Below are 57,671 nucleotides of genomic sequence, written 5' to 3'. Positions count from 1 at the left end.
CAGACAGTCGCCCTCACCATTAACCGCTTCAATCTGCTGTTGAAACAACGATTCATCGTTTGCAAAGCGGCGCATCAGTGACTGCATCAGCCCACCTTGTAGCTTACCTTTCAGCTCAAGATTGGACTCCATCATCACCATTGCATTGGCTTCACAATAAATTGAATCGCCTTTTTTAAGATTACAATGCAAAAAAGGTTCAATAGTACCGATTAAACTGAATGTTGCGGCCATGGCTTGCAAATCCTTATTCTAATATCTTTGTTAAATGCTCTTAATGTGTGCGTGTGCTTTTATGTGCTCTATAGCTTTTAATGATAAGCCAATTAAATTTAAAGCCATCAAATGCGTTAAAGGGGCACACTTGATGGCTCATTAGATCATAACCAGACGTCTGATTATGATAATTGGCTTGCTAAACGTTTACGTTGGTTTTAACGTTAAACATTTACGCCATAAGAGGCTGCTAATGGTCCAAGACCACCGCTGAAGCCTTGACCAACCGCACGGAATTTCCAATCACCGCTGTGACGATATAATTCACCGAAAATCATTGCTGTTTCAGTACTGCCGTCTTCTGATAGGTCGTAACGAGCGATTTCAGATTCGCCATTGTCGTTTACAACGCGGATATAAGCATCACCAACTTGACCGAAGTTTTGGTTACGTGCTTGGCCTTCATAGATGATGGCGCAGATAGCTACTTTGTTGACATCAGCTGGGATGCTTGCAAGATTGATTTTGATTTTCTCATCATCGCCATCGCCTTCGCCAGTACGGTTATCACCAGTATGCTCAACAGCACCGTTGTCTGATTTTAGGTTATTGAAAAAGATAAAATCTTGGTCGTTACGGACTTTGCCTGCTTCGTTAATCAAGAAACCGATTGCATCTAAATCAAACTCTTGGCCGTCAGTGGCACGTGGATCCCAGCCTAGACCGACTGTAATGTTAGTTAAACCTGGCGCTTCTTTTGATAAGTTTACGTTGCCGCCTTTTGTTAAGCTAATAGCCATACAAATATCCTTTGGATTAATAGTTAAGTGGATTGAGTGATAAAAAATAAACTAAAAGTTGTGCAGTGACTGATACCTCAGAGCAAATAATAAAAACTTACCTGTACGCTATGCCCTGCATATCATTACGTTTTACTATACTAAGCGTTTGCTCACTAAGCAAGGCGTATTTTGTGCACTTACTATATGCTTACTAAGGGACATAATACTTCTGTATCTTTGATAATTTCTAATCAACTTAGCAATAGTCGTTAAGATATTGTTATGAAAAGTAATGTTTCATACAAAAGGGATTTAGCACAAAGGTAGCTTAGATAAAACAATCGCTTTAAAAAACACCGACTGACTATATGGGCTTAGAATAAACTAACTCATGGCTTAGGTATGCTTCGCAGCTAGTATGAGAGCATGGCATTATATAAAAAACCTATTTAGATAAATATACATGTATCTCTTATTCTGCAAAAACCGACCAGCCAGTTTTTTGTACAAAGCGCTCTAGTGCTTTTAGTCCAAGCTTAGAGTTACCTACATGATCAAGCCCTGGTGACCAGACAGCGATAGACCCTTTACCAGGTGCTATCGTCAAAATACCGCCACCAATACCACTTTTGCCTGGTAAGCCCACACGGTAAGCAAATTCGCCAGAACCATCATAATGACCACACATCATCATCAATGAGTTAATACGGCGTGCTCGTTTTTCATTGATTACACGTACTCCTGAGTGTTTATCAACTCCGTTAGACACTAAATAAAGACCGGCGCTGGCCAACTGTTGGCAGTTCATTGCAATTGAGCACTGATGAAAATACGTACCTAATACATTGTCCACATCGTGTCTTAAACGACCAAAGGATTTCATAAAGTGCGCCAGAGAGGCATTCCGGTCCTTGTGCGCCATCTCAGAAGCCGCTACTTTGTGATCAAAGCGAATTGACTCATCATCTGCAATGAGGTGAACAAACTGCAGGATTTCACCCAGTGTTTCTTTGGGTTTATGCCCCATCATAATAGCATCCACCACGGCAATGGCACCAGCATTGATAAATGGGTTGCGCGGTCGACCAGACTCATGCTCGAGCATCACAATTGAATTAAAAGGATCGCCAGATGGTTCACGCCCGACGTGTGTCCAAAGTGTATCGCCTAGCTTGCCAAGACCAATGGTTAAGGTAAATACCTTAGAGATACTTTGGATGGAAAACAGAGTGCTTGCATCACCTGCTGTATACATATGCCCATCAGGAGTCGCTACGGCTATACCGAACTGATTAGGATCAATATGAGCCAATTGCGGGATATAATCTGCTACTTTGCCGCGATCAGTTTCTCTTGCCATCTCTGCGGCAATATCATCAAGAATGTTTTGCATATCGTTTATAGGGTCTTATTTCGACAATTTATTTAAGGACGAGGATTTTAACTGAAGATAGGGTAATAGTAACAGGGCAAACGTAACTTTAACCATTGATTGTCTCAATTATTGGTTATTTCGATATTTTTTGGACTTCGATATGACCTGATAGGGTGACAAAAACAGTATGACAAAAAAACAGGCCATACCTGATGATATGACCTGCTTAGATGTATAACTAGATACAGACTACACTGAATACAGATTACACTGAGAACATGCCTTAGTTTAAGCTTGCTTTCTCAGCTTTACGATGCTGAAGTGACGCTAGCAGCGCCCAACCAATAAAGGCAATACCAATCAGACCAGTGATAATCTCTGGTACATGGAACTTCACTGACAATAGCATAATCAGTGCCAATGCGCCGATTGCATAATGTGCGCCATGCTCAAGATAGATGAACTCGTCAAGCGTGCCTTTGTCTACCAAGAAGATAGTCATAGAACGTACGAACATCGCACCAATTGCAAGACCTAACATGATAACAATTACGTCATTGGTGATTGCAAATGCGCCAATCACACCATCGAAACTGAATGAGGCATCTAGGACTTCTAAGTATAAGAAACCAATGATACCGCCTTTCATGATAGCACTGGTCGCCGCAGCGCCCGAACCATTTTCTTCGTTTTCTAAGTCTTCTTCCAGATCGCCCTCAAGCATACCTGATACAACCTGTACGCCCAGATAAACCAAGATACCCCAAACACCTGCGATTAGGACAGCACTTGACTGCTCTGCATTGGCCCATGATACCGCAATCATCAAGACGATAAGCGCTACAAATACGCTCATGGCATCGACTTTACCTAGCTTGGCTAAACGGCTCTCAAGCCAGTCAAACCAATGTACTTCTTTGTCATCAAAAATAAAGTTCAAGAATACCAATAGTAAGAAAATACCACCAAATGCTGAGATTTCCGCATGGTGTGCCATCAGTCTTGCTGAGTACTCTTCAGGGCTATATAAAGCCAAGTTAATGACTTCCATCATACCAAGGTCAGCAGTAACCGCGACGATGACAATAGGGAAGACCAATCGCATACCGAATACAGCGATTAGGATACCAACGGTTAAAAATATCTTTTTCCAAAATTCGTCCCAGCCCTTGAGGACTGAAGCATTGACCACCGCATTATCAAACGATAATGAAATCTCCATGACGGCCAAAATAGCGGTAATAGATAGCGTGGTGATCATCCCACCCATACCACCATGTGAATATCCCCACCATGCCGCTATCGCTAAGGCAATGATAGTGAAGATAAAGTCTAAATAAAAATGTCTCATGACACATCCTGTCTGGTTGCGTAAAGCTAAGGTCTACCTAGTATAGGCATGAACCGCAAAAAAGCGGTTATTGCTAACCACTTTTTATGCATAATTTTAAACGAAACGGAAAGCATTACTAGTCATTTGGTCATTAAAAATTGTGACTATTTGCAACGATGGCGGTTTGCTATTTTGGACGTGATGACGGTGACTAATAATAGACTAAATACCAGTAAATAATGGTTTTAGATATCAACACCGTATTGCTGACACATCGCTTGCAAGCCGCCAGAATAGCCTTGACCAACAGCGCGGAATTTCCATTCACCATTGTGACGATATACTTCGCCAAACACCATCGCTGTCTCTACAGAGTAGTCTTCTGCTAGATCAAAACGTACCACTTCAGTGCCAGTCTCTTCGTTAACGACACGGATAAAGGCGTTTGCGACCTGACCAAAGTTCTGGCTACGCGCTGCAGCGTCATGAATAGTCACTGTCACGACTACTTTATCTACGTCTGCAGGTACTTGAGTGAGGTTTACTTTGATAACTTCATCATCACCGTCGCCTTCGCCAGTACGGTTGTCACCAGTATGCTCGACAGCGCCATTGTCAGACTTCAGCTGATTATAAAAGATGAAGTCATGATCGCCGCGCACTTTACCCGCGCCATTTAGCAAAAATACGCTAGCATCAAGGTCGAACTCAGCACCAGAAGTGGCACGCTCATCCCAACCAAGACCGATAAGTAGCTTGGTTAAATTTGGGTCAGTTTTCGTTAGCGATAAATTACCGCCTTTATTAAGTGATAAAGCCATGGTGTTATCCTTTTTATTAGACATTAGTGGTTTTATAAAGTCATCGAAAAAAGGCGATGCTTACGCAATAACTGCGCAAATCCATCGCCTAGTAACGCTCTATCATAGCAACAAAAAATGGCCCAATCAAAGCTGATTGGACCATTGTTATATTTCATATACATTCGGCAAAAAACAGAAGTTTCAGGTACTTATATTGCCACTATATATCTATAGTCTTACTTATCAAAATCCTGTTTACGGACTTTAGATTCTAAACTGTAAATCTAAAACTTCGAATTATAGACTTTGACGATGACGAATCTCAAAGCTTTGATGAATCGGCTTTTTGATGTTGAAATCAAAGCCAATGGTTTTTTGTGTGATATCAATGATCTCATAACGCTGAGTCAACTGCTCATCTAACTCAAAACGCGTAAAGTTGTTAGAAAAGTACAAGACACCATCAGAGGTGAGGCGGTTCATGGCACGATTAATCAATGCCGCATGGTCACGTTGCACATCAAAAGTACCTTGGAATTTCTTAGAGTTTGAGAAGGTTGGTGGATCAATAAAGATAACATCGAACTGTTCGGTATTGTCTTTAATCCACTCAAAGATATCGGCAGCAACGAACTGGTACTTATTGCGGCTAACATCCAAACCGTTCAAGACAAAGTTTTGTTTGCCCCAATCTAGATAGTTCTGTGACAAGTCAACGCTAGTGACCTTCTTCGCACCAGCAAGCGCTGCATGCACACTTGCGGTACAAGTATAAGCAAACAGGTTAAGTACTGCTTTACCGTGGCTGTTGTCCTTAATACGAGCACGCATATTACGGTGATCGATAAACAGACCAGTATCTAAGTAATCTGTAAAATTGACGTAAAGGTAAGCACCATCTTCACGCGCAACATGAAACTTGCCACGTTTTTCTGTGGTGTTCTGCTTGCTGTACTGATCGTTGCCAGACTGACGGGCACGCGTTTTGATAAAGATCTGTTCACGGTTAATATCGAAGACTTCACGGATACCCATCAATGCCAAGTTAAAGCGTTTTTTGGCGGTCTCGGGTGGTATGGTTTTCGGCGGCGCATATTCTTGCACATGCGCGTAGTCACCATATAAGTCGATAGCCACTTTAAAATCAGGCAGGTCAGCGTCATAGACACGTATATTACTGACATTGTCTTTTTTAGCCAGTTTTTTCAGCTTGGCAAGATTCTTTTGCAGGCGGTTAATAAAGTCTTGACCGTCTTCTACTTCAATCTCACGTTTCTCAAAGCGGCTCACAAGATTGCCTGTTTGCCCAGCAATCAATGTGCCATAGCGGAAATAAACGGTAATGGCACCATTATGACAGCGTAAGGTTTTTGGCTCTTTAATCGGCAAGATATCGACTTGCTCGACATGAGAGGCCAATATACCAAGCATCGGATCAATGCCGCTACCGGCAAAGCTGTCTTGCAGAATAAGCCCAATCGCTTGATACAATGGTTTAATCATCTCCTCATCGCCCAAACGCTCACCATAAGGTGGGTTGGTGATAATTAGAGGGTTGCTCAATCGACCATCATCGACCAAAGGCTTTAGCACACTGCTTAGCCGGTCAAGGGCGCGCGTTTCAATGTCGAGTAGCGGTAGCAAGTCTTGTAGGCCAGCGGCAATCAGGTTTTTTTCTGTGGCGATAATCGCGCCACTATCTGCATCAAATCCCAAAATCAGCGGTAGGGTGTCTGGCTGCTCATTAGCGATGGCTAAGCCTTCACGGAAACGTATCTGTGCATCATCAATCATCTGCTGCCATAGCGTCTCGTCATGATGTTGCCATTGATAAAAACCAAATTGATTGGCGGCTTTGTCGATACCCACGGCATAGTCGCAATGCATCAATAACGCTTCGATAAGGAACGTTCCAGAGCCGCACATTGGGTCAATTAACGCATTATAGAAAGGTGCGTCGCCAGCTTCATTTTTCTTGTGCCAACCAGCGCTATAGAGTAGGGCGGCTGCCAAGTTTTCTTTTAAAGGTGCTTCTGTCATGGCCACACGATAACCACGGCGATGCAAACTGGTACCAGATAAATCTAAATACAACTCAGCTTGCTTATCATTGATGGTAGCAAAAACAGAGAAGTCTGGGTTTTTGCTATCGACGTTAGGGCGGCTGTCGTAAACTTCGTTAAACGTATCGGCAATAGCATCTTTGATACGTAGCATGGCAAATTGCTGACTGACAGCGACACGCTTATCGACAGACAAACGAATAGCAAAGGTTTGCTCTAGGCTAAATTGCTCAGTCCAATTGACCGATTTTGCCAAGCCGTATAGCTGCTCTGCAACGTCGTATTCTGCATTGATGTTTTTACGTTTAATCAGCATCAATACTCGTGAGGCCACACGTGACCATAGACAGATGGTATATAGTTCACGTAAGCCACCAGTTACAGCTAGACGGCCGGTACTTTTGATTTCGCTGTCAATGCCAAAACTGGTTAGCTCAGTCTGCAATGGTGACTCAAGCCCATCGGCACAGGTAATAATAAGATCAAGCGACAACTCTGGTGAAGCTGCTGTTAGAGATGCGGGCGCGGTTTGTTCGGTCATACGGGTACCTGTGGGCTAAATTGACAAAAAAGCAAATAATAAGATAATCGGTGTAACCGGCAATTTTACCATAATTCACAGTAGGATGGTTCAAAGTAGCCGTGTTTAAGATTTTGACTATGTGATAGTCAAATACGTGACAATAAATTCTCTACTCACCCTTCGTCAGTGGTAATTCCTCCGGGACGATTTGAGTGGTGGTTGCAAAGGGCTTGGTCGCGATAGGGTAGTCAACATCCTTTGGCATCAGCAAGCGCATATGCGGATAGGGCGTAGAGATATTAGCCGCGTCAAACGCGATTTTAATCTCTTCTTGTAGCACTTCTTTGATTTTGGGTATGCGGGCAACGGCTGCTGGTTTGACCCAAAAGCGTACGATAAAGAATACCCCGTACTCACCAATTTCTGCCACGGTCGCTGAAGTCTCAGGACGATTAAGCACCGCATCGGTATCGCTGAGTACTTGCAAGATTTCCTTGCGAGCTGTTTCTATATCATCTTCGAACGCGATACGTACGCGAATATCAAAACGGATAAAGTTCTTGGAAGTCAGGTTAATGACTTCTGATGAGGCAACGTTAGAGTTTGGGATAATGACAGTAATATTGTCTCGAGTGAGGATATGAGTGGTGCGCAACGCGATAAGTACCACACGCCCTTCATTATCATTGATATGAATCCAATCACCGACTTGAAAAGACTGCTCAAGCAGAATGGTAATACCAGCGATAAAATTAGCAAGTGTCGATTGAGCGGCGAAACCTACTGCCAAACCAACAATACCCAAACCTGCGACTAAGGATACGATGTCAAAGCCAAATTGCGCCATAACGCTGGCAAGCCCGAGTACCAATAGTAGTACAGATAAAATATTTTTGAGTAGCTGCTCTATGGAAGCATTGAGACCATAATGCTGTAGGACTCTGTGAATGATTTGTCCTGATGATGCCCAAAGTACGTAATAGATGCCCGCCCAAGTGCTTGCCTTCGCAGTGGCTTTGATGGTTTCTGGCTCAAAGTTTATCTGACTCATAATCGCTATCAGACTGGCGACAATCCAGACATAGCGCAAAACTGAACGGACAATCTTGGTGCGGCGCTCATTTAGTCTAATTTTGGCGCGGCTTTGCCTAAGGATATAATTGGCCAACCAATAAAAAAATCCCAATACCGCAAGCAGTATTAGGATTTTGATGCCAGTGCTCGCCAGTTCTACTGCTTGAGAGGACCAATTAAGGGACTCTTCATCGATAGAGCCGCCGAGAGCAAGATATAGGCTAGTATGTAAGTCGCGAATGATCTCTTTAAAAAAGTCGGTAACACTAGCGATTGGCATTTTTTCGTCCATGCAGGATGTGTTTGTACAAAAAATTATAAATGAATATATATTTATAAATTACCTCAAGTCGTCAAGGCAATCAAATAAAGTAACGCTTAAAACTAATTACTACCAAATTGAAAGCATTGCTAACTTGAGGACTTAGCTAAATGGTCAATTAAGAACTATCCTTTTGGGTATCTAAAGATTGGAAAGGTATCTCCATTTTGTACTGCACATCACGTAACGCTGTACGTAGCCCCTCTAGTATCGTTGGGTGATAAAAAGGGGTATCGAGCATAGCCTTGATACTCAAATCATTGGTAATCGCTGTAGCAAGTATATGACCGATATATTCAGCATCAGGACCGACCATACTAGCACCTAAAATTCTGTCTGTCTTTTTGCAGCCATAGATATGTAGCAGCCCGCAATTGACACCCATTACACGGCTACGTCCTTGATTATCAAAGCTCACACTACCGATAACAAATTCAAGTTCTGAATCTTTTTGAATCTCTGGTAAAGACATACCAACATTGACGATTTGCGGTGAGCAAAATACGATAGAAAACGGCGTCGCAGGTGGGCGAATATAGGCCGCTTCTGTATTTTCGCAGACCATGCTGCCCGCACTATAGCCTTCATCGCTGGCCACATGCAGTAACGGAATATTAGCATTGGCATCACCAACGATATAAACGTTTAAGTCGCCAATTTGGCCTGTTTTTTTACTTAAATCTTTTGGACGGTTCTTATCGTCTAGCTCAACGCCCAAGTTTTCGACACCTAGCTGCTTAATATTGTTGCGACGACCAGTAGCAACTAATACGTACTCGCCTTGCCATTGCTGAGACTCACCAGAGCTGTCTTCATACTCGATAAATGCACTTTTATTACCTTCATCTGCTTTTGTGCCTACATCGGTAATTTCGCTGCCTAGATGCATAGTTAATTCATGACTTAAGCAATCCATGGCTTTATTATTAATATTATCATCTTTTAGACCAGCCACTTGTTTGGCACGGTTTAGCAGCGTGACTTCTACACCTAAACGTGTGAATGCTTGTGCAAGCTCTAGACCAATGGCACCAGCACCGACGACAGCCATCGTTTTTGGTAAGTCTTCAAGCTCAAAGACACTATCAGATGTTAGCATGGTATCACCAAGCTTATCCGCCCATCCATCAGGAATAAACGGCGAGCTACCTGTGGCGACAATGATTTGCTCAGCAGCAATCAGCTCATCATTGACCTCGATTAGCCCTTGCTCATTGATACGAGCACGACCGTCGATTTTCTTATGATCAGGCCAGCTGTCTACTTGTTTTTTAATGTAGCTGGCAAAATGACTGCGTTCGTCACGTACACGCTCCATGACTCGTTTGCCATCGATTTGCGCGGTCGCATGGATACCAAATTCAGCAGAATGATTGGCATCATGTGCGCGATCAGCAGCTGCAATTAACAGCTTACTAGGCATACAGCCGACCGCAATACAGGTCGTGGTCCAAAACCCTTCATTAATAATGACCACATCATCTTTGATTTTACTTGCTTGGCGAAACGCATTTTGACCTGCGGTACCCGCGCCAATAATAGCGACAGATACTTTGCGCGTGACTTCTTTCGGCGTATCGTCGGTGGTCGTGTCAGATTGTTTATTCATATTATTCTCTAATAGGGGCAAGGTTATATTCAGTAATAGACTGAATTCTTGGCTTATATTTTTTATTCGGTTTTTATCGTTCTTATGATTAATACTGATTCAACTATAACGTCAATAATACTAATTTAATTACAGAACCAATAATTACGGCGCCAATATAGTCAGTAAGCGACTGGTGTAGTCTTTGGCACGTAGATTACGCTGCGCATGAGTCAGCTCGCTGTCTTTATTGAATACAAATGCTGAACGTACAAGGCCTAACGTAACTTTGCCATACATATTCTTTTCTTTGATAACGTCAAAATACTGGCATAGCTTTTCGTCGGCATCACTGATGAGTGGAATCTGTAAATCATACTTGTCGATAAATTTTTCATGAGATTCAACGCTGTCACGAGAGACGCCGATAATGTCGTAGCCCAATTCGTCAAAATCATGAAGGTGCGAGGTAAACTCTGTTGCCTGTGTGGTGCAACCTGGCGTATTGTCTTTGGGATAAAAATATAAAATCAAGCCTTTATCAGTATTAGCGACCATTTCTTTTAAATTGATTTCATCATGAATAAAATTGCCAGCAAGCTTGCGTACTATAGTTACTGGAAAATCAGGTAGGTGAATGGTTTCTGTTGTTGGCTTGGCCATTGTAAAATCCTTATTAGTTTTAGTTATGTGTATTGGCTTAATGATGGTTCTATTTATAGTGTTCTTATTATAGGCAGATTAGTAGAAATAAATAATCAGTTTTACACTTTGCCCATTCATTGGCAACAAAAAAGACTGGCAATAGCCAGTCTTTTGTATATCAAACGATTAGAAGTTAAGCAGGTTTTTGCGGCTTCTTCAAATCCAAACCAACGGTGCACTGCTGCAAATCTTTTTGCATCGCTTTCACATATGGCAGGTTAGAAGGGTCTTTCTTGTCTTGTGCGTAGCTTTCGATTTCCCACATTTGACCGATAGTCATGTTGCTGCGCACACCAATAGTACAGTTACATAGTTTGGTTGCGTTGCTTTTGTCAGCGACTTTGTATTTGACTGCGCCATTGACACATGAATTGATATTGTCTTGCTTAATGTCAGCAGCGTTGGCTTGTGGCATGGCAAACAGGGCCGCTAAGGCTAGGGGTAGTACTGGCAACAACTTCATAAATTTCCTCTTACGGGTAGCGTCAATTTTTTATCTTTTGCTCAATGCAAAGTCAACTCATCAATATATGAGTGACCGATATCGTCAGGTACATCTTTCGATAAATATAATCGTTCATACGATAGCAAGTATGTCGATTAGAATACAAGAACGACGTGCTGTGTTAATGCAAGCGAATGTTGCGCGAATGTTGATGGGTATCGTCATGCCACGCAACATTTAGCGCTAATACATAGTTAGCTTTATATGATTTGGGTACAAGATAGGCGAGTAAACGTAATACGAGTAGTAGACTAAGCGCGCCTGATACCGTACCCAACTTATATAGGACTGACTAAAATTAATTAAGACTGATAATGAGTAGGGTCGGTTACGCCAGCTTGGGCAAAGCCTTGACGACGCAATGCGCAACTATCACAAACACCGCAAGCAAGCCCATTGGCATCTGCACGATAACAAGAAATCGTCTGTCCATAATCGACACCTAATGACAGACCAAGCTCAATAGTTTGGGCTTTTGATAATTGCTGCAATGGCGTTTGAATCGATAAGCGATGACCAGTAACGCCCGCTTTTGTCGCAAGGTTGGCCATATGTTCAAAGGCAGCTATATACTCTGGGCGACAATCAGGATAGCCAGAATAGTCAACTGAGCTGACACCGATGACAATATGATTTGCATCAGCGACTTCGGCGACTGCTAACGCGTACGATAAGAATATTGTGTTGCGCGCAGGCACGTAGGTATTAGGAATAGCGTCGTTATCGATTTCGTCGCGTTTTTTGCTAGGGAATTTGTCCGAATCACCGTCTGGCACGATCATACTGTGGTCTGTCAATGAAGAGCCACCCAGTTGTGCGATATCAATATCGATGATTCTATGATTGACGCCTGCTGTCTCAGCGATGGTCTTTGCGGCCACAAGTTCACTATTATGACGCTGACCATAGTTAAAGCTGACTGCTGTTACTGATGCATAGCGCGCTTTTGCCCAATATAAGCAAGTCACCGAATCGAGACCGCCTGATAAAAGGACAACCGCATTCTGGCTTTTGGTAAGAGCAGCTAAATCAGCATCTGATACTTGATTGGGGGTGTTTTGCAAAGTAACGTTAGTCATAGTGATATCTATTATTGGTTTACGAAAACGGCTATTTTAGCAAAAATACGTCTACTACAGAACCACGAAGCGACCAATCACCCGTCACTAAGCTACCAAAGCAAATTTAAACAGCATCGTAATAAAATAAAGTCGGTATTACTGTCATCTTTTCAATCTGTTAGCAATATTTGTTATAATCGCAGCTTTTAAAGTATCAGTCACATGACATTGGTGATAATGCTTTAAAAGCCTTATCGCAAATCGCTTTATAGTAAAATCACCCTTATAAAGATATTGAGTAACTTATGATCGCAGCAACCTTATTTACGCCAAATATTCCTTCTCAAGCTGATGATGTATCTGATGCAACGAGCTTTGATACTCAGGCTTTAGACATCAGTACTGACAGTAGAGAGTACGATGACGTCTCTGAAGATGGCAATGATGAGGACATGATTGATGAGCAGTTTGCCGATGCGCAAGCACCTACCGAATCAGCGTACTTTCGTAAACTACAAAAGAAGCTGCGTCGCCAAGTCTCTTGGGCAATCCGCGATTTTAATATGATCGAAGATGGCGATGTGGTGATGGTCTGTGTTTCGGGTGGTAAAGACAGCTATACCTTACTTGATATTTTATTACTGCTAAAACGCATTGCACCGATTCATTTTGATATCGTCGCTGTCAATCTTGATCAGAAGCAGCCAGGCTATCCGGAAGACATCTTACCTGCGTATCTAAACGAGCAGGGCATTGCCCACTATATTTTAGAAAAAGACACATATAGCATCGTCAAAAGTGTGGTGCCAGAAGGCAAGACTTACTGCTCTGCGTGCTCTCGTCTGCGCCGCGGCTCACTATATGGCTTTGCTAAACAAATTGGCGCGACTAAGATTGCCCTTGGCCATCATCGTGACGATATGCTAGCGACCTTCTTTTTGAATTTATTCCATGGTGGTGCGCTCAAATCCATGCCGCCCAAACTGCTGAGTGATGACAAGCAAAATATGCTGATTCGCCCATTGGCCTATGTCGAAGAGAAAGACATTATTGAATATGCCAAATTAAAGGAATTCCCAATCATTCCTTGTAACCTGTGTGGTAGCCAGACCAATCTACAACGCGCCATCATCAACGATATGCTCCGTGAATGGGATGATGCTCATCCGCAGCGTTTGGCTTCTATCTTTAAGGCCATGCAAAACGTCGCGCCATCACAGTTAGCTGATCGTGAATTGTTTGATTTTGAAACACTCAGTCTTGATCGCGATAATGATGAGCGTTTATTTGAAGGCGACAATATTCAAGCTGGTCAGACAGATAGTTTGGCTGAGATTGGTTTACCTGTATCGCCAAGGACGCAAACGTTCAATCCTAAGTTCGCTAGTGATAAGCCTTATTCAACAGAGACGGATAAAGCCGCACAAAACGAGCGTAAAGCACAGAAAATTCCAACGATTAACCCTGTGATTTAGTAGTTTATGAATTAGGGCTATATTAAATAGCTCAAAAAAAACCAGCCACTCGTCAGAGATTGGCTGGTTTTTTCACGTCTAAGTGCTACTAACAGTATTAACTCTTAGCAAAAACTGGTAGTGGGTCAAAGCTGACCTTTGAACGAGGCAGTTTTGCGACATCTTGCATACGCCAATCATCTTTACCGTCGTTGCTAACCTGTAGGTAATACTTGGCTTTTACAGGATCAATATCGACTTGTGCACTGTATTTATTGCCCTCAACATGCTTAAGGACAACATCGCGGTCTTTTTTGATATCCGTTGCATGAGAAATAGAAAGTTCCAACGTATCAGGATAAGTAAGTGGTGTGCCGTTTAGCAGCTTGCCTGACTGGACGCTTTGCTCAGGGTAGTTAAGATAAAACACAATATCGCCATTTTCTGCAAACTGCATTTGTCCATGCAAGTCTAAGTCATACGTGAGCTTATCACGGGATACATCATGATAGAGCGTTTTGCCATCCATATACCAGTCGTCACGTACCACGCTATCACGGATCTGGTAAGAGTAATAAACAAACCAAATACAAGCGATCACGACCGCAGCAGGCATGCCAATCACAAAGATAACGACCATGTAATTTTTATACCATGGCTGCTTATCTTGATGTTTAAAGTTCGGTGCTGGATTAGACATAAAATACCTATTCATCAGATACTTATTTATCAAAGATCTGCTTATCAGATATCGACAAATGGTATCAACGGACAATTTGACGGCTAAGCGCTGCCAGTTTAATGGTAAAACATTTATTCGATAGCCTATCACTATAACAATTAGCTATTTAACTACTTGCACTAGCTACAGACGACCGAATGACATACATGAAATTAAACAATAGGGCTGCTGATGACTTACTGACCTTGGGTCGTAAAGATGTTTTGCTTACTTACCTTATACTTGCCATTTTCGCTACTTACATTTAGCGTGACAGGCGTTTGGCCAAACTCTATCACATCAGGATCACCATAAATACTAACTGGCATATCGAAGCTTTCGCCTGCTTCTAAAGGTACATCGTTGAAGCGTAGCTCTAAACTCAAACCCTCTTGCGGTGCGAGCGTTATTTTATAATTGTGAGGCTCTTGGGTTTTGTTGGTCAGCTTGACGATATAGCTGTTCTCAATCATGCCTTGGGTATTGATAGATGACAACTGATTACGGTCACGGCGAATATCAATCTCTAAGGGCACGCGATCGGTCAGCGCATATATAACACCGCCACATAGTACGGCTAACAATGTCAAGTAAGCAAATAATCGTGGGCGTAGTACGCGGCTTGGCTCTTTTTCTGCTAACTGACGTTCGGTCGTATAACGAATCAGTCCACGCGGATAGCCGACCTTGTCCATCACTTCGTTACAGGCATCAATACAAGCTGCACACTGGATACAGCCAACTTGCAAACCATCACGAATATCGATACCAGTAGGGCAGACCTGCACACACATGGTACATTCAATGCAGTCGCCCAGGTGCTCTGGATTTGTGCCCTTTTTACGGGCACCGCGTGGCTCACCGCGTTCATAATCATAAGATACGATCAATGTGTCTTTATCAAACATCACACTCTGAAAGCGGCCATAAGGACAAATCTGTACACACATCTGCTCACGCATGTAGCCTGCATTGGCATAAGTAGCGAAGGTGAAGATAAACATTGAAACCCATACCCATGTTGGCCAGTCAGGGAATGGAATTACTCCTATTGACTGCCAGCTGTGATATAGAGAATCTGTTCCCGCCACATAACTAACAAAGGTCGCTGCTGTAATCACAGAAAGCAAAAACCAAATTGAATATACCACCGTGCGCTTGAACACTTTGCTCGCACTTAACGGTGCTTTATCAAACTTGATGCGTTTATTACGATCACCAATGACCCATTTTTCAACGTACTGGTAGAGATGCGTCCAGATGGTTTGTGGACAAGCATAACCACACCAAACGCGGCCAGCATATACAGTCACCATAAACAAAGTAAACGCTGCAATAATGGCAAATGCGGCAATAAAATAAAAATCTTGAGTCAAAAAAGTCAAACCAAAAATATAGTAATGCTGTGAGGGAACATCAAACCATATTGCTTGTCTGCCATTATAGCGCAGCCACGGCAAAAGTAAAAAAGCCGCCAAAAGAGCATACATCGTGATGACACGAATATTTTGATAAAAACCTGTGACAAACCTCGGGTGTACACGATGCTTGGTTGCATCCAGATCGACCTGCTGTACGGGGATTTTATTAGATTGTTGTGCTGACATAAACGTGCCTCTTTAAAAAAAGAATCAGTCTGCTGGCATGATGAACAAACACCTCTAGCGTCGAGGTATATGAGTGTATGATGTTATCAATGTCAGTAAATAGCGGATAAAAAATTCGATAAAAAACTTTCTAATCTGCTTACCAAATGATCGATTGTAAATATAGTCGGTTCAACATAACCTTGATACAGGCAAGGGGAGTAAAGGTACTACAAGTAGTAGGCTAAACAAGCCTGTATCTGATTTATGCGAAATTGACTATCGTGTTATGTGATTGAGTCAGAGCGATATAAAGCCATGACCAATAGACTATTTTAAAAAATAGCTATTCTAACATTCTCCCTACTAATAATGGGGTGATAATCGTAAAAAGCAACGAATATACGAGAACGTTTTCTAGTGTTGATAGCCGCTCATCACTGTCATTTCTAAATAAAAAACAATACCGCTATACGCAAAAGGGAGAACTGCAATAACAGTTCTCCCTTCATTAAATCTCGTCCATATTCAGTACAGTAACAACGTATTAGTTAGCAGTTGCTTCTTCAGTTGCTACAGGCTGAGTAGCAGCAGTAACTGGTGCTGCTTCAGGTGATTTGCCTGTTTTATCTGATAGTGAGTAGATATAAGCAGCAAGTAGCATGATGCGCTCATTACCTAGCTTAGTTTCCCACTGAGGCATAACGCCAGCACGGCCATAACGTAATGTATTACGTACAGTCTCACGCTCACCGCCATATAACCAGATGTTGTCAGTCAAGTTTGGTGCACCTGCTGAAATCATACCTTTACCGCTTTCAGAGTGACATAGTGCACACTGCTGCTTAAAGATAGCTTCGCCTTGATTAACCAAAGTTTGGTCAAGTTCACCGTTACTCTTACTACCGTTATTTGGAGATAGTGACAATACATATTCAGAAGCTGCACGTACACCGTCTTCGCCGATCTGATCGCGCCAAGCAGGCATACCGCCAATACGACCATTATGTAGCGTAGTCAGAATGTTGCTAGCTTCGCCGCCGTATAACCAATCATTGTCTGTTAGGTTAGGGTAGCCTGTCGCACCTTTAGCGTTAGAGCCATGACATACAGAACAGTTCTGTAGGAACAAGCGGCTACCAACTTTTAAAGCATTTGGATTTTCAGACAGTTTCTCGACGTAAGGAGCAAGTTCTGCAACTTTTTCGTCAATTTTAGTCTGTAGATCTGCTGGTGGGTTTTCGCTACGACGCATGGTCGCTTGTAACTCGTTTAGCGTACCAAGTGTCGTAGTCGCGCCTGCAGCGTCTGCTTTTACCAAAATGCTTTTTTCAAAGTTATCAGTAAATACTTTGTTGTTGCTTTCAAGCTCACTGAACAACTCGTTTTTAGAGGTCCAAGGTACCGTTTCGCCATCGACTTCTACGGTGGCGATACCTTCCCAGTGTTTCGGGAACATGGCTGGGAAAAACACCCAGTAAGCGATGCCCCAGACGATTGAGCCAAAAAATATCACTAACCACCACTTGGGCAGGGGTTTGTCGTATTCTCGGATGCCATCATATTCATGACCTGTTGTACCGTCTTCTTCTACTTCTGGCTTGTACTTTAGAACCATCAAAAGGACGCCAAGAATAAATAGCCAACAAGCAAAACTAAATACAGTGATCCAAGAACTCCAAAAAAATGTCATCGTTTATCCTTATTGCGCTGCTCTTCAGACAGAGACTTTATATCCTCGTCATCAAGCGCAAGTTGTGCATCTTCTTCGAAGCGTTTTTTGTTTTTTGGCGAATACGCCCACCATGCAACGCCTACAAAGGCAACAAAGGCAGAAACGGTCGCAATTGTTTGTAATTCACCAATACCCATTAGCGCTGTCCTTCCATTGCGGTACCTAACTGCTGTAGATAGGCGACCAAAGCGTCAAGCTCAGTAGCGCCAAGCACTGCATCTGGAGCACCTTCAATGTCTTCTTCAGTATAAGGAACACCGAAGCGATCGCGGAATAGACGCATTTTAGCTTGAACGTTTTCGCCATCTACTTCGTTAGTCGCTAACCAAGGGAAACCTGGCATAACTGACTCAGGCACTAGCGAACGTGGTGCAATCAAATGCTGCTTTTGCCAGTCTTCAGAATAACGGCCACCAACACGTGCTAAATCTGGTCCAGTGCGTTTCGATCCCCATAAGAATGGATGATCCCACGTCGACTCAGCGGCACGTGAATATGGTCCGTAACGTTCAACTTCTGCACGTAGTGGGCGAACCATTTGAGTATGACAAACGTGACATCCTTCACGAATATAAATATCACGACCTTCAAATTCAAGCGCTGTCCAAGGCTCCATTGCAGGAAGGGGAGCGTTCACCCCACCTTCTTCAGGACCCTTGTTGTCATAGATCAATGGCACGATTTCAACTAGAGTTGCAAAACTAATAGCAATCACGATACCAATGACTAACAAGCCTGTATTTTTTTCAATAATTTCATGCGGTGTACCAGCCATGATCGCTCCTTATACGTTAGCTGTCGAAGGTTTTTCGACACTAGGTTCATGATCCGTTGGATCAGCGACATCTACAGGCTTACCTTCTGGCATTTTGAGTGTTTTATAGCAGTTATAAGCCATTACAAACATACCCGATACATATAAGAAGCCACCAAATGCACGGCCAATATATGGGAAATGCGAGAATTCAACAGTATCAACGAAGCTATATACCAAAGTACCGTCTGGATTAGTAGCCAGCCACATCATGCCTTGGCCAATACCTGAGATCCACATAGATACGATATAGAAGATCGTTCCTGCAGTCGCAAGCCAGAAATGCGTGGTGATTAAGCTGATAGAGTACATCTTCGGTTTGTTATAAATACGTGGTAACAGTACGTATAGCGAACCAATCGTAATCATACCAACCCAGCCAAGTGCGCCTGAGTGTACGTGACCAACTGTCCAGTCAGTGTTATGCGATAGCGCATTCACTGTTTTGATAGACATCATTGGGCCTTCGAACGTCGACATCGCGTAGAACGACAATGCAACAATCATAAAGCGAATGATCGGATCGGTACGCAGCTTATCCCAACTACCTGATAGCGTTAGTACACCGTTAATCATACCACCCCAAGATGGTGCAAACAGGATGATTGAGAAGACCATAGCAAGAGACTGCGTCCAATCAGGAAGCGCTGAATAATGCAAATGGTGACCACCGGCCCACATATATGAAGCAATCAATGCCCAAAAGTGAACGATAGACAAACGATAAGAATAGATAGGACGACCAATCTGTACAGGAACGAAATAATACATCATTCCAAGGAAGGCTGCCGTTAAGTAAAAACCTACCGCATTATGCCCGTACCACCACTGCACCATCGCATCAGTTGCACCGCCAAATAGCGAGTAAGATTTGAACGCGCTAACTGGAATCGCCATGCTGTTTACGATGTGTAGTAATGCAATCGTAATGATGAAAGCGGCAAAGAACCAGTTAGCCACATAAATATGTGAGGTTTTACGTTTGATGAGCGTACCAAAAAATACAATGGCATAAGAGATCCATACCAAGGCAATTAGGATATCGATCGGCCACTCAAGCTCAGCGTATTCTTTAGTTGAGGTCAAACCTAGAGGAAGGGTAATAACAGCGGATACGATAACCGCTTGCCAACCCCAAAAGGTAAACCAAGCCAAATATGGCGCAAATAAACGCGTCTTACAGGTACGCTGAACGATGTAGTAAGACGTTGCGAACAGGGCAGAGCCACCGAACGCAAAGATCACCGCATTGGTATGCAGTGGTCTTAAACGACTAAAGGTCAGCCATGGAATGTCAAAGTTGAGTGCTGGCCATGCTAACTGTGAAGCAATGAACACACCAAGACTCATGCCGACGATGCCCCAAACGACAGCCATGATCGTAAAAAATCTTACGATAGTAATTTCATACTCACGGTCAACTGGGGCGACTGCTGTGTTTTGTAAACTCATTGGATGATTCCTTTACAGCCCGAATTATCAACAGAATTAACCAACAATCTATGTTGTCTGCACTATAAATACTCTCAAATTTGTATTTATACTAGCGCCAACACATGTTGTTTTTTGGCTTATTTAGCGCAATGACGTCATGAACTATCGATTTAGGCCCTTACTGTCTATTAGTTAATACTAATAAATAGAAATAGGCATTTCATACACCTTACTCAAGGTCAATCGATAGTAGGATTGTTAATAGATCATCAAGGTAAATAAGAAGACGCGCCGTTTTGAGCATCAAACATCTCATAAGGCTAAATATGTATCTTAATTATTACGAAAAAATCTGTACTAATGAAGATAGATACCCATATCTATAGGGCTATTAAAACGCATTGACCATAGATGTATGCTAGCGGCGGCTGACAAAAAACACGATTATGTAATGTTTGGTTAAAACTCCCGACTCTGTTTAAGGGTATTGTAACGCAATCCTAATTAAATATCATCAGAACTATGCGCCAAAATACAAACTCTTTGGTATAAATGTTAGCGAGCAACTTATTATTGCTGTGCTACTCCTCTATTTTATACACAATTTTGTCACTATTCTAGATGCTCATTTTGATTGAATAGGGGAAGCGCTCGCTAGACATAAGCGTAGGCTTGCAAAGAAGTTTTGTAACAATAACATTGCTGAGCCGATAAATAGGTTTTACTTCTTATCAAGTCGCCCTTTATAATGAGGCTGAACGTCATTAATGGCTATGTATTGCATAGGTCTATTGATAGCAATCATTTTAATAATTCTAATAGTTAGGCTAATAATACTTCAAGGGATATTGGCCTGATAGAATATCAATTAAGGATAATATAATATGGCAGTTTTTTTGACAGATGAATGGTTTGAGCAAGTAGAAAAAATGGGCAACGAAGCAGGTGAGTTAAATTTACCGCCAGTACTTGCCAATATGGTCGTCAATCTAAAAGTGGCTGAAGCTGATAAAACTATCGAAGCCAATTTTGCAAATGGTTTGCTGCATCGCGGTTTGAACGATAATGCAACGACGACACTGCTATTAGATCGCGATATTCTACAGTCTATCATCACGGATTTTGATACCAATCAAATCATGGGTGCGTTTATGAGTGGTAAAATCCGCGTCGAAGGCGATATGTCACAGCTAATGGCCGTACAGACTGCACGTCCAAGCGCAGAGCAAAAAGAGTTGTATACTCGCATCAAATCAATGACAACGATGGCTTAATCGCATATTTATACGAATTTTATGCTACGTTTTTGCGTTGTAAGTCAGTAAGACACAAAAAAGCCCCTAATTCATATTAGGGGCTTTTTATTGCGCAATCAAATAGGCATAAAAAGTCTTTCAAACAGTCTAGCTAGCTTTTGATTGCTGCGTCGCATTTGATTGGTTTTCTTTGTATATTGCTGCTTGTAGCCATACGTTTGCTTGGACGTAGTCATGTACTTTGATGCTATTGGTTTCAGCAGTGTTGAGCGCACCAATACGCACGACGAAAGGATCTGCATCCTGCTCACGTAGCGTCACCACGTCAAACAATATGATAGATTTACCATTAAATACGGTTTCTTGCTTGCCAAGTACTTGACCTTGACACCAAGCTTCATCTTCTTGTCCTAGTGTATCGCCAAACAAGTAAGCACACATATGACCCAAGTTGATTTCGACAGGTGCCATCTGCTCTTTGGTTTCAGGTTTCCATTCACTGATTTGCTCTTGTAGGTCATCAGGGATTTTTCCGTCATTTGCCGCCACGATGTCGTTAAAGGCACGGTGATAACGGATAGACTCTTGGTCTTCGACCATAATGACTTCGTTTTGCTCGCTTAGCTTAATTTCATGCGCCCAAGCACTAAAGTTGACATAGTAAGAGGTGTCGCGCTGATACAGATGACGGTTGGTCGTATAGAGTTGATCAAACGCATAAATGATACTGCCATCAGCAGTACGTAAACGTAACACGGCATCGTGCGAGTTATCATTGGCGATGACACGCTCAATTTTGCAGTTCAATCCGTAAGGACTATCGACACAGGGATAAGCATTGATAAAGCATTCTGGCTTACCATCTTTCATCGCCAGCACTTGATTAATATGGCATGGCTGATCTTCTGATAAAAGCAGGCAGCTGTCTTTTGCACTAACGTTGTTGTTCAGGCCTTTAGGCATCGCGGCGACTTCGATCATTTTTTGTAGCCATTTAGGCACATCATGACTCATATCATCGGTCAGAATACGCCAGTGATCGGCGTGACCTGCAGACTGCTCATCGGTCAACGTGATCTTGGTAGGAGATTGAATGTTTTTGTATTGATAATTTATGGTCATGAAAATACTCAAAATTAAGTCAGCGTGAGGTTTGTATCTAATACTATATTTGCTTGTGTACCATCCAACATTTTAAATGATTGGTTTATGATGGTCAGCGATATTATCAGTAAATAGCGAGTAAACCTCAATGAGGGGTTAATGACAATTGTCTTTAGCATATAATATATAGGTATTGGTACAGCTAATAGCAAGCCCCCTATAAAAAATAATAACAAAACCCAGTTTTTTGGTAAAAAATACTCTCAGGTGTTGCTAATGACTGGCACATATCAGCTAGTTTGTGTCAAACTAGCTCCCTTTTGACAGCTGTTATTGGCTCGTCTGACACCCTGTTTTTGTGTTTGATTTATATGTGAGCAGTAGCAACTGTATGATGCATTTACTACTGCTCGTTATGCAACCTATATAAAGTCGCACGTAGATAAGATAAAGAGTTTGAATATGTTTCGTCCTTTAGCGTTATTTATCGGCTTACGATATACCCGAGCAGAACGTAGTAATGGCTTTATCTCCTTTATATCACTCATCTCGATGATTGGTCTGACGCTTGGGGTTGCCGTATTGATTACGGTGCTATCAGTGATGAACGGCTTTGACCGTGAACTGAAAACCCGTATTTTGGGAATGGTACCGCAGGCTACTGTGGTCTCATCAGAAATTATTGGCGACTGGGAACAGCTGGCTGATCAGATCAAAGAAGACCCAGAAGTGGCAGCTGTGGCGCCATTCATTCAACTGCAAGGGATGCTGACATCAAATGGTCAGGTCGCAGGGATCATGGTGACAGGCGTCGAGCCTGAATACGAAAAAAACGTCTCTATCATCAATGAGCATATGATTGAAGGTAGTATTGACACCTTGAAAAGTGGTGACTTCAGTATCGTGTTGGGTGAGGAGATGGTGCAGTCCTTGGGTTTGCAAATAGGGGATAAAGTGACGCTGGTATTGCCAGAAGCGTCACCATCACCAGCAGGTGTGATACCGCGATTTAAGCGTTTTACTCTGACAGGTATCTTTACGATCAGCCCAGAAGTAGACAGTCTCATGGCATTTATCCCGATGGGAGATGCGGCAAAGTTACTGCGTCTGCCAGAAGGTGCGCAGGGCGTACGCATGAAGCTGAACGATATCTTTACTGCGCCGATAGCTGCGGAAAAAGCGGCTGCTATCGCACCTGAAAAGCTATATCCAAATGACTGGACACAAACCCATGGCAATCTATTTGGAGCAATTCAAATGGAAAAAGCCATGGTTGGCCTATTACTATTTTTGATCATCTTAGTTGCCGCTTTTAACATTGTCTCAAGTCTGGTTATGCTAGTGACCGATAAAAAAGCAGATATTGCAATCTTAAAAACCTTTGGTGCGTCTCCTCGTTTGATTACGCAAGTCTTTATGGTCCAAGGTGTGGTTATCGGTGTCATCGGTACTATCGCTGGTACGATATTGGGTGTGATATTTGCGCTTACAGTTAGTGATATTTTAGGCTTTATTAACCAAGCTTTTGGTCTGAACCTGTTTGATGCGTATTTTGTCAATTACTTGCCATCGCAGTTGCGTTTGTTAGATGTGGTATTAATCACAGGTGCATCGTTTGTATTGAGCTTTTTGGCAACGATTTATCCAGCGCGCCGAGCGGCTAAGATTCAGCCTGCTCAAACGCTACGCTATGAGTAATCGCAAACGCCTAAATATCGAAATAAATACCGAAATAAATAAAATAAAGGAAGCGCTATGTCTGCCATTTTAGAGGCGACCAATATCAATAAGATATATGATGAAGGCGCGGTCAGTACGCAAGTATTGACTGGTCTTGATCTGACTGTTCATGCGGGTGAGCGCATCGCTATCGTTGGAACTAGCGGTTCAGGTAAAAGTACGTTGCTACATTTGCTTGGTGGTCTAGATACGCCAACCAGTGGTGAAGTTTGGTTGCATGGTCAGTTATTAAATAGCATGAATGAAACTGAGCGCGGAGCTATGCGCAACAAGCATTTGGGCTTTATTTATCAGTTTCACCACCTTTTGGCAGAGTTTACAGCAATCGAAAACGTAGCTATGCCATTGCTGATGCGTCCAGAAGTATCAACAACTGATGCTCGTAAGCAAGCAGTTGAGATTCTAGAAAATGTCGGTCTGGAGCATCGTTTGATGCATAGACCAGGTGAGCTATCAGGTGGCGAGCGCCAACGTGTAGCGATTGCACGCGCGCTAGTGACTAAGCCATCGCTTATTTTGGCGGACGAGCCAACAGGTAACTTGGACTACGACAATGCACAAAGCGTCTTTGGCCTGTTGTCAGAGCTACAAAGCACCATGCAAACCGCGCTACTTATGGTGACGCATGATCGCAATTTGGCGGCGCTTGCTGATCGTCAGTTGTTGCTACGCAATGGGCATTGGGAGCAGTATTAATAATTTTTTATATTAGGTCGAAAAACTGACCGAAACGCCATCTATTGGCGTCTGTCATGGATATAGTGGCTATCATATTGAAAAGTTATTGTTGTATTATTAAGAAAATATATCATAGAAACTAGCGATTAAGCGGTTGTGAGCCAGCCGCCTTATCTATTTTATAAGGATGCGTAAAATGCGTGAAGATGATAATCCAATTGCGGCTTTTGGCAGTGCAGAAGAGGGTGATGAGCCGTTAAAGCCTTACATCGATCCAACTTTGTTTGAAACGCTTGATAGACAAGCGCAAACGGAGCTACTGACACCTGTGTTTGATGCCATCACTTTGGCTGGGGTTGATTACGACCTAAAAGTCCAAGATAGCGCGACAGGTAAACGTTATACGCTCTGCAAAAATGATGAAGTCATTGAGATCGTACCGATGGATAGCAACTTTACTGACAAAGTCTTAAATGCTATAGAGAACAGTAAAGAAGAATGAGCTTTGCTAGCTTACTTAGCTAGGGCGTAAGTATTATAGCCGTGTAATAAAGTTAGATTACTTATCGCTTATCAGATTCGTCAGAAGGTTTTTGCTGACGTTTCTGCCAACTAGCCACGGTTTTATAGCGCCAGATAGCCTTGAATGCTAATCCGCAAACGATGCTAGTCACTACCGCCAAAATTGTTAGCCCGATGCAAAATGCAGCAAGCGATACTGTACCGCGATAAGTAATGAACGGATTGGCACCATTTGATAATGCCCATAAGCTAAAATCAGCAATCATTCTACCGATGAATCGCAAGCTAATCATAGGTGCATCAATGATCTTTGCACCGATATAGTATCCAGCATAAAAGATGGGCAAGCTAGTGACTGGGTTAGTAATCCATGTCAAACCAAGCGCCATAGGAACATTGGCACGAAAAATAAGCGAGCCAATAAGTGCCAGTAACATCTGTCCTGGCAGCGGAAAAAATGCACTTAGTACACCGATATAGACGGCCTTATTTAGGCTGTGTCGATTGAAATGCCATAACCTTGGATCAGCCAAGTGCGGTGCAAACAGCTTTAAAGTGCGACTTTCTAAGATTTTCTCTGGTGTAGGAAGTAGGTCTTTTAGACGTTTTTGGGGCACAGGATCGCCTTTAATCATTAACTACAGTCTACTCAATAGTATTGAGAAGCTGGTATAAAGTAATATATAGTGAGTAGGATAAAGATTAGAACACACAGAATGGTGGTGTCAGATAGTTACCACCTAATACGTTGCCTCAGTATAGGGTAATATAAATATAAATGCTATTGCATCGCGTACCATTTGCTATAGTAAGTAACCATATTTGGCCGAATAATATTTAAGTCATCAAGCAAGGAGTGCTGGTGTACTGGTTGATTGGTAGCCTCATAATTATAGTTATGATGGGCGTATTGGCAGTCGCAGATAATGTGATAATGCCAACTGATTTGTCTTTGCTAGAGACAGTTGGTACCTCTAATCTGTCGTTGGCACTGACTATATTTGCCACAATTCTGTTGGCGTCTGCTCAATTTAACATACCCTCGATAGACAGCCACAACGCTGATAGCAATACCTCTAACAACACATCTCGTCATATTAAACTTCCTTTCCGAATTATTAGATACTTAGTCTTAGCTCTACTAGCGACTGCGTTAGTGATAGGCAGCGCACTGCAAGCTTTGGTTACTCATCAACAAGCAGAAACCACTGAAATAACTGCACCGATACGAGTACAAGCACTCGTGCGTATCGAAGGGTTGAGCGACAGTGTTTATGATGCCACTACAGACAGCGGGTATCGCCAAGTAGCGGTGATAACGAATATCGCTCCATTAGTCGCTGAGCTAACGCCCCAAGAGTTAGCAACTAAAACATCCGACTACTTAGATGCAAATAAAAATAGCCTAAGCACTAATCACGATGTTAATCCCAATGAAGTTAGTCTCAAAGTTAGCGAACACCGAGTCCTACTTAACGCCTATCCAAGAAAGTCTGCAAATGATAGCCAGTTTGTAGCCTTAAACGATTTGCAGCCCGGTGATGAGATATTCATGAGCCTAGCACTGGCGCCGTTAGCTACTTCTGAGCAAGCAGTCAATAACCCTACTGGCTTTGACAGTTATCGCTGGTTACGAGGTCGGCATATTGATGGCGTTGCAAATATTTTGGCCGTTAGCCCTACATTGGTAAATAGTAGCGAAATTAGCAATGAAATCAGCGATAAAAAATATTCGAAGCAGTCGCTAGACTCTGATTCATATCTTCAGCGCTTTCGTACTCGTATCGATCAGGGGCGTTGGCGATTACGACAGCATTTCTATCAAGACTGGTCAGCACAAACGATAGCAGAACAACAAGCGAAAGCCGTGACATTAAGTCTTCTCACGGGTGATCGTAGCTTGATTAATCGTGATACTAAGGACTTATATCAACTGGCGGGTATCTCACATCTGCTCGCTATTTCAGGCACGCACGTACTGTTTTTGGCTATTGTATTGGCAGGCATAGTTGTACTGCTGTTTGATCGTAATTATTCAGCGATTTATCGTCGTATTCCGCGTTGGCAAGTGCGCTGGTGGGTAATGATTGGTGCTGCTTTTATTTATGCGCTATTTACTGGTTTTGACGTACCTGCTGCTCGTACGGCCTGGATGTTATTAGCGATTGGATTCGTCAGATTGATATTGCTTCCTATCAGTACGATGCGCGTGCTATTGGCATTTGCTATATTGATGGCTTGGCGTGACCCTTACGTATTATGGCAGGCGGGATACTGGCTATCTTTTATTGCAGTGGCGTTATTACTCAAGTATGACGATAAGTCGTATCAGCATCAGACTACTGCTGCAACGACTATATACGATGATAAGCCGCGTACTCATATCAATAACGCGCTATCTAACCGTGTTTGGCAAATGATTAAGCGTGTGTTTAAACTACAGTTTTGGCTGTTTTTGACCTTACTCCCTGTTACTTTGCTTTTATTCGGTAAGGCGTCGTTATGGGGTCTTTTTATCAATTTATTTGCTATTGGACTATTTGGTTGGGTGATTGTACCGCTCAATTTATTAGCAGGACTGTGTTACCTTTTAATGCCGAGTATTGCTGATATTCTTTGGATGGTTATTAGTACGATTGTCGGTCATCTACATGATTTAATGATTTGGCTGACGTCATTGCCAGCGCTATCGGATGCGTGGCTCTATACACCAGTTAATATCGCGATACTATCGATGGCTTTGCTAAGTGCATTGCCTTGGCTGCTGCCACGAGGTTTACTCAGCCGTTGGTTGATGTTGCCACCATTAACGTTACTGATGATGACAGTGTATGCCAATCAGCAGTCACTGGTAACTGTATCGACCCTATATATTTTGCCAACGGGTGATTCGTATATAACGGCAGCATTGCTACAATATCCTACCGTCAATGAAGACAATACCAATTGGTTGTTCTTAGCTGACCATAGACCAGCCTCTACACGAACGATGCCCAGCAGCCTGACAGCAGACAAATTATCTGAAAATTTAGAGCAGCAACTGGGCAGCTTATCTGTCAATAAGTTAGAGAGTATTGTTGTACAGAGCAGCAGTGACGGCCTGACTGATACGTTAATTCCTGACGATAAGAATATTGCTAATACTAAAAATTCTGAACTACTACCGATGACTGTTGCTCAATTAAATGACCGTTTAGCCATTAGCCAATATTGGCAAGCAGGGCGCTCTGATCGTTGGTCTGCATTTCAGCAAGCCTATAAAACAGTTAGGCAATCTGAAGATACGCCCACTATCAGTGCTCAACGTTGTGAGCAAGGAAAAATATGGCAGTCGACTAACGATGAATTGTCAGTGCAGGTCATCACTGGTTGGACCAAGATAGGTGATACTAGCGTTTGGGACTGTACGATTGCTCTTGATACTAATCTGCCTATACGCGTTCTGAGATACAATGCGGCAGACCCACTCAATTCGTTACCTGTCAATTCACCTGTCAGCCCTCAAGCACAAGTAGCATCTAACCAGTTAACTGGCAAACAGTCAGAGTCTTTCCAGTCGCGTTTGATTTTAAATGCTGACACTCATCAACGCGTTTGGCAACTGTGGTCATTACTATGTTCAGTTGAATCGAATAATGATGACATGCTATTCAAAAATACACGTTGGCTTGGTCATAGTACCTCGCAAATTACAGCTGATGCCATAAGTCGTCAAAGAGTCGATGAAGTTATAACCTATGATAATAAACCCTTAGACGCGGCATTATTGCTAAACAACTAAATCGCTAAATAACATTAATAGCACTCCCAATGCCGAAACTACTAACCCTCAAAAATAAGGCTTATATTATCAGTGTTACAATATAGTGATATTTCACAGTTATACTATTGAACCATTATCGAAATACCACCATACTTAGCAGCCTATTAATACAGGTCACAGATACTGTGAGACAGTATCAGTCAGGTATACACCACTGTTCTAGCTGTATTTCTCGACAACCTCATTTCATTGTTTTAGATTGTTTCTAACTTAGGAAGTTATATGCCCAACTGGCCACCAGACCCTAACAAACGTCCTGATAACTCGGCAAATCAGTCAACGCAACTGCAGCAACCAAGCCCGCCAAGTGGACAAGAATGGAAGGTGCTGGAAAACACGTTATTAGCGAGTGTGGTTGAGCAGCGCCGCGCTCGTCGTTGGAGTATCTTTTTTAAACTATTGACCTTTGGTTATATCTTATTGATATTTTTGACCCTTGGTCGTGGTTGCAGCAGTACGCCAACAGGTATGGACGCAGTCGATACTAGCGATCCACATTTGGCAGTGGTTGAGCTGCAAGGTGTCATCAGTAATGACGATGTGGCTAATGCGTATGATGTCAATGAAGCATTGAGAGACGCTTTTTCAAACAGTAACTCAAAAGCAGTGGCATTGGACATTAACTCACCTGGCGGTTCACCGGTACAGTCTGATGAGATTTGGCAGACCATGATGGACTTACGCCAAGAATACCCAGACAAAAAGCTTTATGCGGTGATTGGTGATATCGGTGCTTCAGGTGCTTATTATATTGCGTCTGCCGCAGATGAGATTTATGTCAATCCGTCAAGTTTAGTTGGCTCTATCGGTGTCATTATGCCAAGCTACAACGTCAAAGGCTTGATGGACAAAGTTGGTGTAGAAGATCGTACGATTACGGCTGGTGAGTATAAAGATATCTTAAGCTTATCTCGTCCGTTGACTGACTATGAAGAAAATCATGTTGAAAAAGTACTAGCAAACACGCACAAGCATTTTATCAATGCTGTCAAAGAAGGGCGCGGCGACCGTCTGAAAAATCCTGAGCAAAACAAACTGTTCTCAGGGCTATTCTGGACAGGTGAGCAGTCTATTGAGCTAGGCCTAGCAGACAAAACAGGTAGTATCACAAGTCTAAGTAAGCAACTAGATCTAGATACTATCATTAGCTATAGCCCAACTGATCCGTTCCAAATGTTTATGGACCGTTTTGCAGTGAAATTAGGTGCAGGTATTGGCTCTAGCGTTAGTCTTGATGTATTGCCACAAGAAAGCAACACTGGACAGATGCGTTAAGCGTTTTATGTTTTAGATATAATGTGTATGATTGTTAAGGCTGAGCATATAATTGTGCTCAGCCTTAATTGTATGTAATACCAGATAAGAAACCTTGGCCCAAGTGATAGCCTGATTAAATTGGCTATACAACTATAACCATCGAACACAGTCGTCAAATTTGCCATATAAACATAGTTGATTTTGAAGGGATTAGTTTTGATGCTGTTGATTTTAATAAGGGTACAAGGTTCAATCATTAAAATAATATATAACATAAACGATCCCACGAGAGTCTGTCATGAGTGATGAAATAAATTTGCAGTCTTTTGCTAAACTGCCTGTCTCTAAAATAACCAATAAACCTGTGCTGCATTTTGCCCATGCTAATGGAATGCCAAGCGCGGTATATGAACCGTTTTTTGAAGGTTTATCAGAATTTTTTACGATTGAGTATATTGCGATGTTGGGTGATACGCCTGATTATCCGGTGGACGATCATTGGCGTAGTCTAACGCAGCAAATTATTGATAGCGTAAACAGTGCCTGCAAAAAGCATGGCGTTGCACAGGTAGTAGGATTAGGGCATTCGCTTGGGGCCATGTGTACCTTGCAGGCCACGTATCGTCAGCCTGAACTGTTTGCACAAGCAGTACTTATGGATCCGCCTTGGATTTATGGCAAAGTCAGCTTGTTGTGGCATTTAGCAAAAACAGCAGATAGATTGCCACTTATGAATAACCGCTTGATGGACAAACTGTCACCAGCTGGCGTGTCTAAGCATCGCCGTGATGTGTGGGATAGCCGGGATGAAGCATATGAGAAAATGCGACATAAAGGGTTTTTTAAGAATTTTAATGAGCGTAGCTTTCAAGGATATATCGATCATGGCTTGCATGAGCGCGCGGATGGCAAAGTGACATTGGCTATCCCTAAAGCTAGCGAAGTTGCTGTGTTCCGTACCAATCCATCTTGGTATTGGCTGGCACCGAATCGTGGTCCTAAAGTGCCTGTAACTTTAATCATTGGTCAAGACAGTATCTTTTTGAAACGTCGCTTTCCGCAGCAGATAAAATTGCGCTTGGGTATTCCTTATGAGACTCACGAAGGAGGACATATGTTCCCACTTGAGCATCCAGAGTCTGTCTCAATGCAGGTGCTAGGATTGATCAAGCAGCAACTGTCAAAATAAATGCAACATACCATCAGTCATGCTTGTAATAAATATGAGCTGCCAGAGTATTTTTAAGTGACGCCTTTATGCCAAAAAACCTAACTGCGCCATCTAGTACGACTGCCTCACCTAAGTCTCTGCCGCTATTTTCGCGTGTGGGTACATTCGTGCTAACAGTAGGAATGGTGCTTGCGTTTTTTATCAGCCAGTTGGTAGGTGTTTATGTCGCTGGCAAGCTGGTATTACCTGCCGATGAAAGGACATCGATAGGGCAGATATTCTATTTTGGTAGTAATGATGGAACAGTTGTGAGCCTGTCTATACTCATCGGCTGTGTATTGCTAGTGGCAATTAGCATGCTTATCATTCGTTTAAAAGGTGGCAGTCTGCGTCAATATCTAGCCTTAAAGCCGTTCTCACTGTCGGCAGGTATAGGCATGCTTGGGCTACTACTGATATTTATGATTGCCAGTCAGGCGCTGACTTATATGCTGGACATGACGCCGCTGGTATTTGTAGATCCGTTGTATCAGTCTGTTAGTTCAGTGTGGCTGCTGGTCTTTGCAATGGTCGTGGTTGCACCTATTTACGAAGAAGTGGTTTTTCGTGGCATATTATGGTCAGCCATCAAAGAGCAGTTCACCGCACCGTCATACTCTGTGCATCACGGTGCGATAGTAGCAAGTATCGTGACCAGTTTGATATTTGCCACTATCCATGTGCAGTATGGCATTTATGAAATCAGTACTATTGTGGTTTTGGCATTCATATTTTGTTATGCACGTATCAAGTCAGGGTCGCTATTACTGCCAATCGTATTACATATCATTAATAATGGCGCAGCGATGTGGCAGTATCTTGCGCAAGCGGCGTAGATAACATGCTAGCCACGATAATGGATAGCATGTGAATTCTATCAAGCCAGTTATATCAGCATTTAGCTATGCGTCAGGATTTAACAATAATACTTCATCGGCTGCTCGTTTAATGTCATCGAGCGTGAGCTGAGGTTTGCCGCTCAATGCTTGCCGCCATTTGCGTGCACCCATCAACCCTTGAAACAATCCTAGATAATGCCGTGTCATCGTGGGTAGTGCTTCGCCTTTGGCGATTTGTTCTTGTAGATAAGGGTAGAGCTGCTCTAAAATCTCTGAGCGCTTAGGTATCGCGTCGGGTGCTGCCTCGTTCCATAAGCTATTGGCTTCTGCTAATAGATACGGGTTGTGATAAAACGCCCGACCAATCATCACGCCATCGATATGTTGCAAATGCATTTTTATGTCTTCAATGGTATCAATACCGCCATTGATCTCAATATCCAGCTCAGGAAAGTCTTGTTTTAGACGATAGACATCCTCGTAACGTAACGGTGGTATCTCGCGGTTTTGCTTAGGACTCAGCCCTTGTAGCCACGCGGTACGTGCATGAACGATAAAACGCGTACAGCCAGCAGTCGCAACGGTCTGCACAAAATCCACCATAAACTCGTAACTGTCAAAATCATCGATACCGATACGGTGTTTGACCGTCACGGGGATATCGACTGCAGCTTGCATGTGCTTGACCAAGTCAGCCACCGTTTTTGGCTCTGCCATTAGACAGGCACCTATCTTGTTGTGTTGCACACGATCAGAAGGGCAACCAACATTGATATTGACTTCATCATAGCCGTATTGCTGAGCAAATTCGGCGCATTGTGTCATCTCACTGATATCTGCTCCGCCAAGCTGCAATACCAGTGGATGCTCAAGTGTGTCAAAGCGTAGGTGCCGTGCGCGGTTACCGTGTATCAATGCACCGGTGCTAATCATTTCGGTATACAGGTACGTGTGCGGGTTAAATAGTCGCGCAAAGTAACGATAGTCTGTCGTTGTCCAATCAATCATAGGAGCGACTGATAGGCGTTTGTTGGTCATATCAACCATGGTTATCAAGCCTTAATATCTGTGTCTTAAACAAATGGATAAGGTGCAATGAGATGTCTCATTGCACCTTAGTTTTAAACATCGTTCGAATTAGTGACTGATCTATTATTTATAAAATAACATGATCAATCTTTTTGAATTCAGGCAAATTATAGAAATAAAGCCCCATGATAATACCGATAAAGCCAATAAAGGCAATGTATAGTGCTGGTGAAAAGCTTACTAAAGTTGTGGCATAACCAAGACCAAAAGGTATCAGTACACCAACGATACCGTAGGTCACATTATAACAAAAAGAGATACCTGTGAGACGCACGTTGGTTGGAAACAATTGCACCAAGATAGCAGGAACCATACCGACAATACCAGCACAGAATCCCAAAAGCGCGTACATAATTAAAATGTAATCGCCACCTGCTTGTAGATGATAAAAGAAGGCTAGTATTTGAGCAATGAGGAGTATCGAACCAATTACTAGAACCTTACCAAAATTCTCATGATTAGAAATTATCCCATAGAATATACAGCCAAAAATCATAAATACGATGCCCAAGCTATGGGAGAATCCAAACAAATCGCTGTCTAACGTAAAGTTTATCTCTATCAAGTCTGGCAATAGTAGAACAACCACAGAGGTAATGCTAGAAATCACTAACGTCAGCACCATGCCGACAAACACAGAGTGTTTGCAGTGTTTAAAGAGTATGGTAAGCGGCTTGCCTGAGTTTTTGCCGGCATTTAATTTTGTAAGTGCCAGAAAAAAGGGTGTTTCTCCGATGAATCGCCAAAATAAGAGTGGTAAGAAACTAAGAGCCGCCGCTACTAAAAATGGTAAACGCCAACCATAATCAGTTAGCTCAGTCGTCGTCATAAAGCTAGATAACCACATAAAAAAGGCATTTGAAAACAGCACACCTACAAAGAAGCTAGCAGTCGCATAGCTACAGGCAACTGACAGATATTGTCTGGGCACATGCTCTGCTACAAATACCCAAGATAGCGGTACATAAAGACCAAACGCCATACCCTGTATGATTCTTAACAATATAAATAAGGCAGGCGCAGCAGCCCCCCATTGTGCATAAGTGGGTAAAAATGCCATTGCTAGGAGACTACATGCGGTAACTATTATACTTAGCAATAAAACTGGCTTTCTACCTTTTATATCACCATAACGACCGATGAGAACACCTCCGATTGGACGTGCTAAATAACCGATAACAAAAAGCCCCATTCCTTGCAGTTTAGCAACTCTAGGGTCAGCATTAGCAGGAAAAATCGCCGCTGAAACAATATCTGAGATATACAAGTAAATCAAAAAATCAAAAAAGATTACAGCGCTGATAAAGCTTACGAATATGACTGTATTTTTGTCTTTTTTAGACATCAGGGCGTATTGAGAACGAGTCGGCATAATAGATCACATATCCACAGAGTAAAGTGGTCATTAAGACGATCATCGTTTGGATAACCGGCCATGGTAAAAACGGCAAATCAAGATATATAAAAGATGATTTGCCGAAACAATAAGTTGGGGTTTAAAATAAAAGTTTTTGAATAGTACTTTGTTTACTTAATACAACTGAGTCGCAAAACTAAGTGTTCTAGAACTGTCAAAATTAATAAGCTATATATCTACAACAGCCAGTCAATGGGTAACCAAGACATAATAGTAAGCCAGATATGATCACTCATATCGACCCGTGGCTCTGACTCGTAAACGACTTCTTTGCCATCTTCCATGGTGTGCCACTCCAAGCTACCGTTGTCTAGCAGCTTAACTTCATAAGCTTGGTTTAGTAAATCATCACTCAGCGCCCCGTGCAGCTGTCTTGCCAACTCATCATCATTGATGATTACACCCATTTCAGTATTGATATTGGCAGAGCGAGGGTCAACGTTGTAGGAGCCGATAAACACTTGATAGTCGTCTACCGCAAACGTTTTTGCATGTAGGCTGGTTGATGACTGACTGCGTGCACGCCAGAGTTTATTGTCACGTTTTTCTTCAGCTGCCGTTGATTTTAGCTCGTATATTTTTACGCCTGACCGCAGTAGGCTAGGGCGCCATTGACTATAACCAGAATGAACAGCGGTCACGTCGGTTGCATCAAATGAGTTGGTTAATATTTTGATATCAACGCCAGATTCGGCGAGCTTCACCAAAGTATCGACTCCATCTTTGGTCGGGACAAAATAAGACGAGATGATTGTCAGTTTTTTGGTTGGGCTACCGAGTAACGTACGCAGTTGATGCACCAAGTTGGTCTCAGATGAGACGCTTTTGGACAGCTTGCCAACATCGTCACTCAAAAACTGCATGTCTGTCCAACGAAACGGCACGCGTTTGTTGATCAGATCAGTGTCTATCGTCGAGTCTTTGATGGCGGCTTTATAAACCGTCAAGCTACTGCCTTCGTTATTTTCCTCATCTATACCCAGCTTGTCTAATGCCTTCAAAAAATCAGGCGTGACGTCATCGTCGAACTTGGCTAAAGTTTCGATGTCAAACGACAGCGGCGATGACCAGTAACTGGCAAAGCTATTATCAATGTCTGCGACGACTTTACCAATCAGTAAAACATCCAAATCCGCAAACTGGCTGCTTTGATCGTTACTCAGGTACTCATTACCGATATTACGTCCGCCGATAATGGTAATCTGTTTATCAAACGTCATGCTTTTATTGTGCATACGGCGATTGATACGCGGCAAACCTGTGACGTAGTTCAATGTTGAAAACTTACGGTGCATTAATGGGTTGATGATACGCACCGCGATATTAGGGTGGCTCGCAAAACGTAATAGGTGCTGATCAAACTTTGCACTGTTATTAAAATCATCCAACAACAAACGCACGATCACACCGCGCTCAGCCGCTTCCCACAAGTCTTTTAATAGCAGTTGGCCAGCCTGATCATTATGCCAAATATAATACTGCGCATCGATATTGCGCGTGGCCATACCTGTTAACATACTACGGGCGGCGAACGCATTTGCCCCAGTGACGATCGGATGATAGCCTGACAAATCAGGATGAATTTCATTCTGCGCACTAACAGCGGCCACTAGATCAGTATTGTTGGTTGTAGTCGCTGTATTTTGCTCAATCTTTGGGCTGTCTTCTTGTTGGTATAAAGCATTGACTCGCGCTGATAGCGCTTGGCTCTCAGGTAGATGTGGCTGTTTGGGTAGGCTCTGGCAAGCGCTCAGACCTAAAGTCAGCCCAAGTATCAGACTCAACGATAAGCTGCTTGGTTCTATACTGAACATCGACATAACGAATTTACCTTGATGAGCCTAAATATACTGATAAATAAAATGCATGGATAAGTAATTTGCTGAAATTGTTCATCTATTTTTAAGGATGATAGCATTGATTGGACGGTCTATAAAAATATCACCAACGCCAAAATTCAAATCGTTGCTAAGCTTAGCAGCTGTTAGCATATCTGCCTATTATAAATACGTTATTTTTGTTAGGTTTGACGATTGATTTTATCGTGATTTATTGTCGGTTAAATCTGCATAATGGCTGTCATATTGAACATACAGTTATTTTAATAGGCAAAATTAATAATTAGAAGTTATCTGAAACCAGATGTGTGGAATAAGTCGGCATGTTATGATAACGCTGATGAATTTGCTTAATAATCAAAAAAATAAGCAGTCCTTTTATACCAACCAAAACAAAGCAACGGAACGTCTATGAGTCAGTCGCAAACGAAAGATGAGAATAATTTGAACCAAAAAAACTCAAACGATGGGTTAGATCCAAACTGGCGTAACGATGCCTTAGATTTAGGATTAGATTACGGTATGCAGACGATTGCTGTGCGGGCAGGTCAACACCGTACCGACGAGGGCGAGCATTCAGAGCCGATTTTTACGACCAGCTCTTATGTTTATCAATCAGCCGCTGATGCTGCGGCACATTTTGACGGTACAAAGACAGGAAACGTTTACTCTCGTCATACCAACCCAAGCGTCCGTACTTTTGAGCGTCGTCTCGCCGCGCTAGAAAACGGTGAGCGTGCGGTTGCAACGGCCTCTGGTATGGGTGCAATCCTGACCATGTGCTTGGCATATCTAAAAGCGGGTGACCATCTGCTCGCTGCCAATCAGTTATTTGGCTCGTCTATTGGGCTGTTTAATAACTATATGGCCAAGTTTGGCGTTGAAGTTAGCTATGTTGATTGCTTTGACAATGAAGCATGGGCCAATGCCGTTCAACCAAACACCAAAGTGATCTATTGTGAAAGCCCAAGTAATCCACTGGCGCAGATTTGCGATATCGGTTACTTAAGTGGGCTATGTAAAGCCAATGATATCTTACTAGTCGTTGATAACTGCTTTGCCACGCCAGCATTACAGCGCCCACTAGACTTGGGCGCAGACGTGGTTATTCATTCGGCGACCAAATATCTAGATGGACAAGGACGAGTGTTGGGCGGTGCGTTGGTTGGTAGTGATAAGCTGATGCAAGAAGCCTTTACTGTGGTGCGCTCAGGTGGTATCAGCATGAGCCCGTTTAATGCATGGGTATTCACCAAAGGACTGGAGACGCTTAAATTACGTATGCAGGCGCACTGTAACAATGCCAATCAAGTCGCAGAGTTTTTGGTCAATCATCCCAACGTTAGTACCGTGCACTTTTCAGGCTTGAGCAATCATAGCGCACACGAACTTGCCACACGTCAGCATCATATGAAAGATGGCTACGGTGCTATCATGGGCTTCGAAGTCAAGGCATCTGATAGCCGTGATACCAAAGAAGCGGCGTGGCATGTGATTGATTCAACACAAATGGTCTCTATCACCAATAACTTGGGCGATGCCAAAACCACTATTACGCATCCTGCAACGACCACACATTTCCGCCTGACTCCTGAAGCCCGTGCTGAAGCAGGGGTCAAAGACGGTCTGATTCGTCTATCAGTCGGTTTGGAAGATGTTGAAGATATAATCAAAGATTTGGCGCGTGGTTTAGACAGTTTGTAAAGATAGCGGTATAATCGCTGTTCATACATGATATGGACTTTACGTTGTTCATAATTACTGATTACGATGCGCACCGTATAACATTCAAACATAAAAGATAAAGAGGCAACTATGAACATTCAAGCATTGATGCAACAAGCACAAACGATGCAAAAGAAAGTAGAAGCAAACGTTGAGAACGCTAAAAAAGAGCTTGCTAACAAAGAAGTACAAGCCGAAGCGGGCAGTGGTTTGGTTAAAGTAACGATGACGGGTCGTCATGTGGTCAAGCGTTTGAGCATTGATCCAAGCTTGCTAGAAGACGAGCCTGATATGATCGAAGATCTTATTGCGGCAGCTATCAATGATGCTGTTCGTCAAGCAGACGAGTTGTATGAAGAAACAATGGCAGGCGCGACCTCAGGTATGGGTCTACCACCAGGTATGCAAGGCATGTTTTAAGCATTAAATACTTCATACTAAAGACAAAAATGGGGTTGTTATCGACACGATACGACCCTATTTTTATAACTATGATTTATAAATTCAGTTAGATAAAGTCAATTAAAGGAAAGTCACTTTGCTTACAGCCAAATTTGATCAGCTGGTCAAGCAGCTGCGTATATTGCCAGGTGTCGGTCAAAAAAGCGCCCAGCGAATGGCGCTCCATCTGCTCAGCAAAAAACGCCCGCAGGGTATGGCACTTGCCCAAGCACTCGATGAAGCCATGCGCGATATTGTTGAGTGTCAGCGCTGTCATAGCTTTAGCGATGAGGATATATGTCCACTGTGCCAAGACCCTAGGCGTGATGACAGTCTGCTATGTGTGGTTGAGACGGCGGCAGATGTGATGGCCATTGAGCAGACAGCAGGGTATCGTGGTCGCTATTTTGTGCTAGGCGGGCATTTATCACCTATCGATGGTATCAGTGCTGATGATTTAAATATTGACCAACTGGTGTGGCGGGTCAAGCAAGAACCCGTAGAAGAGATTATCTTGGCAACTGGTACAACCGTTGAAGGTCAGACCACTGCTCATTTTATTAGCGAGGCAGTCAATCGTCATGTGAGTAGAGTCACGCGTTTGGCACAAGGCGTACCTATGGGCGGCGAGCTTGAGTATCTTGATAGTATGACACTTGGTCAAGCCATGCAAAACCGCTCTTTTTTATAGTATTTGATAAAGCCTAAGTCTTAGCCACTTTATTTCGTGAAGTTGTTATAATTGTATTCTCCTTTAATCTTAATAAAATGCATATTAGCGTTTTATTTTCTCTTATTTATGCAGGTATCTGCCCGTGTCCAATAATGTTTCAAACGCTCCAGCCCATCCTGATCCAGATAGCATGACTATTGATGTCTCAGAGCAATTAGCTGGCACTGAAACGGTGCCAACAGCGTTAGACGTCGATACACTAGACATTGACGCATTGCTGGATATTGCTGATGCGGTTGATATCACTTGGGTTCGTGAGCAGAATCAATTAGATGACGTTATTGAGGCTTTGGCGACTTGCGGGCGAGTGGCGTTGGATACAGAATTCATTAAGCGTGACACTTATTACCCACGTTTGGCACTTGTACAATTGAATACTGGTAATCATGTTTATCTGCTAGACGCGCCGCAACTACAGCTGGACGAGCTGTGGGAAGCACTACGTAAAGTCGATGTGGCTATTTGGCATGCTTGCGGCGAAGATTTGGGGATTTTTTATCTGCTGTCTGGTTGTCCGCCACTGACCAATATCTTTGATACCCAAATTGCGTTGTCTTATTTAACAGGTCAATTGCAAATGGGGTATCAGCAGGCACTGGCTGATCAGCTAGATATGCATATCGATAAAGAGCACAGTCAGTCTGATTGGCTCCAGCGCCCGTTGACAGATGAGCAAGAGCAGTATGCCATCGATGATGTGCGTTATCTGCCAGCGCTATATCTCAGTATCGAACATGCGCTTAAGGCTCAAGGGTTATATGATTATGTTTGGGCTGACTGTCAGCTTTATGCCGGTGATTTGTATGACACGCAACACGTCGAAGATGAAGCGATGTATCTAACGATGGCAGATTACCGCTATAACTCACAGCAAATGGCGATACTCAAAGGGGTAGCTACGTGGCGAGAAGAGTTGGCACGCGCGACCAATCAACCGCGTACCTTTGTGATAAAAAAACAAGCAGTACGAGAGATAGTCACTGAAAAGCCAAACAGCATGCGCGAGCTGGCACACAAAACAACCATGCACCGTAGTATGCTACGACTATATGGCGAAGAGCTGCTGAAAGTAATCAGAGATGCCAAGAGTCTACCGCCTACAGAGCATCCAGACTGTCTAGTGCCGCCATATCGCTCAAAAAATAAAGTACTCTCAAAAGCAGTGCAGCAAGCGATTGATGAGCATGCGCGAGAGATTGGTATACCTGCTAGCGTATTAATGCGTAAAAAATGGCTAGGGCAGTTGTATGAAGTGGTTGCTCTTGATAAAGACGTGAGCGAACTGCCGCAAGGGCTAAAAGGTTGGCGTAGCGATTGGGTTGTTAAAACCTTAATTCCAGTCATCAAAAAGCATAAAACCGAACTGCAGCAGGGCATGGGTATTCGTGTTCAATAAGGAATCGTTCGATAAAGCAGCGTTCGATAAGGCACCGTTTAACAAGAAATCGTTCGATAAGACTGAAAACTGACACTCAAGTATTCATACAGCTCTTATTCATACAGCTCTTAGCGTTTAAATCGTCCATGCTCTAAAAAGTATTGAGTCTGCTCGGCGACCTCTGGGTTCACTAGCATGCCAGTATGTGAGACTGACATGACAATATGATCAGCTGCAGCCTCTATCCTCGTCTCCTCTATATAGACTGTCCCGTCATGTGCAAGCTGCTCGTTAAGAAGTGGCTTGTCAGATTTGCGCAGTTTGCGATTATGATATTGCAAAAACAGCTGACCTAGACCATAAGGACGGTTGCCAGCGATGACGCCTAGCGTCACATGTTTGGGCAATGGCGCGACTGTGCCGTCGAGGGCGTCGACATACGAGCGACCTACGACAGCAGGAGTCAATCGCCAAATATAATCTGCACAAACACTCCCTATATGCGGTGTTCCTAGCGTCACGCAACGTCCGATTTTCCATTTTGGATACTGAGCGACAAAATCACGAATGATCAAACCACCTAAACTATGCCCAACCAAATCTATAGGATGATCTGGGTGATGGTTTGTTTCTAGCCAGCTATTTAGGCGGGCGCTATTGGTTTTGATACCATCACGCATACTACGGTAGCCATACTGATGGGTATCAAATCCTGCTGATTGCAGGCGCTTGGCTAATGGTCGCATGATCCATGGGGTTTGGTGTAGCCCATGAATTAGAATAACGCGAGTTTTTTGTTTAGGCGCTTTATGTTGCATAGCATTGTCCAAATGATTGCTTCAGAAATTTAAGATAAATAGCTTATTATCAATATAAGCTTTTATTACATTGAGTTCTTATCGTTTATTTTATTCATAATATTACCTGCTAATGTAATAGATAAAAAGTCAGCAAAATAAAAACCTCCAAGTCAGCTGCTGACTTGGAGGTTTTTTACTACAGAGAATAACTATCCGAAATAATAATTACATATAGTTTTCGATACTTGGGCAAGAGCACATTAGGTTCTTATCACCATACGCATCATCGACACGAGCGACACTTGGCCAGAACTTGTTTGCACGGATGTACGGTAGTGGGAATGCAGCAGTCTCACGGCTGTATGGATGCGTCCACTCTTCGCTAGTAATCATAGCAGCCGTATGAGGTGCATTGACTAACGGGTTATCTTCTAGCGTCCAGTTATCTTCACCAGCTTTGGCTTTCATGGCTTCAGCTTTAATAGATTTTAGCGCACTGATAAAGCGATCCAACTCTTCTTTTGACTCAGACTCTGTTGGCTCAATCATAAGCGTGCCAGCGACTGGGAAACTCATCGTTGGCGAATGGAAACCATAATCCATCAAGCGCTTAGCGATATCGCTTTCTGTTATGCCAGTTTCTTCTTTTAACGGACGAATATCGATGATGCATTCGTGAGCCACGCGGCCATTTTTGCCTGCATACAAGACAGGGTAGTGACCTTTTAATTCGGCTGCTACGTAGTTGGCGTTCAGTAATGCCAGCTCCGTTGCTTTTAATAGACCATCACGGCCCATCATAGCAATGTACATCCATGAGATAGGTAAGATGCTCGCTGAACCATAAGGCGCAGCCGATACCGCTGAGCAGTCTTTTTGTGCATTATGCACAGGGCTTAGCGTATGGTTGGCCATGAAGGGTGCCAAATGCGCCTTCATACCGATAGGACCCATACCTGGACCGCCGCCGCCATGCGGAATACAGAAGGTTTTGTGCAAGTTCATATGCAATACATCAGCCCCAACGTCTGCAGGTTGCATCATGCCTACCTGAGCATTCATGTTGGCGCCATCCATATAGACCTGACCACCATGCTTGTGAGTCAAATCACAGATATGACGGATGCCTTCTTCAAACACGCCATGAGTCGATGGGTACGTGATCATTAAAGCGCCCAAACGCTCGCTATGCTCTTCACACTTGGCGGTTAAATCATCGATATCAACGTTGCCGTTTTCATCGGTTTTGACCACGACGACTTTCATACCCATCATCATGGCGGTAGCAGGGTTGGTACCGTGCGCTGACTGAGGAATCAAGCACACATCACGATTGGTCTCGCCCAATGACTCATGATAACGGCGAATCGCGAGCAGACCAGCATATTCACCAGAGGCACCAGAGTTTGGCTGCATAGAGACATCATCAAAACCAGTAATGGCTTTTAATTGATCTTGTAGGCTATCGATCATCGCGATATAGCCAGTGACTTGGTCACGCGGTGCAAAAGGATGCACGTTGGCAAACTCAGGCCAAGTAATCGGTAGCATCTCACTGGTGGCGTTTAGCTTCATGGTACAGCTACCCAGTGAAATCATGCTGCGGTTCATCGCCAAATCTTTGTCTTCAAGCGACTTTAGGTAGCGTAGCATTTCATGCTCGGTATGATGCGAGTTGAATACTGGATGAGTCAAGATATCATCCGTACGCAGGTTTGCGCTATCTAGAGAGACGCGAGCTGTTTCAGGTAGATCGTGTGACTTATTGACGAACAACTGAGTCAAGGTGTTGAAATCTTGCTGATCGCTGGTTTCACTAAAGGCAACGCTCAATTTGGTGTCGCTTATACGCCATAAGTTGTAGCCGACGTTGTCTGCATTTTTGAAAATTTGAGTAGCAAGCTTCTCTGAACCACAATCAACCACGACTGTATCGAAGAATTGATCATGTACTACGCTCAAGCTGCTGTCGTTAGATTCTGTGATAGCATCAGCAAACGCAGTGGCAAACGCATGAATACGAGTGGCAATACGCTTCACGCCACCTGGACCATGATATACCGCGTACATACCAGCGAGGTTGGCCAGCAATACTTGTGAGGTACAGATGTTTGAGTTGGCTTTTTCGCGGCGGATATGCTGCTCACGCGTTTGTAGAGCCATACGTAATGCAGTATTGCCTTGTGCATCTTTTGAGACACCAATGATACGACCAGGCGCTGAACGCTTGGCTTTATCAGAGAACGCAAAATAAGCGGCATGTGGACCGCCAAAGCCCATTGGAATACCGAAACGCTGAGTACTACCTAGCGCTACGTCAGCACCCATATCGGCTGGTGATTTTAATAACACCAAGCTCATGATGTCACTGACGACGCTGACGTAAGTTTTGTTTTCTTTTACTGCACTGATGACGTCTGTTAAGTCTTTAACGTCGCCTTCGGCACCGACATACTGGAATAGCGCACCGAAATAGTCGCCAGATTTAGCCGTTTCGAAATCACCAACAACGACTTCCCAACCAAAGTATTTAGCACGAGTATTGATAACATCTAGCGTTTGTGGATAGACGCGTTCATCGACGAAATACTGCGTTGATTTGTTTTTGCTCACACGCTTTGACATCGCCATCGCTTCTGCCGCTGCGGTCGCTTCATCAAGCAATGACGCACCAGCCAGCTCAAGACCTGTTAGATCAATACATACTTGTTGGAAGTTCAGCAATGCTTCTAGACGACCTTGAGCGATTTCAGCTTGATAAGGGGTATAGGCGGTGTACCAGCCTGGATTTTCAAGGACGTTGCGCTGAATGACGGCAGGCATACGAACCGGAGAGTAGCCTTGACCGATATAGCTTTTGTTAACAGTGATGTCATCTGCCATCGTGCGTAGTTTGGCAAGTGCCGCATGTTCACTCATCGCCACTGGCAAATCCAGCTCTTTGTGCAGACGTACTGGCTCAGGCACAGTGTCATTGATAAAGCTTTGCATATCTTTATAACCAACAGCGCTGAGTAGGTCAGCTTGCTTGGTTTCGTTCGAACCTAAGTGGCGATAGACAAATTCAGCTTCGTTGAACAATCCTTGAAAGGTATCAAACGATGGGTTTTGAGAGATAGTCATGACAATCCTTGGTTAAGGGAGTAATAAACAAAATAGCAATTAAGAAAACATTGTGAGCAGTTAAGGAAACACTGTGAGCAGTTAAGGAAACACTGTGAGCAGTTAAGGAAACACTGTGAGCGGTACGTTATACGTAATGCACAAACTGTTTTTGATCAAAGCGGAACTGAGTGTTGTAAACGCCATTGTCAGCACGCTCACCTGCGCCAATCATCATAACGATATGATGGTCGTCGCTAAGATTGAGCAACGCTTTCATGGCAGGCTCATCAAAGCCGCCCATAGGACAGCTATCAAAACCATGAGCACGTAGTGCCAACATTAGGTTTTCGGCGGCAAGCGCGGTGTTATTGGTTGCCCAGTTTTTGGTGTCTTCAAAGGTATAATAAGGCGATTTGATTGGGCCTTTTACCCGTCTGACCACTTGCGTTGCGCCCCATTTTGCAGCCGAAACCACGTTGGCTGGGCCGCGCAAAAAGTCCATTGTGACGACTTTGTTGTAGTAGTCTTTCACTTTCTTTGGCACTGGCTGGTCAGGATATTCGCGCAATACTTGCTTAGCGTGATCGTGCCAAACATCAGTACGAGCAACGATGGCAATCAAACGGGCTGATGTTTTTGCGGCGTTTTGATTCATACAGTTTTTGACGGCGCGTTTGCGATTGTCAGCATCATCGATAACATAAAATTCCCACGGCTGTAGGTTGCTAGAGTTTGGTGCTAGCATGGCCAAACGCAGACAGTCTGCCAATACGTCATCAGGTATGGGGGTATCAGTAAAACGGCGCACGGAACGGCGTGACTCTACGATATCGCGAAAGGCTTTTAGCTGCGGCGTATGGTTTGGTGTAGCAATGGGGTCTTTATTATCGGTGTTGGCATTCATATTAGGATCCATGCTGAGAATTGGGTTATCAGTTTGCGTCGTTATTGATAGCACGTATTCATTGGGATTCGAATAGGTGATCAATACGAGTCAATGAGATAACGCTTGAGAGCAATAACATCGGACGATAATGATTGTTGGAGATCTACATATAAAGCTGCTTTCAAATAACAAGCATGGTCAATGAGCCAATACTTTTCATGAGAAAGGTTTTTAAATCGTTTAAATAGAGAGTATAGATACCAGCTGCTGCCAGTATCTATGATGTTTAGTCGGGGCTAGTGCTTTGTACGAGCTAATATCTTAAAAATGCTCATGTCTTGTGAGAGCATGCTTAACTTACGTGCTTAGCTTATAAGTCGCTTTCGTACTCGTCAGCAGTCATTAGTGCTTCGTAGTCAGCGATGTTGTCAGGCTTCATTCTGAAGAACCAACCTTCGCCATATGGGTCAGAGTTGATGATTTCAGGATCATCTTCTAGTGCTTCGTTAATAGCGATGACTTCACCTGAAATAGGGGCATAAACGTCAGAAGCCGCTTTTACTGATTCAACAACTGAGATTTCGTCATCGACAGCGATGATATCGCCCACATCTGGTAGCTCAACGAATACCACATCACCCAATAGATCTTGAGCATGGTCAGTGATACCAACAGTGATCGTACCGTCGTCTTCTAGGCGTAGCCACTCGTGACTAGCAATATATTTTAGCTCTGCTGGGATGTTGCTCATGGTCTCTCTCCTAAGTGATAGAGGTTAATTAACAAAAATAATGAAGGCTGGGCGTGTCGTCATTTTTATAATTGCGTGCAAAATGACAACGCGCTCTAATGATAGAATTTATAAGACCTAAGAGTCAAACTGTTGCTTGCCGTTACGGACAAAAGGTAGCTTCAATACGCGCACATCGACGAACTTACCTTTGCCACGTAGATCGACTTGTACGCTGTCATCTTCTGATAAGCTGGCAGGTACACGAGCAATCGCGATTGAATTTTTTAGGCTAGGGGAGAATGTACCACTGGTGATAATGCCAGTTTGCTCATTATCAGTGCCTTGATTGATAGTCACTGTCATGCCTTCACGCAATACGCCGCGCGTGGTCAATAGCAGACCCACTTGCTTCATAGCAGTGTTGTCTTCTTTTGACTGCTTACGTTTGCTGACCAATGCTTCACGGCCGACAAAGGCACGATCGTCTTTTAGTGCAAGCGTCCAGCCCATGTTGCACTCATAAGGGCTAACATTCTCATCCATGTCATGACCGTAAAGATTCATGCCCGCTTCCATACGCAAGGTATCACGTGCGCCAAGACCAGCAGGTTTGATACCATTTCCTTTTAGTTGTTCAAAGAAAACAGGGGCATCATCGGCATGCATAATGACTTCGACGCCATCTTCACCAGTATAGCCAGTACGAGCCACAAACCAATCAGTGCCTTCGATATCGGTCAAGTCAGCACCAACGAAAGGTTTTAGTGCTGCTAAGGTATCTGTCCAGCTTGGTTTGGCCTGAGCCAGTTTTGCAATAGCATTTGGACCTTGCACGGCAAGCATCGCAAGCTCAGGTCGCTCGGTAATCGTAATATCGAAACCTTCGGCGACTTTATTAAACTGTGCTAAATCCTTGTCACGAGTGGCTGCGTTAGAGACGATGCGGTACTCAGTTTCTTCTGCATTCATCAGGTAGACGATCAAATCATCGATAACGCCGCCTTGCTCATTGAGCATGCCAGAGTACAGCGCTTTACCAGCGGTAGTGAGTTTGTTGATATCGTTTGCGAGCAGTTTTTGTAGCCATGCTTTGGTATCAGCGCCTTTGATATCAGTCACAACCATATGTGAGACATCAAACATACCTGCATCTGTGCGTACCGCTTCGTGCTCTTCGATTTGTGAACCGTAATGAATTGGCAATTCCCAACCAGAAAAATCGACCAGTTTGCCCTCACTATCAATATGAGACTGGTAAAAAGGGGTGCGCTGAGGAGCTTGGCTCTGATCGTTTTGAGAAGTGATGTCTTGAGAATGGGTATCAGTCATAACAAATCCTTATGTGTACATCAGTCGTACTCGATAGAGTAATGAGCGATGTGCAGTATCATAGTAGCGAGAAGCAACATTGCAGGGTGCAAGTATTGCAACCAAGGGTAGCACAGAAAAAAAAGATAAAGCAGTAAGCCAAACCAACACTGAACGTCGGTTTAAGCAAAAGCCCTATCTGTCCTGTGACCTGAGATTTTCAATACGAACCATCATTTTTGGGCAGTTATATGAGCCCTATCGTCGATGATAGCGTATTTTCTCCCCTTCGGTGGGTAAGACGTCGTCCGTTCTTACCACTCTCCAGATTTGTTATGCCTTATGCTTGATAAAAAAGTAGTGCGCTATGAGCGTCATGCTACTAAACACTATCAAACAGCAGTGACATGCGTTTTTCAGTCCTTTTACCTGAGCGATTGGCAGGGTGGATGCGCCTTCGGTGGTTATCTAGCAATTGCGATAGTTGTATAACCAATAGGGTTCAATACAAAATCTATGCTGATAAACTCTCTCCTGAAAAACGCTTTTATTATGAAAGGTTCAAAGCGCTTTTACAAGTCATCAAAGCCATTAAAATAAATAAATTTGGCAAAAATAATGTTTTGATAGGGAAGTCTGTCAAATAGGTTATGTTTTACAATGATATTTTTATCGCTCATATCAGCGTTTTGTCTGTGTGTTTTGACAAAAATTACGATAGCAAAACGCAAAGCGACTACTGGTATTTGCCTGAAATATGCTAACCTACGCCCATAGTTTCTGATAGGTGGTTTTTATGCATTGCGATATTTATAAATTTCCCAAACATGACGACATGTATATCTACATTGCGCGTCCTGATTATCCTGATGATACTGATGAAATCAAAGACTGGCTTGGTGTATTACCAAAAGATTTCCGTGCAGGTTTAGGCCGTAGTAAGTTCGTCATGCATTTGGACTTATCAACTAAAGATAAGCTCGCTCGTGTCGATAAAGAAGAAGTATTGGCAAAGCTGCAGTCTCAAGGTTACTTTGTGCAGTTGCCGCCGCAAGACGTGATGCGCCGTCAAGCAGAGCTGCGTGCTCGTGAATCGCAGGACAGCATCTATAATTAATAGATTTGTTAGCAAGTAAGTGTGGTAGGACATATCAGTATGCTACTGTAAAAACAGTGTCGATAAAAACCTACGACACACTTGCTCACATGCATTTGAGTAGAGAGTCGTGATAAACTGACACCCTACGCAACGTACATATAAGCCTACATAATGCATAAGTTCATTATGTAGTTGGCCTCATTCTGGTTCTACAGAACGCACATATACCGCTAGACACAGATTGTGTCATTGGCGATAAACGCAGGTAAATAAACACGCATGGACTGGTTAAAAAATATCTTACATAGCTTACCGCTAGAGTCTATCAGTGACATTCTCGGTGAGATTGCCATTTGGTGGGGCCAAATGGTAAAGGATGTCCCGCCCGCTGATTTGCCGATGTATGCTTATCTGGGCGGTGCTGTTTTGGTACTAGTGCTATGGATACTTGTGGCTCGTGTACTGCCAAAACCATTGGGCGGTATGAGCTGGATGGTTCTGTTTGCGGTATTATTAGCACCAGGTACTGCACTTGGTGATCCGAGCGAGCTTGCACCAGCCAGCATTAGCGTGGTCTACGCTGTGATGATGAAAGATTACGCAGGCGCGGTTGCTAATATGTTGCCGATATTGGTGATACTGGTCGCAGGGTTGTTTGTTGGTTTTGTATGGCAGCTGATACGCAGCGCATTTGCATCAAGCTTGGACAAAGCCCGTAGCCGCAGCGCAGAAGATACGCAGGCCACGTTGCAAATGACCACAGGCAGTTATTTGCCAGAAAGCGCTACCGTAACTGAACAGCCTGATACTAATGTAAGCTTAAAAAAAGACAGTACGTTGGCTAAGAAAACGAATAGCGATACATCTGACAAGTAATAAAAATAGGCTAGGCGTTGAGACAACATGATTGTCTTAAAAGTTATTTGATACCTGAATAAAAAGACACCATTGCGTGTCTTTTTTTGTGCTCGACTGTTTATTAGGCATATAAATAATTGCTCACTATACATTGCACATAACAATTGTTAATAAATGCGAACGCATGAGTATTTTGGCAATGCATCAGGCTGTGCTAATCTAATTTATTCTTTACTAACTTATCCTTTATTAGTCATTTATGTTTTAGACCTATCCATTTATAACAACTTATCTATAACAACAATCGAGATCTGATTATGACCACAGCTGAAAATACTAAGAAAAACTTTACTGGTACCAGTAGTTATATTGCTACCGATGATTTGCAACTGGCAGTAAATGCCGCCATGACCTTACAAAAGCCATTGCTGATCAAAGGCGAGCCTGGTACAGGTAAGACGTTGCTTGCCGAAGAAGTTGCTGAGAGTTTGGGCATGCCACTGATTACTTGGCACGTAAAATCGACGACTAAGGCGGAGCAAGGACTGTATGAGTATGATGCAGTATCGCGCCTGCGGGATTCACAGTTGGGTGATGATAAGGTCTATGACATTGCCAACTATATCAAGCCGGGCAAGCTGTGGGATGCTTTTACCAGTACAGAGCGTAGCGTACTGCTGATTGATGAGATTGATAAAGCCGATATCGAGTTCCCAAATGACTTGCTACATGAGCTTGATAAGATGTCTTTTTATGTTTATGAGACGGGCGAGACTATTACAGCGGCGCAGCGTCCAGTGGTTATTATTACCTCAAACAATGAAAAAGAGCTACCAGATGCGTTTTTGCGTCGTTGTTTCTTCCATTATATTGATTTCCCAGAAGAAGAGACCATGCGCCAAATCATCGAAGTACATTTTCCAGACATTCAGGAAAAACTGGTCAATGATGCATTGGATATATTCTATAAACTGCGTGGTATTCAAGGTCTTAAAAAGCCGCCCTCAACGTCTGAGTTGGTCGATTGGTTAACCTTGTTACTTGCTGATGATATGGCTCAGGACGAATTAGAAGAAAATCTGCGCGGTGAGAAATCTATCCCACCGTTGTATGGTGCGTTGCTCAAAAACGAGGCAGATGTGAGTTTATTACAGCGTTTTGCCAATATGATGCGTCGCTAATGTTTGCAGCTTGCGTTGGCTTTAATATCTTGTGTCCGATATCGGATGTCTATTATGAAGGTCAATGCAAACGCTCAACCTGTGACTGTACCAATTAATGATATCAGCAATATCACCAGATAATAATATCAGCCAATAAGTGATACGACTCTTATGTTTATCAAACTATTCTATACCTTGCGTACTTATGGCGTGCCAGTCAGTACGCGCGAGCTGCTCGATCTCAATGCCGCGTTAGATAAAGGGCTGATGATGCAGTCGCATCCTGAAGATCCAGCACTGACTACTTTTGCTAGCCGCGAAGATATGTATCGGCTGATTCGCCTGTGCATGGTCAAAGACGAGCGCCATTTTGATAAGTTCGATCGTGCCATGGCGGATTATTTTGAAGGTGTCGATAGTCTCGATATGGAAGAGCTATTAGCCAAGCTAACGGACGTGCCCAAAGAGTGGCTAGATTTAAAGCTCGATCCAAAGAATCTGACCGAAGAGCAAAGACGATTACTGAAAAAGTACGGCTCGCTTGAAGAACTTATGAAGGCGTTAGAGGGACGGTTAAAAGAGCAAAAAGAACGTCATCAAGGTGGCAGTAAATGGGTAGGCACGGGCGGCACTTCGCCATTTGGTGCTTACGGCGACCATCCAGAAGGCGTGCGTGTCGGTGGTGAGTCTCGAAAACGTAGCGCAGCAAAAGTCTGGGAGCAACGCAAATATCGCAATCTCGATGACGATAATCAGCTCGGTACTCGCCAAATTCAAATGGCGCTACGCAATCTACGTCAGTTTGCGCGGACTGGCAGTGCTGATGAGCTTGATATTCATGAGACGATTAAGCGCACGGCAAAAAAGGGTGTGCTCGATATACATATGCAGGCAGAGCGCCGTAACCGTGTCAAAGTGTTGATGCTGTTTGATGTGGGCGGCAGTATGGATATCCATGTCGAAGCGCTCGAAAAACTATTTTCTGCGGCAAAAAATGAATTCAAAACCTTAGAGTTCTTTTATTTTCATAACTGTTTGTATGACTATGTGTGGAAGGACAATAATCGTCGCCATAGTGCGCCGATGCCAACGTTTGAGCTACTCAATAAATATGGCCGTGAGTATCGCGTCATCTTCGTCGGTGATGCATCGATGTCACCTTATGAGCTGATGACAGTCGGTGGTAGCGTAGAGTATATGAATAATGAAGCGGGCATCGTATGGCTGAAGCGCGTACTGGAGCATTTTGATAAAGTCACTTGGCTCAATCCTGAAAACCCGTCGTATTGGCAATATACGCAAACCATCGTTGAAATTAAAAAACTGTTTGAAAATAAGATGTATCCGATGACGCTACATGGTGTTGAAGAAATGACTCAATATATGGCGCGGTAATTTTAATATTCAGCCCGATTGATGAATAAATAAATAAAACCTGTTAGCACAGCTTGAATCCTTATAATAACAGCCGTTATGACAACATAGCGGCTGTTATTTTGTTGATGCAAATAAGATCGATATTGATTGTATATTGGTATGTCTAGTAAATTGTGTTAACATTCATTTAAAATGAATGTTATAAATATTCTGAATTGGGCGGTTAAAAATTTTGACGACCACTGTAAAAAGGTCTGCTCATTATTGCCAGTTTAGACGGATTATTTTTAACATTTCAATTTATCAATGCAGTTAATGACTAAGAGAAACAACATGGCCTCACCAAAAACGTTAGAAATCGTCACCGCAACTGTTCCTGTACTTGAAGAGCATGGCGTTGCGATTACCACTGTGTTTTATAAAAATATGTTTAATGAGCATCCTGAGCTGTTAGATATTTTTAATGAAACCAATCAAAAATTGGGAAGACAGCAGACGGCACTAGCAATGACAGTATTGGCCGCTGCCAAGCACTTGGACAAGTTGGCTATGTTATTGCCACAAGTGACCCAGATTAGCCACAAACATAGAGCTTTACAGATTTTGCCTGAGCATTATCCTATCGTCGGCAAGCATTTAATTGGGGCGATAAAAGAAGTGCTAGGAGAGGCGGCTACCGATGACATTATTGACGCTTGGACAGAAGCCTATGATGAAATTGCCTCAGTATTTATCCAGATTGAACATGGTATGTATGAAGAAGCAATGTGGCAGGGGTTTGCACCGTTTAAGGTAGTTAAAAAGGAAGTGGTCGCTACAGATATCGCAGCCTTTACAGTAGTGCTAGTGAACGATAATGAAGATAGTAATCAAGATATTGACCTGAGTAAATTGAACTTAACCGCTGGTCAATACATCACGGTGAAAACAGACCCAAAAGACAGCGAACATATAGCCCTGCGTCATTATTCTCTATACTCTGCCAGTACCGATGCAGGCATTCAGTTTGCGGTTCGACGTGATAACCGTAATGAGCATCATGGGTTGGTTTCTAACTATATGCATGATCAACTAGAAGTCGGTGACACGGTTTTATTATCGGCACCAGCTGGTGACTTCGCGCTCAATCAAGATTTGGTACAGCAAAATGATATTCCATTGGTATTGATGAGTGCAGGAGTCGGGGTGACGCCTGTACTGTCTATGCTAGAGGCGCAAGTATTAGCCAATCCTAAACGACCTATTATTTGGGTTTATGCTTGTCAAAATATCGCTCATCATGCTTTTTCTGATCAAGTTAATAAATTACTCGAACAGGCTGAGAGTGTAGAAAAGCATATATTTTACTTTGAGTCTGGGCAGTTATTAGATGAGACATGGCTTGCTACCTTGCCTAAGCCTGCTGATATCTATGTGTGCGGCTCGATGCCGTTTATGGAAAGCATGATTGATGGGTTAGTAGCATTAGATCATGGGGTCGATAGTGTCCACTACGAACCGTTTGGCCCTAAGATGAGCTTGGGTGGTTAAGTTTTTAACATATAGTCGGTGAACTACTAAACCGCTACGGCGTTACCCTCCTTAGATGTACTATTTGTACAAGCAGCAGTCGGCTGCCTTGTATCCATTTTAAAGTTATTTGACTATAATATTCAAAATAAACGTTTATAAAAAAGCACTTAGTATGAAATAATCATGCTAAGTGCTTTTTTAATCTTAGTTGAAAATAAAGAGTATCAGGGTACATTACTCTTTATTTTCAACCAATCCAATCATCACTCCCATCTCTTTTTTGTCTTGCTTATCGATACTAGGTGCATACAACGCTGAGGCAATACCACCGTCTAAAAACAGCGCATTTGAACAACCCAGCTCATCCTTAAATAACTCTGCAAACTGATAAAAGGTCACAGGCTCATCGCTATTAACGAGCTGTATACTGCCATCACGGCAAACACCTGCACCATTACGCAGTTTGATTGAGCTGCTATCAGGGTTGAACTGTGGGTGTATCTCGTTATTGATGACCAGCATAGGACCCGATTGCGTCGCATACCAAGGCTGCACATCACCATTGTTTAGCTGCTCATTTAACGCATTACTTTCGGTGATTTGCACGTTGCCAGCTTGGTCCCACCACATAACCCCATTAGGTAATAGATGAAAATTACCGCCACCTTCTTTTGTATTTAGCGATTTGAGTTCTTTGCCTTCGATGACGGTATAGCCAATCGGCGCATAGTTTTCATTATACATGCCTGCATTCATCGCAAATTTGAGGGTCTCATGATTCGGTAATGTGGCCAATAACGCATCAAAGGTCAGCAGAGGCTCATTGTTATCAGAGGATTGCCAAAACAGTTGTAATGAATAACGCTCGCTCGCTAACGCGGTAGCATCGACACGGCAAACACTATAAGCAAAGGGCGTGTCTTTAGTCTGACATGACCAGCTATCGGTATCGCTACTAGTCGCATTGGTATTTGTCTGCTGGCAAGCGCTCAGGCCTAGCGCAAGCACTATCGTTGATAAGAATAAGTTAAAAATAGAACTTGGCATCAATCACGCGTCTTTTAATGTGTAAATTATTTGAGTTTGGTTACTATCTACCGCTTAATTACTCCTTCATCACTACTTTTTAAATACAACGATTTAGGCACTGATTCAGTCATTAGTAGGCGGAAAGTCACGGATTGTATTGTTCACATTACCAATTAATCGTCCACCATCGGTGAGATTGGTCAAGTGCTCAGAATTATACCCAGCGCTGTGTTCTGTTGGCGCGCCAGTTTCTTTGCCCTTATCACGCGAGTCTTTGTTATAAGCAATGAGTGCGTCATTATTGGCTAAGAAGCTATCAGGGTTTGCCATGACCCACATCTGGTTAAATACATCGGCACGGGCACTATGATCGAGCAATGCGCCTTTATCAGTAAAGTAGAAGAATTTGGATAACAGCTTAATCTGCCCATCGTCTAAGCGGCGTGCAATATGATACGGCTGTAATTGGCTAGGATGCTGTAAACCAACCGCACCTACGATACTGGCAAGCGATTTTAGCGTGTTTTTATGGAAACTTGCAACACGCTCAGCTTTACTAGGGACGTCGAGCGCCTTTTGACGATATGGATCTTGGGTAGCTACACCCGTTGGGCAAGTGTTGGTATGACAAGAGCGCGACTGAATGCAGCCAACCGCAAACATAAAGCCACGTGCTGAGTTACACCAATCGGCACCTAGCGCAATCATGCGCGCAATATCAAAGCCTGATACGATCTTGCCACTGACGCCAAGCTTAATTTTGTCACGAATACCTGCACCGACTAAAGTATTATGTACGAGCAAAAACCCTTCAACCATTGGCATGCCGACATTGTCCATAAACTCGACAGGCGCTGCACCTGTGCCGCCTTCTGCACCATCAATAACGATAAAATCAGGATAGTTATCCGTCTCTATCATCGCTTTGACAATCGCCATAAACTGCCATGGCTGACCAATACATAGCTTGAAGCCAACTGGCTTGCCACCAGATAACTCACGCAGCTGCTGCCAAAAGGCGACTAACTCGCGCGGGGTGCTAAATGCGGTATGCGAAGAAGGCGAGATACAGTCTTGACCCGTAGGCACTTGACGTGTGTCCGCAATCTCTTGCGTGATTTTGCTAGAGGGAAGGACGCCACCTTTACCAGGCTTGGCACCTTGTGAAAGCTTGATTTCAATCATTTTAACTTGAGGATCGACGGCTTTTTCAGCAAAAGACTGTGGATCAAAGTTACCATCATTATCACGGCAACCAAAGTAGCCTGTACCCAATTCCCAAATCAAATCACCACCGAACTTACGATGATAAGGGCTGATCGCGCCTTCGCCCGTGTCATGAGTAAATCCGCCCAATTTTGCGCCTTGATTGAGTGCCATGATGGCGTTCGCTGAGAGACTGCCAAAGCTCATTGCTGAGATATTGAATACTGACATATCGTGTGGCTGCTGACAACGCTCACCGCCGACCATAATTCGAAAGTCTTTGTTCTCTAGTGGTGCACTGATGGTAGATTGCAAAAACCATTCTTTACCATGAGTATATAAATTGTCCAACGTACCAAAGGCATTGGTATCACTGACATTCTTAGCACGTTGATAGACTAGCGCGCGCTGCTGGCGTGAAAACGGTACTTGTTCTTTATCGTCCTCAAGCAGGTACTGGCGAATCTCAGGGCGAAAATCCTCTAATACATAGCGAATATGTCCAGCGATAGGGTAGTTGCTCAATATGGCGTGCTTAGACTGAATCAAATCATAGATACCAAGTGCCACAGCCAAACCACCGATCACAATCAGCCACCAACTTACCAATAATAAGCCCGCCAATAGAATTAAAATCGCCGCGCCAAACGTGCTATAGCGAAGTAATAATCCGATAAAGTACGGCGAACTGGTTTTGGGTTCAGGGTTTAGATTGGTACGAGATTCAGGCATAGCGAGGCTCAATAGTAATGATTGATATAGATAAGATGCTTACATTTGTCGCGTACATCATACACGCATGACGTCGTTACGTCGGTATCAATGGGTAACAGGGTTATCCAAATCATTTTTGTTGAGAGCGGCATTAGTTCGATTACGGAAATAAGTAATGACAGTATATGCAATAAAGTGATTAAAAATAGCCCATATGTTACTTTAAACAGCGAAACCGTTGAGCAGGGTAGCCATAATATTTTAAGAAAATATCTAGATGAAGACATGCTGACAACTATTGATCCATTTGATGCGGTGCAACTGGCGTATGTGATTGAGGTATGTATCAGCTATAAAAACCAAGCGGCGGCGGGGCGCTATCTATACGCGAATTCGCGCGATAAATTAAAAAGCCCGAACGATAGCGATAGATTGCGTAAGTATCTAATGAAATTTGGGCTGAGGTTTGATGGATTAAAACGATAATATTAAAAAGGAGAGGATATGAACAATACAGGATTTGTCGCGGGAACGCTCGTTCATACGGATAAAGGATTGGTACACATTGAGCAGCTAAAAGTTGGCGATATGGTATTGTCTCGTGATGAGCATAACCCGAACGGTGATCTTATCTATAAAAGAGTATTGAATACGTTTGTTTGACCCCTGCCGTCAATCCCGTAGACTTAAACTTGGGAGATTTTGATTACGCAGCCTGACGATAAGAGTCAAACCAC

The 57,671-nt window shown here is 43.2% G+C and carries 49 protein-coding genes and 2 riboswitches (1 of these 51 running past the window's edge); of the genes, 20 read left to right on the top strand and 29 right to left on the bottom strand.

What is annotated here, in order from left to right; translation table 11 throughout:
* From QO187_RS05625 to queC, 11 genes are all read right to left on the bottom strand, one after another.
* Positions 1-234, bottom strand: the 5' end (the start) of a protein-coding gene (locus QO187_RS05625; RefSeq protein WP_102093613.1) for a TIGR00266 family protein. Its footprint begins 519 nt before the window's first position; only the first 234 of its 753 coding nucleotides appear in the window; its start codon is at positions 232-234; its stop codon lies off the left edge, out of view.
* Positions 235-440: 206 nt separating this feature from the next.
* Positions 441-1,016, bottom strand: a complete 576-nt coding sequence (locus tag QO187_RS05620; protein WP_057760832.1) for a TerD family protein — start codon at positions 1,014-1,016, stop codon at positions 441-443.
* Between the two features lie 454 nt (positions 1,017-1,470).
* Positions 1,471-2,391 carry a glutaminase gene (locus QO187_RS05615; protein ID WP_102093615.1) on the bottom strand — a complete coding sequence of 307 codons (921 nt, stop codon included), beginning with the start codon at positions 2,389-2,391 and terminating at the stop codon, positions 1,471-1,473.
* 265 nt (positions 2,392-2,656) lie between these two features.
* A complete protein-coding gene (locus QO187_RS05610; protein WP_102093616.1) occupies positions 2,657-3,724 on the bottom strand; it encodes a DUF475 domain-containing protein in 1,068 nt (355 codons plus the stop codon).
* A gap of 227 nt (positions 3,725-3,951) precedes the next feature.
* Complete coding sequence (locus QO187_RS05605; RefSeq protein ID WP_057760825.1) at positions 3,952-4,527, bottom strand: TerD family protein; 576 nt, start codon at positions 4,525-4,527, stop codon at positions 3,952-3,954.
* Between the two features lie 279 nt (positions 4,528-4,806).
* Positions 4,807-7,113, bottom strand: a complete 2,307-nt coding sequence (gene rlmKL, locus QO187_RS05600) for a bifunctional 23S rRNA (guanine(2069)-N(7))-methyltransferase RlmK/23S rRNA (guanine(2445)-N(2))-methyltransferase RlmL (protein WP_102093617.1) — start codon at positions 7,111-7,113, stop codon at positions 4,807-4,809.
* A 151-nt stretch (positions 7,114-7,264) separates the two neighbouring features.
* Positions 7,265-8,449 (bottom strand): mechanosensitive ion channel family protein, encoded by a 1,185-nt coding sequence (locus QO187_RS05595; RefSeq protein WP_228153189.1) that lies wholly within the window; start codon positions 8,447-8,449, stop codon positions 7,265-7,267.
* 160 nt (positions 8,450-8,609) lie between these two features.
* Positions 8,610-10,100 (bottom strand): dihydrolipoyl dehydrogenase, encoded by a 1,491-nt coding sequence (locus QO187_RS05590; RefSeq protein ID WP_102093621.1) that lies wholly within the window; start codon positions 10,098-10,100, stop codon positions 8,610-8,612.
* Positions 10,101-10,244: 144 nt separating this feature from the next.
* A complete protein-coding gene (locus tag QO187_RS05585) occupies positions 10,245-10,742 on the bottom strand; it encodes a peroxiredoxin (RefSeq protein WP_102093622.1) in 498 nt (165 codons plus the stop codon).
* A gap of 175 nt (positions 10,743-10,917) precedes the next feature.
* On the bottom strand, positions 10,918-11,247 hold the full coding sequence (locus tag QO187_RS05580) for a hypothetical protein (protein ID WP_057760815.1): 330 nt from the start codon (positions 11,245-11,247) through the stop codon (positions 10,918-10,920).
* 344 nt (positions 11,248-11,591) lie between these two features.
* Positions 11,592-12,368: a 7-cyano-7-deazaguanine synthase QueC gene (queC, locus tag QO187_RS05575; RefSeq protein WP_101205716.1), complete on the bottom strand. Its 777-nt coding sequence runs from the start codon at positions 12,366-12,368 to the stop codon at positions 11,592-11,594.
* 434 nt (positions 12,369-12,802) lie between these two features.
* On the opposite strand from queC, the gene ttcA reads away from it, so the two are divergent.
* Positions 12,803-13,825 (top strand): tRNA 2-thiocytidine(32) synthetase TtcA, encoded by a 1,023-nt coding sequence (gene ttcA / locus QO187_RS05570; protein ID WP_102093657.1) that lies wholly within the window; start codon positions 12,803-12,805, stop codon positions 13,823-13,825.
* A 97-nt stretch (positions 13,826-13,922) separates the two neighbouring features.
* Here ttcA and QO187_RS05565 read toward each other — a convergent pair whose 3' ends face one another.
* The 6 genes from QO187_RS05565 to ccoN form a co-directional block, all read right to left on the bottom strand.
* Positions 13,923-14,504: a FixH family protein gene (locus tag QO187_RS05565; RefSeq protein ID WP_102093624.1), complete on the bottom strand. Its 582-nt coding sequence runs from the start codon at positions 14,502-14,504 to the stop codon at positions 13,923-13,925.
* 218 nt (positions 14,505-14,722) lie between these two features.
* Positions 14,723-16,132, bottom strand: a complete 1,410-nt coding sequence (gene ccoG, locus QO187_RS05560) for a cytochrome c oxidase accessory protein CcoG (RefSeq protein ID WP_102093625.1) — start codon at positions 16,130-16,132, stop codon at positions 14,723-14,725.
* A 526-nt stretch (positions 16,133-16,658) separates the two neighbouring features.
* Positions 16,659-17,804 carry a c-type cytochrome gene (locus QO187_RS05555; RefSeq protein WP_102093627.1) on the bottom strand — a complete coding sequence of 382 codons (1,146 nt, stop codon included), beginning with the start codon at positions 17,802-17,804 and terminating at the stop codon, positions 16,659-16,661.
* Positions 17,801-17,983: a CcoQ/FixQ family Cbb3-type cytochrome c oxidase assembly chaperone gene (locus tag QO187_RS05550; protein ID WP_010199605.1), complete on the bottom strand. Its 183-nt coding sequence runs from the start codon at positions 17,981-17,983 to the stop codon at positions 17,801-17,803. The genes QO187_RS05555 and QO187_RS05550 overlap by 4 nt, the downstream gene beginning before the upstream one ends.
* Positions 17,983-18,621: a cytochrome-c oxidase, cbb3-type subunit II gene (gene ccoO / locus QO187_RS05545; protein WP_102093628.1), complete on the bottom strand. Its 639-nt coding sequence runs from the start codon at positions 18,619-18,621 to the stop codon at positions 17,983-17,985. The genes QO187_RS05550 and ccoO overlap by 1 nt, the downstream gene beginning before the upstream one ends.
* A 9-nt stretch (positions 18,622-18,630) precedes the next feature.
* A complete protein-coding gene (gene ccoN / locus QO187_RS05540; protein ID WP_057760799.1) occupies positions 18,631-20,112 on the bottom strand; it encodes a cytochrome-c oxidase, cbb3-type subunit I in 1,482 nt (493 codons plus the stop codon).
* An 866-nt stretch (positions 20,113-20,978) separates the two neighbouring features.
* Between ccoN and QO187_RS05535 the strand changes: the two genes are divergently transcribed.
* A complete protein-coding gene (locus QO187_RS05535; protein WP_057760797.1) occupies positions 20,979-21,368 on the top strand; it encodes an SCP2 sterol-binding domain-containing protein in 390 nt (129 codons plus the stop codon).
* Between the two features lie 129 nt (positions 21,369-21,497).
* On the opposite strand, the gene QO187_RS05530 is transcribed toward QO187_RS05535, so the two are convergent.
* On the bottom strand, positions 21,498-22,472 hold the full coding sequence (locus tag QO187_RS05530) for a hypothetical protein (protein ID WP_102093630.1): 975 nt from the start codon (positions 22,470-22,472) through the stop codon (positions 21,498-21,500).
* A 444-nt stretch (positions 22,473-22,916) separates the two neighbouring features.
* On the opposite strand from QO187_RS05530, the gene QO187_RS05525 reads away from it, so the two are divergent.
* The 3 genes from QO187_RS05525 (at position 22,917) to QO187_RS05515 (ending at position 25,374) form a co-directional block, all read left to right on the top strand.
* Complete coding sequence (locus tag QO187_RS05525; protein ID WP_102092330.1) at positions 22,917-24,152, top strand: lipoprotein-releasing ABC transporter permease subunit; 1,236 nt, start codon at positions 22,917-22,919, stop codon at positions 24,150-24,152.
* A 57-nt stretch (positions 24,153-24,209) separates the two neighbouring features.
* Positions 24,210-24,890: a lipoprotein-releasing ABC transporter ATP-binding protein LolD gene (gene lolD, locus QO187_RS05520; protein ID WP_057760792.1), complete on the top strand. Its 681-nt coding sequence runs from the start codon at positions 24,210-24,212 to the stop codon at positions 24,888-24,890.
* Between the two features lie 178 nt (positions 24,891-25,068).
* The gene (locus QO187_RS05515; RefSeq protein WP_057760791.1) at positions 25,069-25,374 is read left to right on the top strand and encodes a hypothetical protein; all 306 of its coding nucleotides are present in this window, start codon (positions 25,069-25,071) and stop codon (positions 25,372-25,374) included.
* Positions 25,375-25,435: 61 nt separating this feature from the next.
* Here the strand turns inward: QO187_RS05515 and QO187_RS05510 are convergent, their stop codons facing one another.
* On the bottom strand, positions 25,436-26,011 hold the full coding sequence (locus tag QO187_RS05510) for a DUF2062 domain-containing protein (RefSeq protein ID WP_228153190.1): 576 nt from the start codon (positions 26,009-26,011) through the stop codon (positions 25,436-25,438).
* A gap of 245 nt (positions 26,012-26,256) precedes the next feature.
* Between QO187_RS05510 and QO187_RS05505 the strand changes: the two genes are divergently transcribed.
* The 4 genes from QO187_RS05505 to QO187_RS05490 all read left to right on the top strand — a co-directional run bounded on the left by QO187_RS05505 (position 26,257) and on the right by QO187_RS05490 (position 32,520).
* Positions 26,257-29,175, top strand: a complete 2,919-nt coding sequence (locus QO187_RS05505) for a ComEC/Rec2 family competence protein (protein ID WP_228153191.1) — start codon at positions 26,257-26,259, stop codon at positions 29,173-29,175.
* Between the two features lie 264 nt (positions 29,176-29,439).
* Positions 29,440-30,492, top strand: a complete 1,053-nt coding sequence (sppA, locus tag QO187_RS05500) for a signal peptide peptidase SppA (RefSeq protein ID WP_102093633.1) — start codon at positions 29,440-29,442, stop codon at positions 30,490-30,492.
* Positions 30,493-30,772: 280 nt separating this feature from the next.
* Positions 30,773-31,663, top strand: coding sequence for an alpha/beta fold hydrolase (locus tag QO187_RS05495; RefSeq protein WP_102093634.1), 891 nt, complete (start codon positions 30,773-30,775; stop codon positions 31,661-31,663).
* A gap of 68 nt (positions 31,664-31,731) precedes the next feature.
* A complete protein-coding gene (locus QO187_RS05490) occupies positions 31,732-32,520 on the top strand; it encodes a CPBP family intramembrane glutamic endopeptidase (RefSeq protein WP_228153192.1) in 789 nt (262 codons plus the stop codon).
* A 66-nt stretch (positions 32,521-32,586) separates the two neighbouring features.
* Here the strand turns inward: QO187_RS05490 and dusA are convergent, their stop codons facing one another.
* The 3 genes from dusA to QO187_RS05475 form a co-directional block, all read right to left on the bottom strand.
* Positions 32,587-33,570 (bottom strand): tRNA dihydrouridine(20/20a) synthase DusA, encoded by a 984-nt coding sequence (gene dusA / locus QO187_RS05485; RefSeq protein WP_102093635.1) that lies wholly within the window; start codon positions 33,568-33,570, stop codon positions 32,587-32,589.
* Positions 33,571-33,679: 109 nt separating this feature from the next.
* The gene (locus QO187_RS05480; protein WP_102093637.1) at positions 33,680-34,984 is read right to left on the bottom strand and encodes an MFS transporter; all 1,305 of its coding nucleotides are present in this window, start codon (positions 34,982-34,984) and stop codon (positions 33,680-33,682) included.
* A 221-nt stretch (positions 34,985-35,205) separates the two neighbouring features.
* A complete protein-coding gene (locus QO187_RS05475; RefSeq protein WP_102093638.1) occupies positions 35,206-36,849 on the bottom strand; it encodes a phospholipase D family protein in 1,644 nt (547 codons plus the stop codon).
* Positions 36,850-37,278: 429 nt separating this feature from the next.
* On the opposite strand from QO187_RS05475, the gene QO187_RS05470 reads away from it, so the two are divergent.
* The 4 genes from QO187_RS05470 to QO187_RS05455 all read left to right on the top strand — a co-directional run bounded on the left by QO187_RS05470 (position 37,279) and on the right by QO187_RS05455 (position 41,162).
* Positions 37,279-38,571, top strand: coding sequence for an O-succinylhomoserine sulfhydrylase (locus QO187_RS05470; RefSeq protein ID WP_102093639.1), 1,293 nt, complete (start codon positions 37,279-37,281; stop codon positions 38,569-38,571).
* A 111-nt stretch (positions 38,572-38,682) separates the two neighbouring features.
* On the top strand, positions 38,683-39,012 hold the full coding sequence (locus QO187_RS05465) for a YbaB/EbfC family nucleoid-associated protein (RefSeq protein ID WP_087040100.1): 330 nt from the start codon (positions 38,683-38,685) through the stop codon (positions 39,010-39,012).
* 118 nt (positions 39,013-39,130) lie between these two features.
* Positions 39,131-39,724 (top strand): recombination mediator RecR, encoded by a 594-nt coding sequence (gene recR, locus QO187_RS05460; protein WP_102093641.1) that lies wholly within the window; start codon positions 39,131-39,133, stop codon positions 39,722-39,724.
* A gap of 124 nt (positions 39,725-39,848) precedes the next feature.
* Positions 39,849-41,162, top strand: coding sequence for an HRDC domain-containing protein (locus QO187_RS05455; protein WP_228153193.1), 1,314 nt, complete (start codon positions 39,849-39,851; stop codon positions 41,160-41,162).
* Between the two features lie 110 nt (positions 41,163-41,272).
* Here QO187_RS05455 and QO187_RS05450 read toward each other — a convergent pair whose 3' ends face one another.
* From QO187_RS05450 to gcvT, 5 genes are all read right to left on the bottom strand, one after another.
* Positions 41,273-41,962: a triacylglycerol lipase gene (locus QO187_RS05450; RefSeq protein WP_102093642.1), complete on the bottom strand. Its 690-nt coding sequence runs from the start codon at positions 41,960-41,962 to the stop codon at positions 41,273-41,275.
* A gap of 207 nt (positions 41,963-42,169) precedes the next feature.
* Positions 42,170-45,067: an aminomethyl-transferring glycine dehydrogenase gene (gene gcvP, locus QO187_RS05445; protein WP_102093644.1), complete on the bottom strand. Its 2,898-nt coding sequence runs from the start codon at positions 45,065-45,067 to the stop codon at positions 42,170-42,172.
* Between the two features lie 127 nt (positions 45,068-45,194).
* Positions 45,195-45,953 carry a nitroreductase family protein gene (locus QO187_RS05440; RefSeq protein WP_102093646.1) on the bottom strand — a complete coding sequence of 253 codons (759 nt, stop codon included), beginning with the start codon at positions 45,951-45,953 and terminating at the stop codon, positions 45,195-45,197.
* A gap of 352 nt (positions 45,954-46,305) precedes the next feature.
* Entirely contained in the window at positions 46,306-46,686 is a 381-nt protein-coding gene (gene gcvH / locus QO187_RS05435; protein WP_057760766.1) for a glycine cleavage system protein GcvH, read from the bottom strand.
* Positions 46,687-46,803: 117 nt separating this feature from the next.
* Positions 46,804-47,997 carry a glycine cleavage system aminomethyltransferase GcvT gene (gcvT, locus tag QO187_RS05430; RefSeq protein ID WP_102093647.1) on the bottom strand — a complete coding sequence of 398 codons (1,194 nt, stop codon included), beginning with the start codon at positions 47,995-47,997 and terminating at the stop codon, positions 46,804-46,806.
* A gap of 168 nt (positions 47,998-48,165) precedes the next feature.
* Positions 48,166-48,314: riboswitch (glycine riboswitch) on the bottom strand.
* 69 nt (positions 48,315-48,383) lie between these two features.
* Positions 48,384-48,523, bottom strand: a riboswitch (glycine riboswitch).
* A 249-nt stretch (positions 48,524-48,772) separates the two neighbouring features.
* Here gcvT and QO187_RS05425 point away from each other — a divergent pair.
* The 5 genes from QO187_RS05425 to QO187_RS05405 all read left to right on the top strand — a co-directional run bounded on the left by QO187_RS05425 (position 48,773) and on the right by QO187_RS05405 (position 54,003).
* Positions 48,773-49,093 (top strand): YcgL domain-containing protein, encoded by a 321-nt coding sequence (locus QO187_RS05425; RefSeq protein ID WP_057760762.1) that lies wholly within the window; start codon positions 48,773-48,775, stop codon positions 49,091-49,093.
* A 261-nt stretch (positions 49,094-49,354) separates the two neighbouring features.
* Positions 49,355-49,951, top strand: a complete 597-nt coding sequence (locus QO187_RS05420; protein ID WP_179798240.1) for a hypothetical protein — start codon at positions 49,355-49,357, stop codon at positions 49,949-49,951.
* A gap of 299 nt (positions 49,952-50,250) precedes the next feature.
* Positions 50,251-51,114 (top strand): AAA family ATPase, encoded by an 864-nt coding sequence (locus QO187_RS05415; RefSeq protein ID WP_371547722.1) that lies wholly within the window; start codon positions 50,251-50,253, stop codon positions 51,112-51,114.
* 153 nt (positions 51,115-51,267) lie between these two features.
* On the top strand, positions 51,268-52,491 hold the full coding sequence (locus tag QO187_RS05410) for a VWA domain-containing protein (protein WP_371547720.1): 1,224 nt from the start codon (positions 51,268-51,270) through the stop codon (positions 52,489-52,491).
* A 315-nt stretch (positions 52,492-52,806) separates the two neighbouring features.
* The gene (locus QO187_RS05405; RefSeq protein ID WP_102093652.1) at positions 52,807-54,003 is read left to right on the top strand and encodes a globin domain-containing protein; all 1,197 of its coding nucleotides are present in this window, start codon (positions 52,807-52,809) and stop codon (positions 54,001-54,003) included.
* Positions 54,004-54,219: 216 nt separating this feature from the next.
* On the opposite strand, the gene QO187_RS05400 is transcribed toward QO187_RS05405, so the two are convergent.
* The gene (locus tag QO187_RS05400; protein WP_102093654.1) at positions 54,220-55,032 is read right to left on the bottom strand and encodes a phosphodiester glycosidase family protein; all 813 of its coding nucleotides are present in this window, start codon (positions 55,030-55,032) and stop codon (positions 54,220-54,222) included.
* A gap of 105 nt (positions 55,033-55,137) precedes the next feature.
* The gene (locus QO187_RS05395) at positions 55,138-56,952 is read right to left on the bottom strand and encodes an FMN-binding glutamate synthase family protein (RefSeq protein ID WP_102093655.1); all 1,815 of its coding nucleotides are present in this window, start codon (positions 56,950-56,952) and stop codon (positions 55,138-55,140) included.
* A 90-nt stretch (positions 56,953-57,042) separates the two neighbouring features.
* Here QO187_RS05395 and QO187_RS05390 point away from each other — a divergent pair, with 90 nt between their 5' ends.
* Complete coding sequence (locus tag QO187_RS05390) at positions 57,043-57,420, top strand: hypothetical protein (protein WP_102078283.1); 378 nt, start codon at positions 57,043-57,045, stop codon at positions 57,418-57,420.
* A gap of 18 nt (positions 57,421-57,438) precedes the next feature.
* On the top strand, positions 57,439-57,597 hold the full coding sequence (locus QO187_RS05385; RefSeq protein ID WP_185156613.1) for a Hint domain-containing protein: 159 nt from the start codon (positions 57,439-57,441) through the stop codon (positions 57,595-57,597).
* The last annotated feature ends 74 nt before the right edge of the window (positions 57,598-57,671 follow it).

This window comes from Psychrobacter sp. Arc9 (genome assembly GCF_041431295.1).
Classification (GTDB): Bacteria; Pseudomonadota; Gammaproteobacteria; order Pseudomonadales; family Moraxellaceae; genus Psychrobacter.
The sequence above is the reverse complement of the archived record's forward strand: the minus strand, read 5'-3'. Positions and strand labels throughout refer to the sequence as shown.

Bases quoted from the DNA above. Each gene is read 5' to 3' on its own strand.
- QO187_RS05620 (WP_057760832.1), bottom strand. From the start codon at position 1,016: ATGGCTATTAGCTTAACAAAAGGCGGCAACGTAAACTTATCAAAAGAA.
- QO187_RS05615 (WP_102093615.1), bottom strand. From the start codon at position 2,391: ATGCAAAACATTCTTGATGATATTGCCGCAGAGATGGCAAGAGAAACT.
- QO187_RS05610 (WP_102093616.1), bottom strand. From the start codon at position 3,724: ATGAGACATTTTTATTTAGACTTTATCTTCACTATCATTGCCTTAGCG.
- QO187_RS05605 (WP_057760825.1), bottom strand. From the start codon at position 4,527: ATGGCTTTATCACTTAATAAAGGCGGTAATTTATCGCTAACGAAAACT.
- rlmKL (WP_102093617.1), bottom strand. From the start codon at position 7,113: ATGACCGAACAAACCGCGCCCGCATCTCTAACAGCAGCTTCACCAGAG.
- QO187_RS05595 (WP_228153189.1), bottom strand. From the start codon at position 8,449: ATGCCAATCGCTAGTGTTACCGACTTTTTTAAAGAGATCATTCGCGAC.
- QO187_RS05590 (WP_102093621.1), bottom strand. From the start codon at position 10,100: ATGAATAAACAATCTGACACGACCACCGACGATACGCCGAAAGAAGTC.
- QO187_RS05585 (WP_102093622.1), bottom strand. From the start codon at position 10,742: ATGGCCAAGCCAACAACAGAAACCATTCACCTACCTGATTTTCCAGTA.
- QO187_RS05580 (WP_057760815.1), bottom strand. From the start codon at position 11,247: ATGAAGTTGTTGCCAGTACTACCCCTAGCCTTAGCGGCCCTGTTTGCC.
- queC (WP_101205716.1), bottom strand. From the start codon at position 12,368: ATGACTAACGTTACTTTGCAAAACACCCCCAATCAAGTATCAGATGCT.
- ttcA (WP_102093657.1), top strand. From the start codon at position 12,803: ATGATTGATGAGCAGTTTGCCGATGCGCAAGCACCTACCGAATCAGCG.
- QO187_RS05565 (WP_102093624.1), bottom strand. From the start codon at position 14,504: ATGTCTAATCCAGCACCGAACTTTAAACATCAAGATAAGCAGCCATGG.
- ccoG (WP_102093625.1), bottom strand. From the start codon at position 16,132: ATGTCAGCACAACAATCTAATAAAATCCCCGTACAGCAGGTCGATCTG.
- QO187_RS05555 (WP_102093627.1), bottom strand. From the start codon at position 17,804: ATGACATTTTTTTGGAGTTCTTGGATCACTGTATTTAGTTTTGCTTGT.
- QO187_RS05550 (WP_010199605.1), bottom strand. From the start codon at position 17,983: ATGGGTATTGGTGAATTACAAACAATTGCGACCGTTTCTGCCTTTGTT.
- ccoO (WP_102093628.1), bottom strand. From the start codon at position 18,621: ATGGCTGGTACACCGCATGAAATTATTGAAAAAAATACAGGCTTGTTA.
- ccoN (WP_057760799.1), bottom strand. From the start codon at position 20,112: ATGAGTTTACAAAACACAGCAGTCGCCCCAGTTGACCGTGAGTATGAA.
- QO187_RS05535 (WP_057760797.1), top strand. From the start codon at position 20,979: ATGGCAGTTTTTTTGACAGATGAATGGTTTGAGCAAGTAGAAAAAATG.
- QO187_RS05530 (WP_102093630.1), bottom strand. From the start codon at position 22,472: ATGACCATAAATTATCAATACAAAAACATTCAATCTCCTACCAAGATC.
- QO187_RS05525 (WP_102092330.1), top strand. From the start codon at position 22,917: ATGTTTCGTCCTTTAGCGTTATTTATCGGCTTACGATATACCCGAGCA.
- lolD (WP_057760792.1), top strand. From the start codon at position 24,210: ATGTCTGCCATTTTAGAGGCGACCAATATCAATAAGATATATGATGAA.
- QO187_RS05515 (WP_057760791.1), top strand. From the start codon at position 25,069: ATGCGTGAAGATGATAATCCAATTGCGGCTTTTGGCAGTGCAGAAGAG.
- sppA (WP_102093633.1), top strand. From the start codon at position 29,440: ATGCCCAACTGGCCACCAGACCCTAACAAACGTCCTGATAACTCGGCA.
- QO187_RS05495 (WP_102093634.1), top strand. From the start codon at position 30,773: ATGAGTGATGAAATAAATTTGCAGTCTTTTGCTAAACTGCCTGTCTCT.
- QO187_RS05490 (WP_228153192.1), top strand. From the start codon at position 31,732: ATGCCAAAAAACCTAACTGCGCCATCTAGTACGACTGCCTCACCTAAG.
- dusA (WP_102093635.1), bottom strand. From the start codon at position 33,570: ATGGTTGATATGACCAACAAACGCCTATCAGTCGCTCCTATGATTGAT.
- QO187_RS05480 (WP_102093637.1), bottom strand. From the start codon at position 34,984: ATGCCGACTCGTTCTCAATACGCCCTGATGTCTAAAAAAGACAAAAAT.
- QO187_RS05475 (WP_102093638.1), bottom strand. From the start codon at position 36,849: ATGTCGATGTTCAGTATAGAACCAAGCAGCTTATCGTTGAGTCTGATA.
- QO187_RS05470 (WP_102093639.1), top strand. From the start codon at position 37,279: ATGAGTCAGTCGCAAACGAAAGATGAGAATAATTTGAACCAAAAAAAC.
- QO187_RS05465 (WP_087040100.1), top strand. From the start codon at position 38,683: ATGAACATTCAAGCATTGATGCAACAAGCACAAACGATGCAAAAGAAA.
- QO187_RS05450 (WP_102093642.1), bottom strand. From the start codon at position 41,962: ATGCAACATAAAGCGCCTAAACAAAAAACTCGCGTTATTCTAATTCAT.
- gcvP (WP_102093644.1), bottom strand. From the start codon at position 45,067: ATGACTATCTCTCAAAACCCATCGTTTGATACCTTTCAAGGATTGTTC.
- QO187_RS05440 (WP_102093646.1), bottom strand. From the start codon at position 45,953: ATGAATGCCAACACCGATAATAAAGACCCCATTGCTACACCAAACCAT.
- gcvH (WP_057760766.1), bottom strand. From the start codon at position 46,686: ATGAGCAACATCCCAGCAGAGCTAAAATATATTGCTAGTCACGAGTGG.
- gcvT (WP_102093647.1), bottom strand. From the start codon at position 47,997: ATGACTGATACCCATTCTCAAGACATCACTTCTCAAAACGATCAGAGC.
- QO187_RS05425 (WP_057760762.1), top strand. From the start codon at position 48,773: ATGCATTGCGATATTTATAAATTTCCCAAACATGACGACATGTATATC.
- QO187_RS05420 (WP_179798240.1), top strand. From the start codon at position 49,355: ATGGACTGGTTAAAAAATATCTTACATAGCTTACCGCTAGAGTCTATC.
- QO187_RS05415 (WP_371547722.1), top strand. From the start codon at position 50,251: ATGACCACAGCTGAAAATACTAAGAAAAACTTTACTGGTACCAGTAGT.
- QO187_RS05410 (WP_371547720.1), top strand. From the start codon at position 51,268: ATGTTTATCAAACTATTCTATACCTTGCGTACTTATGGCGTGCCAGTC.
- QO187_RS05405 (WP_102093652.1), top strand. From the start codon at position 52,807: ATGGCCTCACCAAAAACGTTAGAAATCGTCACCGCAACTGTTCCTGTA.
- QO187_RS05400 (WP_102093654.1), bottom strand. From the start codon at position 55,032: ATGCCAAGTTCTATTTTTAACTTATTCTTATCAACGATAGTGCTTGCG.
- QO187_RS05395 (WP_102093655.1), bottom strand. From the start codon at position 56,952: ATGCCTGAATCTCGTACCAATCTAAACCCTGAACCCAAAACCAGTTCG.
- QO187_RS05390 (WP_102078283.1), top strand. From the start codon at position 57,043: ATGGGTAACAGGGTTATCCAAATCATTTTTGTTGAGAGCGGCATTAGT.
- QO187_RS05385 (WP_185156613.1), top strand. From the start codon at position 57,439: ATGAACAATACAGGATTTGTCGCGGGAACGCTCGTTCATACGGATAAA.